41 protein-coding genes (2 of these 41 running past the window's edge) are annotated in these 57,671 nt (G+C 63.2%); 15 read left to right on the top strand and 26 right to left on the bottom strand.

The genetic code is table 11. The annotated features are described in order from the left end of the window. The 4 genes in view from atuD to BLW22_RS20705 are tightly spaced (at most 16 nt apart) and all read right to left on the bottom strand, a layout consistent with a single transcriptional unit that may run on beyond the window. Positions 1-1,047, bottom strand: the 5' portion of a protein-coding gene (atuD, locus tag BLW22_RS20720) for a citronellyl-CoA dehydrogenase (RefSeq protein WP_074847400.1). Its footprint begins 111 nt before the window's first position; only the first 1,047 of its 1,158 coding nucleotides appear in the window; the start codon lies at positions 1,045-1,047; the stop codon falls past the left edge of the window. A gap of 16 nt (positions 1,048-1,063) precedes the next feature. Further along, positions 1,064-2,680: an acyl-CoA carboxylase subunit beta gene (locus tag BLW22_RS20715; RefSeq protein ID WP_074847399.1), complete on the bottom strand. Its 1,617-nt coding sequence runs from the start codon at positions 2,678-2,680 to the stop codon at positions 1,064-1,066. A 3-nt stretch (positions 2,681-2,683) separates the two neighbouring features. Further along, on the bottom strand, positions 2,684-3,556 hold the full coding sequence (locus BLW22_RS20710) for an SDR family oxidoreductase (RefSeq protein ID WP_053133351.1): 873 nt from the start codon (positions 3,554-3,556) through the stop codon (positions 2,684-2,686). 12 nt (positions 3,557-3,568) lie between these two features. Continuing rightward, a complete protein-coding gene (locus BLW22_RS20705; RefSeq protein WP_074847398.1) occupies positions 3,569-5,347 on the bottom strand; it encodes an acyclic terpene utilization AtuA family protein in 1,779 nt (592 codons plus the stop codon). Positions 5,348-5,500: 153 nt separating this feature from the next. On the opposite strand from BLW22_RS20705, the gene BLW22_RS20700 reads away from it, so the two are divergent. Together BLW22_RS20700 and BLW22_RS20695 are read left to right on the top strand one after the other, a co-directional pair. Continuing rightward, positions 5,501-6,124 (top strand): TetR/AcrR family transcriptional regulator, encoded by a 624-nt coding sequence (locus BLW22_RS20700; RefSeq protein ID WP_074847397.1) that lies wholly within the window; start codon positions 5,501-5,503, stop codon positions 6,122-6,124. 93 nt (positions 6,125-6,217) lie between these two features. Then, a complete protein-coding gene (locus BLW22_RS20695; RefSeq protein WP_065927222.1) occupies positions 6,218-7,006 on the top strand; it encodes a substrate-binding periplasmic protein in 789 nt (262 codons plus the stop codon). Positions 7,007-7,096: 90 nt separating this feature from the next. On the opposite strand, the gene BLW22_RS20690 is transcribed toward BLW22_RS20695, so the two are convergent. Next, positions 7,097-7,648: an RNA polymerase factor sigma-70 gene (locus BLW22_RS20690; protein WP_027603895.1), complete on the bottom strand. Its 552-nt coding sequence runs from the start codon at positions 7,646-7,648 to the stop codon at positions 7,097-7,099. Between the two features lie 302 nt (positions 7,649-7,950). Between BLW22_RS20690 and BLW22_RS20685 the strand changes: the two genes are divergently transcribed. Together BLW22_RS20685 and BLW22_RS20680 are read left to right on the top strand one after the other, a co-directional pair. After that, a complete protein-coding gene (locus BLW22_RS20685; protein ID WP_065927223.1) occupies positions 7,951-8,703 on the top strand; it encodes a thioesterase II family protein in 753 nt (250 codons plus the stop codon). A 51-nt stretch (positions 8,704-8,754) separates the two neighbouring features. Then, on the top strand, positions 8,755-21,651 hold the full coding sequence (locus tag BLW22_RS20680) for a non-ribosomal peptide synthetase (RefSeq protein WP_074847396.1): 12,897 nt from the start codon (positions 8,755-8,757) through the stop codon (positions 21,649-21,651). Positions 21,652-21,967: 316 nt separating this feature from the next. Here BLW22_RS20680 and dsbG read toward each other — a convergent pair whose 3' ends face one another. The 3 genes from dsbG to dsbD are packed head-to-tail and all read right to left on the bottom strand — an operon-like array spanning position 21,968 to position 25,283. Further along, positions 21,968-22,729, bottom strand: a complete 762-nt coding sequence (gene dsbG, locus BLW22_RS20675) for a thiol:disulfide interchange protein DsbG (protein WP_065948620.1) — start codon at positions 22,727-22,729, stop codon at positions 21,968-21,970. Continuing rightward, the gene (locus BLW22_RS20670) at positions 22,705-23,556 is read right to left on the bottom strand and encodes a TlpA disulfide reductase family protein (protein ID WP_065927226.1); all 852 of its coding nucleotides are present in this window, start codon (positions 23,554-23,556) and stop codon (positions 22,705-22,707) included. Before BLW22_RS20670 ends, dsbG begins: the two co-directional genes overlap by 25 nt. Next, positions 23,556-25,283: a protein-disulfide reductase DsbD gene (gene dsbD / locus BLW22_RS20665; protein WP_074847395.1), complete on the bottom strand. Its 1,728-nt coding sequence runs from the start codon at positions 25,281-25,283 to the stop codon at positions 23,556-23,558. The genes BLW22_RS20670 and dsbD overlap by 1 nt, the downstream gene beginning before the upstream one ends. 176 nt (positions 25,284-25,459) lie before the next feature. Here dsbD and BLW22_RS20660 point away from each other — a divergent pair, with 176 nt between their 5' ends. The 5 genes from BLW22_RS20660 (at position 25,460) to BLW22_RS20640 (ending at position 30,215) form a co-directional block, all read left to right on the top strand. Further along, complete coding sequence (locus BLW22_RS20660; RefSeq protein ID WP_065927228.1) at positions 25,460-26,140, top strand: response regulator; 681 nt, start codon at positions 25,460-25,462, stop codon at positions 26,138-26,140. Next, entirely contained in the window at positions 26,137-27,459 is a 1,323-nt protein-coding gene (locus BLW22_RS20655; protein WP_065927229.1) for an ATP-binding protein, read from the top strand. Before BLW22_RS20660 ends, BLW22_RS20655 begins: the two co-directional genes overlap by 4 nt. A 123-nt stretch (positions 27,460-27,582) precedes the next feature. Next, complete coding sequence (locus tag BLW22_RS20650; protein ID WP_065927230.1) at positions 27,583-28,350, top strand: N-acetylmuramoyl-L-alanine amidase; 768 nt, start codon at positions 27,583-27,585, stop codon at positions 28,348-28,350. A 166-nt stretch (positions 28,351-28,516) separates the two neighbouring features. Continuing rightward, positions 28,517-29,911: an aspartate aminotransferase family protein gene (locus BLW22_RS20645; RefSeq protein ID WP_065927231.1), complete on the top strand. Its 1,395-nt coding sequence runs from the start codon at positions 28,517-28,519 to the stop codon at positions 29,909-29,911. An 82-nt stretch (positions 29,912-29,993) separates the two neighbouring features. Further along, positions 29,994-30,215, top strand: a complete 222-nt coding sequence (locus BLW22_RS20640) for an MbtH family protein (protein WP_027603905.1) — start codon at positions 29,994-29,996, stop codon at positions 30,213-30,215. A gap of 263 nt (positions 30,216-30,478) precedes the next feature. Here BLW22_RS20640 and BLW22_RS20635 read toward each other — a convergent pair whose 3' ends face one another. The 7 genes from BLW22_RS20635 to minC all read right to left on the bottom strand — a co-directional run bounded on the left by BLW22_RS20635 (position 30,479) and on the right by minC (position 37,178). Beyond that, positions 30,479-32,644, bottom strand: a complete 2,166-nt coding sequence (locus tag BLW22_RS20635; RefSeq protein ID WP_065927232.1) for a mechanosensitive ion channel family protein — start codon at positions 32,642-32,644, stop codon at positions 30,479-30,481. 52 nt (positions 32,645-32,696) lie between these two features. Then, positions 32,697-32,864: a hypothetical protein gene (locus BLW22_RS34925; RefSeq protein WP_162494268.1), complete on the bottom strand. Its 168-nt coding sequence runs from the start codon at positions 32,862-32,864 to the stop codon at positions 32,697-32,699. A gap of 167 nt (positions 32,865-33,031) precedes the next feature. Further along, positions 33,032-34,321 carry a M18 family aminopeptidase gene (locus BLW22_RS20630; RefSeq protein WP_027603907.1) on the bottom strand — a complete coding sequence of 430 codons (1,290 nt, stop codon included), beginning with the start codon at positions 34,319-34,321 and terminating at the stop codon, positions 33,032-33,034. Between the two features lie 116 nt (positions 34,322-34,437). Then, positions 34,438-35,073 carry an RluA family pseudouridine synthase gene (locus tag BLW22_RS20625; RefSeq protein ID WP_027603908.1) on the bottom strand — a complete coding sequence of 212 codons (636 nt, stop codon included), beginning with the start codon at positions 35,071-35,073 and terminating at the stop codon, positions 34,438-34,440. A gap of 96 nt (positions 35,074-35,169) precedes the next feature. Further along, complete coding sequence (gene minE / locus BLW22_RS20620) at positions 35,170-35,424, bottom strand: cell division topological specificity factor MinE (RefSeq protein ID WP_003175252.1); 255 nt, start codon at positions 35,422-35,424, stop codon at positions 35,170-35,172. A gap of 3 nt (positions 35,425-35,427) precedes the next feature. Then, entirely contained in the window at positions 35,428-36,240 is an 813-nt protein-coding gene (gene minD / locus BLW22_RS20615; protein WP_074847394.1) for a septum site-determining protein MinD, read from the bottom strand. A gap of 200 nt (positions 36,241-36,440) precedes the next feature. Beyond that, positions 36,441-37,178 (bottom strand): septum site-determining protein MinC, encoded by a 738-nt coding sequence (minC, locus tag BLW22_RS20610; RefSeq protein ID WP_027603909.1) that lies wholly within the window; start codon positions 37,176-37,178, stop codon positions 36,441-36,443. 119 nt (positions 37,179-37,297) lie between these two features. Here minC and BLW22_RS20605 point away from each other — a divergent pair, with 119 nt between their 5' ends. Both BLW22_RS20605 and BLW22_RS20600 read left to right on the top strand, forming a co-directional pair. Beyond that, positions 37,298-38,233 (top strand): lipid A biosynthesis lauroyl acyltransferase, encoded by a 936-nt coding sequence (locus tag BLW22_RS20605; RefSeq protein WP_065927234.1) that lies wholly within the window; start codon positions 37,298-37,300, stop codon positions 38,231-38,233. A 31-nt stretch (positions 38,234-38,264) separates the two neighbouring features. Beyond that, positions 38,265-39,407: a patatin-like phospholipase family protein gene (locus BLW22_RS20600; RefSeq protein WP_065927235.1), complete on the top strand. Its 1,143-nt coding sequence runs from the start codon at positions 38,265-38,267 to the stop codon at positions 39,405-39,407. Positions 39,408-39,516: 109 nt separating this feature from the next. Here the strand turns inward: BLW22_RS20600 and BLW22_RS20595 are convergent, their stop codons facing one another. The 7 genes from BLW22_RS20595 to puuE form a co-directional block, all read right to left on the bottom strand. Next, complete coding sequence (locus BLW22_RS20595; protein ID WP_065927236.1) at positions 39,517-40,302, bottom strand: outer membrane protein OmpK; 786 nt, start codon at positions 40,300-40,302, stop codon at positions 39,517-39,519. A 230-nt stretch (positions 40,303-40,532) separates the two neighbouring features. Then, positions 40,533-41,882, bottom strand: coding sequence for a nucleobase:cation symporter-2 family protein (locus BLW22_RS20590; RefSeq protein ID WP_065927237.1), 1,350 nt, complete (start codon positions 41,880-41,882; stop codon positions 40,533-40,535). Between the two features lie 115 nt (positions 41,883-41,997). Beyond that, the gene (locus BLW22_RS20585) at positions 41,998-43,287 is read right to left on the bottom strand and encodes a urate hydroxylase PuuD (protein WP_074847393.1); all 1,290 of its coding nucleotides are present in this window, start codon (positions 43,285-43,287) and stop codon (positions 41,998-42,000) included. A 51-nt stretch (positions 43,288-43,338) separates the two neighbouring features. Continuing rightward, a complete protein-coding gene (locus BLW22_RS20580) occupies positions 43,339-43,842 on the bottom strand; it encodes an ureidoglycolate lyase (protein ID WP_027603915.1) in 504 nt (167 codons plus the stop codon). Positions 43,843-43,994: 152 nt separating this feature from the next. Beyond that, positions 43,995-44,990 carry an allantoicase gene (gene alc, locus BLW22_RS20575; RefSeq protein WP_065948614.1) on the bottom strand — a complete coding sequence of 332 codons (996 nt, stop codon included), beginning with the start codon at positions 44,988-44,990 and terminating at the stop codon, positions 43,995-43,997. A 41-nt stretch (positions 44,991-45,031) separates the two neighbouring features. After that, entirely contained in the window at positions 45,032-45,547 is a 516-nt protein-coding gene (gene uraD / locus BLW22_RS20570; RefSeq protein WP_074847392.1) for a 2-oxo-4-hydroxy-4-carboxy-5-ureidoimidazoline decarboxylase, read from the bottom strand. Then, positions 45,544-46,470 (bottom strand): allantoinase PuuE, encoded by a 927-nt coding sequence (puuE, locus tag BLW22_RS20565; RefSeq protein ID WP_074847391.1) that lies wholly within the window; start codon positions 46,468-46,470, stop codon positions 45,544-45,546. Before puuE ends, uraD begins: the two co-directional genes overlap by 4 nt. Positions 46,471-46,849: 379 nt before the next feature. On the opposite strand from puuE, the gene uraH reads away from it, so the two are divergent. Together uraH and BLW22_RS20550 are read left to right on the top strand one after the other, a co-directional pair. After that, on the top strand, positions 46,850-47,203 hold the full coding sequence (gene uraH, locus BLW22_RS20555; RefSeq protein ID WP_065927242.1) for a hydroxyisourate hydrolase: 354 nt from the start codon (positions 46,850-46,852) through the stop codon (positions 47,201-47,203). Positions 47,204-47,358: 155 nt separating this feature from the next. Beyond that, positions 47,359-52,428 carry a dermonecrotic toxin domain-containing protein gene (locus BLW22_RS20550; RefSeq protein ID WP_074847390.1) on the top strand — a complete coding sequence of 1,690 codons (5,070 nt, stop codon included), beginning with the start codon at positions 47,359-47,361 and terminating at the stop codon, positions 52,426-52,428. Between the two features lie 31 nt (positions 52,429-52,459). Here BLW22_RS20550 and BLW22_RS20545 read toward each other — a convergent pair whose 3' ends face one another. The 3 genes from BLW22_RS20545 to BLW22_RS20535 all read right to left on the bottom strand — a co-directional run bounded on the left by BLW22_RS20545 (position 52,460) and on the right by BLW22_RS20535 (position 55,073). Continuing rightward, on the bottom strand, positions 52,460-53,086 hold the full coding sequence (locus BLW22_RS20545) for a LysE family translocator (protein WP_065926605.1): 627 nt from the start codon (positions 53,084-53,086) through the stop codon (positions 52,460-52,462). A gap of 14 nt (positions 53,087-53,100) precedes the next feature. Continuing rightward, on the bottom strand, positions 53,101-54,447 hold the full coding sequence (locus tag BLW22_RS20540) for an NCS2 family permease (RefSeq protein ID WP_065926606.1): 1,347 nt from the start codon (positions 54,445-54,447) through the stop codon (positions 53,101-53,103). A 191-nt stretch (positions 54,448-54,638) separates the two neighbouring features. Continuing rightward, entirely contained in the window at positions 54,639-55,073 is a 435-nt protein-coding gene (locus tag BLW22_RS20535) for a MarR family winged helix-turn-helix transcriptional regulator (RefSeq protein ID WP_065926607.1), read from the bottom strand. Positions 55,074-55,154: 81 nt separating this feature from the next. On the opposite strand from BLW22_RS20535, the gene BLW22_RS20530 reads away from it, so the two are divergent. Continuing rightward, positions 55,155-56,321: an aminotransferase-like domain-containing protein gene (locus tag BLW22_RS20530; RefSeq protein ID WP_065948610.1), complete on the top strand. Its 1,167-nt coding sequence runs from the start codon at positions 55,155-55,157 to the stop codon at positions 56,319-56,321. Positions 56,322-56,331: 10 nt separating this feature from the next. Next, entirely contained in the window at positions 56,332-56,934 is a 603-nt protein-coding gene (locus BLW22_RS20525; RefSeq protein WP_065926609.1) for a glutathione S-transferase family protein, read from the top strand. A gap of 60 nt (positions 56,935-56,994) precedes the next feature. On the opposite strand, the gene BLW22_RS20520 is transcribed toward BLW22_RS20525, so the two are convergent. Continuing rightward, positions 56,995-57,671 carry the 3' portion of a LysR family transcriptional regulator gene (locus BLW22_RS20520; RefSeq protein WP_065948609.1) on the bottom strand. The gene runs 220 nt beyond the window's last position, so 677 of the gene's 897 nt are visible here — the last part of the coding sequence; its start codon lies beyond the right edge, outside the window — the gene reads right to left on this strand; its stop codon occupies positions 56,995-56,997.

Here is a 57,671-nt window from a genome sequence, read left to right as displayed (position 1 = left end):
CACCGGGTTGTCCCACATGAATCCCATGCCGCCCCAGTACTGCAGGCAACTGTCGCTGACTTCGCGGCCAAGGCGCCCGGCCTTGAGCTTGGCCATGGAGGCCAGGCGGGTCACGTCCTGGCCCTTGATGTACTGTTCGGTGGCCTGGTAGACCAGTGCGCGCAGGCATTCGATTTCGGTGGCCAGTTCGGCCAGGCGAAAGTGAATCACCTGGTTGTCGATCAGCGCCTTGCCGAAGGTCTGGCGTTCCTTGCAGTACTCGACGGTACTGTCGATGCAGTACTCCAGGCCCTTGATCATATTGGCCGCGCCAAACAGGCGTTCCTCCTGGAACTGCAGCATCTGCATCATGAAACCCGCGCCTTCATGGCCGATGCGATTGCGCTGGGGCACGCGCACGCCGTCGAAGAACACCTGGGCGGTCTCGGAGCTGTGCATGCCGAGTTTTTCCAGGGGCGGGCTGACGCTGATCCCTGGGGTGTTCATCGGCACCATGATCAGCGACTTGTTGATATGCGGCTTGTCGTCGGAGGTGTTGGCCAACAGGCAGATAAAGTCGGCGCTGGGCGAGTTGGTGATCCACATTTTGCTGCCGTTGATCACATAGTCGTCGCCGTCCTTGCGCGCATGGGTCTTGAGCCCGGCTACGTCGGAGCCGGCGCCGGTTTCCGAGACACCGATGCAACCGACCTGCTCGCCGCTGATGGCCGGGCGCAGGAATTCGTCGCGCAATTCATCGGAACCGAAGCGGGCGAGGGCGGGGGTGCACATATCGGTCTGCACGCCGATGGACATGGGTATGCCGCCGCAGCGGATGGTGCCGAACTCTTCGGCGGCGACGATCGAGTAGCTGTAGTCCAGGCCCATGCCGCCGAATTGCTCCGGTTTGGAAATCCCCAGCAAGCCGAGGTCGCCGGCCTTGCGGAAGATGTCGTGGATGGGGAAGTGCCCGGCCTTTTCCCATGCGTCCACATGGGGGTTGATCTCGCGGTCGACGAAGGCACGGACGGTGCGGCGCAGTTCATGGTGTTCCTGGGTGAAGATCATTGTTCTTGTTCTCCGGTTAGAAGCGCGCGATGCCGAAGCTGTTGGGCTGCAACTCGCGGACCTCGGCCTCGTGACAGATGTCCAGCAGAAAGCCGAGTAAGGTACGGGTATCCCGTGGGTCTATCAGCCCGTCATCCCACAGGTTCGCGCTGCCATAGAGGGCGGTGGACTGGCTGTCGAGTTTTTGCGCGGTGACCTGTTCGAGCATGTCCAGCACCTTGGGATCCGGCACCAGGCCGTCTTTCAACTGCTTGGCCTCGGTGACGATCCGCAGCACCTTGCCCGCCTGGGCACCGCCCATCACCGCCGTGCGGCTGTTGGGCCAGGCGAAGATAAACCGCGGGTCCAGGCCGCGACCGCACATTGCATAGTTGCCGGCGCCGTAGGAGCCACCGACCACCACCGTGAGTTTAGGCACCCGTGCGTTGGCCACCGCCTGGATCATCTTCGCGCCATGCTTGATCACCCCTTGCTGCTCCGCTTCGGTACCCACCATGAAGCCGGTGGTGTTGTGCAGGAACAGCAGCGGTGTGCGGCTCTGGTCACACAGCTGGATAAACTGCGCCGCCTTGCTCGCGCCCTTGGGCGTGATCGGGCCGTTGTTGCCGATCACGCCGACCGCGCGGCCCTGGATGTGCAGATGGCCGCAGACGGTATGGGCGTCGAACGCTGCCTTGAACTCGAGGAACTGCGAACCGTCGGCCAGGCGTGCGAGGATTTCGCGCACGTCGTAGGGCTTTTTCGGGTCAGCGGGGATCAGCCCCAGCAGGTCGTCGATGGGGTACAGCGGCTCGGCGTAAGTGCGTTTGGGCGTCAACGGCAGGCGCTCATCCCAGGGCAACAGGCTGACGATTTCACGCACGATGCGCACGCCATCGGCGTCATTTTCCGCCAGGTATTCGGCAGTGCCGGCGATCTGTGCATGCATTTCGGCGCCGCCCAATTCTTCATCGGTGGCGACTTCACCGGTCGCCGCCTTGAGCAGCGGCGGGCCGGCAAGGAACAGCTTGGCCTTGCCGCGCACCACCACCACGTAATCCGACAGTCCTGGCTGGTACGCGCCACCCGCCGTGGCCGAGCCGTGCACCACGGTGATCTGCGGCAAGCCCATGGCGGACATGCGCGCCTGGTTGGCAAAGCTGCGCGCGCCTTCGATGAAAATCTCCGCGGCATAGTTGAGGTTGGCGCCACCGCTTTCGGCGAGGGTCACCACCGGCAGTTTGTTGTCCATGGCGATCTGTTGCAGGCGCAGGGATTTTTTCAGGCCGGAGGGCGAAACGGTGCCGCCCTTGATCGCGCTGTTATTGGCCACCACCAGCATGCGCACGCCGCTGACGTAGCCGATGCCGGCGATCAACCCACCGCCGGCGGCGCTGCCGTCCTTGTCATCATGCAGCTTGTAGCCGGCCAGGCTCGCCAGTTCCAGGAACGGCGCGCCAGGGTCCAGCAGCAGGTTGAGGCGCTCGCGGGGCAGCAGTTGGCCACGTTTTTCGAACTTGGGCCTGGCCTCCTCGGCCTTGCTCAGCAGGGTCTGTTCCAACTGGCGCAGGTGTTGGATGCCTGCCAGCATGGCGGCGCGGTTCTGGGCGAACTGCGGGCTGTGGGGATCGATCAGGCTGTCAATCAGCGGCATGGTTTATTGCTCCGCCTTGAGCACATCGGGCAGGTAGGCGCGGTGGAAGCCGTTGAACGCTTCACTCGGCGGTTGCGCCTTGTGCAGCGGCCAGGCGCGACTGCCGAGGCTGGCGGCGCCGTCGATGCGCAGGGTGCTGCCACTGATAAACGCGGCGGCGGGACTGAGCAGAAACACGATGGCGGCGCTGACTTCCGACTCGGTGCCGATGCGCTTGAGCGGCACGTGTTCACGCAGGGTGGGGATCACCGCCTTGAACGCGCCTTCGTAGGTGTCCATGCCGCTGGACGCGATCCAGCCCGGTGCCACGGCGTTGACCCGCACCCCGGCGCACCCCCACTCGAAGGCGGCGGTCTTGGTGAAGTTGTCCATGCCTGCCCGTGCCGCGCCGGAGTGGCCCATGCCGGGCATGCCGCCCCACATGTCGGCGAGCATATTGACGATGGCCCCACCGTGCTTGCTCATCGACTGGTTGAACACTTCCCGCGCCATCAGGAAACCGCCGACCAGGTTGGTGCGCAGCACGGTTTCAAAACCTTTTTGGTTGATCGAGGCCAGCGGCGACGGATACTGCCCACCGGCGTTATTCACCAAGCCATGGATCGGCCCATGCGCGTGAATGAGCTGGGTGACCAGCGCCTTCACCGCCTCTTCGTCACGAATGTCGCAGGCCTGCCAATGGGCGGTGCCGCCGTCCTCGGTAATTTCCGCCGCGACCTTGGCGAGTTTTTCCGGCTTGCGTCCAACCAGGACGACGCGGGCACCCAGGGCCGCCAGCTCATGGGCGGTGCAGCGGCCAATCCCGCTGCCACCGCCGGTGACGATCACGGTGTGGCCTTGGAACAGGCCGGCTTTGAAGATCGAGTCGAAGGCCACGGCAACGTTCCTTTATGTGAGTTGATCGGCGATGTGTTGCGGCACGGCGATGGGGATTTCCAACAGCTGCTGGGCGAAGGCCTTGCCCTGGGGGTCGATGCGCAGGCTGGCGATGCCGCCGCCGCCCAGGGCGTTTTCCAGCAGGAAATTGAGGCTGTGGCTGCCGGGCAAATACCAGCGTTCGACGCGGCCGTGCACGGGGTCGAGCACGTGGCCCATCCAGTCGACGAGCACTTCCGGCGTCAGCGCTTCGGCAATCCACGGCAGGTACTCGGGGGCGCGGGCGATGACCCCGATATTGCTGTGGTTGCCCTTGTCGCCGGAGCGCGCCACGGCGAGTTTCACCAGCGCCACGCTGGCGTCGGCGCGGCCTTGGGGCTGGGGTGGATCCATCGCGGCGGCAGGCATGAGGGGGGCGTCGGCGACGGGCAGCGTGCAGACGTGGCGTTGGCCCTGGAAGTCGACTACCACCTCGCAGGCGGCCTTATCGATCAGGAACGAGAACAAGCGGATCAGCGGGTACACCGTCGGCCGCCCACCGACAATCCCGGCCAGCCCCGGCGCCATGCCCGTGGCCGCCTGGGCGATCTCGCGGGCGAACAGCACCAGCGCCGGCTTGCTGGGGTGGCGCACCGCCAGCTTGACCACCACCTCGCGGCAGTCGTGGCGCAGGGCGCGGGGGCCATACGTCGCTTCGCTGCCCAGCAGTTCGATATTTACGTCGGTGTAGGGCGCCCAGCCGCGCTGGCTGAACAGTTCCGAGGTCTTGTTGATGATCGCCTGGCTGACCCGCTCGGCCTTGGCCACCGCATCGATCCCGGCGATCAGGCAACTGGCGGTGCAGCGAAAGCCCTCCGGGTAAGTGGCGCTGACCTTGTACTGGTGCGTCGGCGGCAACCCCTTGGCGCCGTGCAGGCGTACGCAGTTTTTGCCTTGCTGCTGCAGCTTCACCTGGCTGAAATCGCAGATCACATCGGGCAGCAGATACGCGTGAGGGTCGCCGATTTCATACAGCAGTTGTTCGGCCACGCTCAGTTCGCTGATCAGGCCACCGCTGCCCTCGACTTTATTGACCGTGAACTGGCCATCGGCATTGACTTCGACGATGGGGAAGCCGATGTGCTCGTAGTCGGGCACGTCGCGCCAGTCGGTGAAGTTGCCACCGGTACACTGCGCGCCGCATTCAATGATATGCCCGGCCAGCGCGGCCTGGGCCAGGCGGTCATAGTCCTGCCACGACCAACCGAACTCATGCACCAGCGCCGCGCTGACCACCGCGCTGTCGACCACCCGGCCGGTGATGACGATGTCCGCGCCCAGTTGCAGCGCCTGGGCAATGCCCGGTGCGCCGAGGTAGGCATTGGCCGATACGCACAGGGGCGGCAGCGGCGCGCCGTTGAACATGTCGGTGATGCCGTGCAGGTGCTTGAGCCGGGGGTGCAGGTCATCGCCCAGCAGCACGGCGATTTTCAACGGCACCTGGGCTTTATCGCAGGCAGCTTGCAGGGCGGCGGCGCAGGCCTGGGGGTGGATGCCGCCGGCATTGCTGATCACGCGGATGCCCTGGCGCTGGATCTCGGCCAGCAGCGGTGTGAGCACCTCGACGAAATCCGTGGCGTAGCCGGCCTGGGGATCTTTCATCCGTGCACCGGCGAGGATCGACATCGTGACTTCCGCCAGGTAGTCGAACACCAGGTAGTTCAGCTTGCCGCCGTGCACCAACTGCGCGGCGGCGCTGCAGGTGTCACCCCAGAAGGCGCTGGCGCAGCCGATACGAACCGTCTTGCTCATGAGAAATCCTTCCTCGAATGGCTGGCAACGAGACTACCAAGCAAGCGCTTGGTTTGTAAACTCCGGTCACAAGTTTTGCCCAAGCGCTTGCTTGGGTGACTGGCACGGCCTAAATTGCCGGCCAAGACGTCAGTAGAAGTAGAGGGGAGCAGCATGGATGAGCACAAAGCCCTGCGGGTGATGCGCACCATGGTCGACGGCGGCCAATTGACCGACCCCGACAGTGCCCGGGGCAAGTTGCTGCAAACCGCGGCGCACCTGTTTCGCAACAAGGGCTTTGAACGCACCACCGTGCGTGACCTGGCCAGTGCCGTGGGCATCCAGTCCGGCAGTATCTTTCATCACTTCAAGAGCAAGGACGAGATCCTGCGTGCGGTGATGGAGGAAACCATCCACTACAACACGGCCTTGATGCGTGCCTCGCTCGAGGAGGCGAACACCGTACGTGAACGTGTGCTGGCGCTGATTCGCTGCGAATTGCAGTCGATCATGGGTGGCAGCGGCGAGGCCATGGCGGTGCTGGTGTATGAATGGCGTTCGCTCTCGGCCGACGCCCAGGCCCAGGTGCTGGCGCTGCGCGATGTGTATGAAGACATTTGGCTGCAGGTGTTGGGCGAGGCCAAGACGGCGGGTTACATCAAGGGCGATGTGTTTATTGCGCGACGCTTCCTCACCGGGGCCTTGTCCTGGACCACCACCTGGTTTCGCGCCGAGGGCAACCTGACCCTGGAGCAATTGGCCGAAGAAGCCTTGTTGATGGTTTTGAAGGCCGATTGAGGCGCAAGCTATTAATTTGCCGGTGGAAAGTTGTCTAGCTGGACAAAAACGCCTAGCTTATCGACATCGATGTATTGAACGGTGTGTGCCTTGATGTTTTCGCCATGGCGGTTGGCTGCAGGACTTACTTTATGGGCACTCGGCACCGCAGCGTGGTTGCCGGCTTCGGCTGCGCAACTGGTGCGCATCGGCGCGGCGCATTTTCCGCCCTACACCGTGCGCCCGGAGCAAGGCGCCGACACCGGTCTGTTGCCGCAACTGGTGGAGGCCCTGAACGCCTCGCAAACCGACTACCAGTTTGTGCTGGTACCCACCTCCATCCCTCGGCGTTTTCGTGATTTCGAACAAGGCCGTATCGACATGGCCATCTTCGAAAATCCCGATTGGGGCTGGCAGAAGGTTGCCCACACCAGCATCGACATGGGCCTGGAAGACGCGGAAATCTTCGTCGCCCAGCGTGAGCCCGGTCGAGGCCAGGACTATTTCGCCGACCTTGCCGGGAAACGCCTGGCGGTGTTCAGCGGCTATCACTACGCCTTTGCCAACTTCAACCCCGACCCCAAGTACTTGGCCGAGCACTTCAACGCCACCTTGACCTATTCCCATGACAGCAACCTGCTGATGGTTGCGCGCGGGCGTGCGGACATCGCCTTGGTAACCCGTTCGTACCTGAGTGACTTCATGGTGCGCAATGCGGATATGGCCGGGCAGTTCCTGGTCTCGGAGCGCATCGACCAGGTCTATCACCACTACGCGTTGCTGCGGCCCAAGGCGCCGATCACGGGCGAGGCGTTTTCGGGGTTGCTCAAGCGACTGCGCGATAGCGGCGAGATGCTGAAGATTTTCGAGCCGTATCGTATTGATGTGATGCCTGTGCCCTGATCTTGGCTCGGATGAGTGCGGCTGTGGTTCGGGTTTTGGTTGTGGTGAGCGGGGCAAGCCCGCTCACCACAACAAGCCCTTTCACCTCAATCACACCCGCCGTGCAAACGTATCGCTATGGTTGCCGGACACCTTGCGGCAGTGCACCAGCGCATCGCGAATCATGAAGTTCACCAACGTCGGTGAAACCCCCAGTTCCTTGGCAATGTCCTTTTGCGGCACACCGTGCAGGCGGTACATCTCGAACGCGTAGCGGGTGCGCTGGGGCAACTCCGTCAGGGCGTCGGCGATGTTTTCCAGGGTGTTGAAATTGATGTGGGAGGTTTCCGGTGAAGCGCCGTGAATGACCACATTCAAGCCTTCCTCTTCCGTCCCGGAATATTTGAGTTCCAGGGCCTGCTTGCGGTAGTGATCGATCGCCAGGTTGCGCACGATCTGGAACAGATAACTCAGTTGGGCCTTGAACGATGACGTGATCGTCGGCGCCGATTGCAGGCGGAAGTAGGCATCCTGCACTACATCCTCGGCGCGGGAGCGGCACCCGGTAATACGTGCCGCAATCTTCACCAGAATCAGTCGATTGTCGACAAATGCCTGGAGAAGCGGTGAGTCGCACCTGCCTGTGGATACTTGTTCCGTCATGGAAATCACCTTGTCGCAAAAGAGGTTAGGGGAGGGCGTCCTTGCTGAGGCCTCCTACACATCGGGCAACAAATTATGCTGAATGATAATGATTGTCAAATGAGAAGGCGAACTAATCTTATGCTTTCTTGTTTGGTGTGAACCACGTCTCGCAGGTACCCGGCGACTAATTATTTGCCGGTGCCGTCCGTTCTTCTGGGTGACAGGGTCGCTAGTCAAGCGGCCAAGGATCAGCACCCGCAGGAGGACGACATGGGTTTTTATCGTGCACACAGCGTGTTTCAGTTTGGAGTCGTCGCTGGATGACTACGCCGACTCGACTGCGCCTGTTCTGCCTGCCCTATTCGGGCGCCAGCGCCATGGTTTACGCACGTTGGCGCCGCACGTTGCCGGAGTGGTTGCAGGTGTGTCCGCTGGAACTGCCTGGGCGGGGCATGCGCATGGACGAGCCCCTGCAGCGCGATATCAAGGCCTTGGCGGCGCAGCTCGCGGAGGAAATCAGTCGCGACTTGAGCGGCCCTTACGCGTTGTTCGGCCATAGTCTCGGCGGCCTGCTGGCCTTTGAATTGGCCCACGCGTTAAACGCACGAAATGTCCCTGCGCCGCTGGCGCTGTTCGCCTCCGGCACGGCCGGTCCGGCTCGCCGCGATGTCAGCGAATACGCCATCGAAAAGACCGACGCGCAACTGATCGCCCGCCTGCGCGAACTGCAAGGCACCGCCGAAGAAGCCCTGGCCAATCCCGAGCTGATGCAGTTGATGCTGCCGATCCTGCGTGCCGACTTCCTGCTGTGCGGCAGCTTCACCTACGGCGAGCGCAAGCCGCTGGACCTGCCGATCCATGTGTTCGGCGGCAAGCAGGACAGCGTGCGCGCCGACCAGTTGCTCGACTGGCAGCTCGATGCCGCCAGCGGTTTTTCCCTGGACATGTTCGACGGCCACCACTTCTTCCTTATCCAGCACGAAAGCGCCGTATTGCGCTGCGTGCGGCGCTATGCCGACGAACACCTGGCCCGCTGGCGCATTGGCGCGGCGCGGCAACTGGCCGCCGGCTGATCGCTCTCCCATTCCCGAATTTCCCGTAAGCCGATTTCAGGCAGGAACCCCATGATGGACGCCTTCGAACTTCCCCGCACCCTGGTCGAGTCCCTTCAACGTCGCGCCGCCCAGGCCCCGGACCAGGTCGCCCTGCGCTTCCTCGCCGAGTCGGCCGAGCACAACGTGGTACTCAGTTACCGTGACCTGGACCAACGCGCCCGCACCATCGCCGCCGCCCTCCAGGCCAATGCGGCACAGGGCGACCGTGCGGTGCTGCTGTTCCCCAGTGGCCCGGACTACGTCGCGGCGTTCTTCGGCTGCCTGTACGCCGGGGTGATCGCGGTGCCGGCCTATCCGCCGGAGTCCACCCGCCGTCATCACCAGGAGCGTTTGCTGTCGATTATCGGTGACGCCGAACCGCGTCTGTTGCTGACCATCGCCAGCCTGGCCGATGGCCTCGCGCAGATCGAAAACGCGCCGCCGGTGCTGAGTGTCGACACCCTCGACGCACAGATCGCCAGCGCCTGGAGCGCCCCCGACCTGCACCCCGACGACATCGCCTTCCTGCAATACACCTCCGGCTCCACCGCGTTGCCCAAGGGCGTGCAAGTCAGCCACGGCAACCTGGTGGCCAACGAAGTGCTGATCCGGCGCGGCTTTGGCATCGACCTGAACCCTGACGACGTGATCGTCAGCTGGCTGCCGCTGTACCACGACATGGGCCTGATCGGTGGCCTGCTGCAACCGATTTTCAGCGGCGTGCCGTGCGTATTGATGTCGCCGGCCTATTTCCTCGGCCGGCCGCTGCGCTGGCTCGAAGCGATCAGCGAATACCGCGGCACCATCAGCGGCGGGCCGGATTTCGCCTACCGCCTGTGCAGCGAGCGGGTCAGTGAGTCGGCCCTGGAACGCCTGGACTTGAGCAACTGGCGCGTGGCCTATTCCGGCTCCGAACCGATCCGCCTCGACACCCTCGAGCGCTTCGCCGAGAAGTTCGCCGCCTGCGGGTTTACCTCGGATAGTTTCTTCGCCTCCTACGGCCTGGCCGAAGCCACCCTGTTTGTCGCCGGCGGCCGGCGTGGCCATGGCATCCCGGCGCTGCGCGTCGACGAGCAGGCCCTGGCCGCCAACCGCGTCGAGCCGGGGCAGGGCAGTGCGATCATGAGTTGCGGCACCTCCCAGCCGGAACACGCGGTGCTGATCGCCGACCCGCACACACTGAGCGAGCTGGCCGACAACTGCGTCGGCGAACTCTGGGCCAGCGGCCCGAGCATCGCCCACGGCTACTGGCGCAACCCGGAGGCCAGCGCCAAGACCTTCGTGCAGCATGCCGGCCGTACCTGGCTGCGCACCGGTGACCTGGGCTTTATCCGCGAGGGCGAGGTGTACATCACCGGTCGCCTGAAAGACCTGCTGATCGTGCGCGGTCATAACCTGTACCCCCAGGACATCGAACAGACCATCGAGCGTGAAGTGGAAGTGGTGCGCAAGGGCCGGGTCGCGGCGTTTGCGGTGAATGACAACGGCCTGGAAGGCATCGGCATCGCCGCGGAAATCAGCCGCAGCGTGCAGAAGATCCTGCCGCCTGAAGCGCTGATCAAAGCCATCCGCCAAGCCGTGGCCGAGGCCTATCAAGAAGCGCCGTGCGTGGTGGTGCTACTCAACCCCGGCGGCCTGCCCAAGACCTCAAGCGGCAAGGTGCAGCGTGCGGCGTGCGCGCTTCGGCAGGCCGACGGCAGCCTCGACTGCTACGCGCAGTTCCCCGATCTGCGCGCCCAGGCGAGCGCTGTTGTGCTGGAATCCGAACTGCAAAGCCGGATCGCCGCGATCTGGTGCGAGCAGTTGCAGGTTGCCACGGTGGCGGCCGATGACCACTTCTTCCTGCTCGGCGGCAACTCCATCACCGCCACTCAGGTGGTGGCGCGCCTGCGGGAAACCCTCGGCCTGGAGCTGAACCTGCGCCTGCTGTTCGAGGCGCCGACGCTGTCCGGGTTCGCCGCCGGCGTGGCGCACCTGCAACAGGACGGCGGCATTGCCCAAGGTGCGATCCGCCCGTTGTCGCGCCAGGACGAACTGCCCCAATCCCTGGCCCAGAACCGCCTGTGGATCACCTGGCAACTGGACCCGCAAAGCAGCGCCTACACCATCCCCGGCGCCCTGCGCCTGCGTGGCGAGCTGGATGAAGACGCGCTGCGCTCGAGCTTCCAGCACCTGATCCAGCGCCACGAAGCCCTGCGCACCCGCTTCTATGAACGCGATGGCCAGGGCTTCCAGCGTGTGGAGGCCAACAGTGATTTCGACCTGCAGGTTATCGATCTCAGCGCCTTGCCCGTCGCCGAGCGTGAAGCCCGCGCGCAACAGATCCGGGAGGACGAAGCCCGTACCCTGTTCGACCTGGAAAAAGGCCCGCTGCTGTGGGTGACCCTGGTGCGCCTGGACGAAGACGATCACCAGTTGCTGGTGACCCTGCACCACATCATCGCCGATGGCTGGTCGTTGAATATCCTCATCGACGAGTTCTCGCGCCTGTACGCCGCCGCAAGCCAGGGCCAGGCCCTGGTGTTGCCGCCACTGGCCTTGCAGTACGCCGACTACGGCAGCTGGCAGCGCCAATGGCTGGCCGACGGTGAAGGCCAGCGCCAACTGGCGTACTGGAAAGCGCAGTTGGGCGACGAGCATCCGACCCTGAGCCTGGCCACCGACCACCCGCGTGCGGCCCGGCAACGCCACAGTGCGTCGCGCCATAGTGTGCGCCTGAGTGTCAGCCTCAGCGAGGCGATTCGCCAGACCGCCCAGACCCACGAGTCCACGCCGTTCATGCTGTTGCTGGCGGCGTTCCAGACCTTGCTCTACCGCTACAGCGGCCAGCGCGATATCCGCATCGGCGTGCCCAACGCCAACCGCCCGCGCCAGGAAACCCAAGGCCTGATCGGCTTCTTTATCAACACCCTGGTGCTGCGGGCCGAGCTGGACGGGCGCCGGCCTTTCACTGAGCTGCTGGCCGCCACCCGCCAGACTGCATTGGGCGCCCAGGCCCATCAGGACCTGCCCTTCGAGCAACTGCTGGAAGCCTTCCCGCAAGCCCGCGAACAAGGCCTGTTCCAGGTCATGTTCAACCACCAGCAACGTGACCTCAGCGCCTTGCGTCGCCTGCCGGGCATGCTCGCCGACGAGCTGCCCTGGCACAGCCGCGAAGCCAAGTTCGACCTGCAGCTGCACAGCGAAGAAGACCGCAACGGGCGCCTGAGCCTGTCCTTCGACTACGCCGATGAACTGTTCGACACTGCGACCATCCAGCGCCTGGCCGAGCACTTCATCCACCTGTTGCAAGCGGTCTGTGAGCAACCGCAGCAAGCCCTCGGCGACATCCAGCTGATGCAGCAGGATGAACAGCAAACGTGGTGCCAGGCGCCGTGCGCACCCGCTCAACAATGGCTGCCCGAACTGCTCAACCAGCACACCTCGGACAACACCGCGCTGGTTTGGCAGGACGGCAGCCTGACCTTCGCCCAACTGCACACCCAGGCCAACCGCCTGGCCCATTACCTGCGCGACAAAGGCGTCGGCCCGGACGTGTGCGTAGCCATCGCCGCCGAGCGTTCGCCGCAGTTGCTGGTGGGCCTGCTGGCGATCATCAAGGCCGGTGGCGCCTATGTGCCGCTGGACCCGGATTACCCTGCCGAGCGCCTGGCCTACATGCTCAAGGACAGCGGCGTGCACCTGCTGTTGACCCAGACCGCATTGCTGGACCGCGTGCCGAGTGCCGAAGGCGTGTGCGTGATTGCCATGGACAGCCTGCACCTCGACAGCTGGCCGACCCAGCCGCCCGGCCTGCACCTCGATGGCGACAACCTCGCCTATGTGATCTACACCTCCGGCTCCACCGGCCAGCCCAAGGGCGTGGGCAATACCCATGCGGCCCTGGCCGAGCGCTTGCAGTGGATGCAGGCCACCTATCAACTCAATGACAGCGACGTGCTGATGCAAAAGGCACCGATCAGTTTCGACGTGTCGGTGTGGGAATGCTTCTGGCCGTTGATCACCGGTTGCCGCCTGGTGCTGGCCGGTCCTGGCGAGCACCGCGATCCGCACCGCATCGCGCAGTTGGTGCAGGCGCACGGCGTGACCACGCTGCACTTTGTGCCGCCGCTGTTGCAGCTGTTTATCGACGAACCGCTGGTGCCCGAGTGCACCAGCCTGCGTCGCCTGTTCTCTGGTGGCGAAGCCTTGCCCGCCGAGTTGCGCAATCGCGTATTGGCGCAGTTGCCGGCGGTGCAATTGCACAACCGCTATGGCCCGACCGAGACCGCGATCAACGTCACCCACTGGCAGTGCCGCGCCGAGGATGGCGAGCGCTCGCCGATTGGCCGGCCGCTGGGCAATGTGATCTGCCGCGTGCTGGACGAGCAGCTCAACCCGTTGCCGGCCGGTGTGCCGGGCGAACTGTGCATTGGCGGCATCGGCCTGGCGCGCGGTTACCTTGGGCGTGCCGGTTTGACCGCTGAGCGCTTTGTCGCCGACCCGCTGGGCGAGGCGGGCGCGCGCCTGTATCGCACCGGTGACCGCGCACGCTGGAGCGCCGATGGCGTGCTCGAATACCTCGGCCGTCTCGATCAGCAGGTCAAGCTGCGTGGCTTCCGGGTGGAGCCGGAAGAAATCGAAGCGCGCCTGCTGGCCCTGGACGGTATCGCCCAGGCCGTGGTGCTGGTGCGTGACGCGCAGTTGATCGGTTACTACACCGCCCATGCCGCCCTCGACGAACAGGACGTCAAAGCGGCCCTGGCCGCCGAGCTGCCGGAGTACATGGTGCCCGCGCAACTGATGCGCCTGGACGCGATGCCCCTGAGCCCCAGCGGCAAGCTCGACCGTCGCGCATTGCCGGCGCCGGTGTGGCAAACCCGCGAACACATCGAGCCCGAAACACCGTTGCAGCAGCAGATTGCAGCGATCTGGCGCGAGGTGCTCGGCCTGCCGCAAATCGGCCTGCGCGATGACTTTTTCGCCCTCGGCGGCCACTCGTTGCTGGCCACGCAAATCATCTCCCGCACCCGCCAGGCCTGCGACGTCGAATTGCCGTTGCGCACCTTGTTCGAGGCCAGCGAGCTGGGGGCTTTTGCCGAGCAAGTCGGCCTGATCCAGGCCAGCGGTCAACGCAACCAGCAAACCGCAATCGCCACCGTCGACCGCAGCCTGCCGGTGCCGTTGTCGTATTCCCAGCAGCGCATGTGGTTCCTCTGGCAGATGGAACCGGACAGCCCGGCCTACAACGTCGGCGGCATGGCGCGCCTGCGTGGCGTGCTGGATGTGGGGCGTTTCGAGGCGGCGTTGCAGGCCTTGATCATGCGCCACGAAACCCTGCGCACTACATTCCCGAGTGTCGACGGCGTGGCCTATCAAAAGGTGTCGGCGCAGACCGGCCTGCGCATGGACTGGCAGGATATGTCGGCGTTGAACGAAGGCGAGCGCGAGCAGCGTTTGCAGCAACTGGCCGACCACGAGGCGCACACCCCGTTCAACCTGGAAACCGGGCCACTGCTGCGTACGTGCCTGGTCAAGGCCGGTGAGCGGGAGCACTACCTGGTGCTGACCCTGCACCATATCGTCACCGAAGGCTGGGCCATGGACATTTTTGCCCGTGAACTCAGCGCGCTGTACGAAGCCTTTATCGATGAGCGCCTGTCGCCGCTGGCACCGTTGCCTGTGCAGTACCTGGACTACAGCGTGTGGCAACGCCAGTGGCTGGAGTCCGGCGAACGCCAACGCCAATTGGACTACTGGACCGCGCAACTGGGCAACGAACACCCACTGCTCGAATTGCCCGGCGACCGCCCACGGCCACCGGTGCAAAGTCACCGGGGCGAGCTGTACCGCTTCGACCTCAGCGACGATCTGGCCGCCCGTGTGCGTGCCTTCAACGCCGAACGTGGCCTGACCCTGTTCATGACCATGACCGCCACCCTGGCCGTGCTGCTCTACCGCTACAGCGGCCAGACCGACCTGCGTATCGGCGCGCCGGTGGCCAACCGCATTCGCCCTGAAAGCGAAGGGCTGATCGGCGCGTTCCTCAACACCCAGGTACTGCGTTGCCAGCTCACGGGGCAGATGAGTGTTGCCGAGCTGTTCGAGCAGGTCCGTCACACAGTGATCGAAGGCCAGTCCCATCAGGACCTGCCGTTCGACCATCTGGTGGAGGCCCTGCAACCGCCACGCAGCGCGGCGTACAACCCGTTGTTCCAGGTGATGTGCAACGTGCAGCGCTGGGAATTCCAGCAGAGCCGCCAACTGGCCGGCATGACCGTCGAATACCTGGCCAACGATGCTCGCGCGACCAAGTTCGACCTCAACCTGGAAGTCACCGACCTCGACCACCGCCTGGGTTGCTGCCTGACCTACAGCACCGATTTGTTCGATGAACCGCGCATCGCGCGCATGGCCGAGCATTGGCGCAACCTGCTCGAAGCGTTGATCGCCAACCCGCAACAACGCCTCAGCGAACTGCCGTTGCTGAGCGCCACCGAGCAACGCGCGTTGCAGGACAGCCTGGGAGTGGAGGCGGGCGAGCATCGTCTCGACCAGTGCCTCCAGCAACTGTTCAGCCAGCAGGCGCTCAAGCGTGGCGATGCCCCGGCGCTGACCTTTGCCGGTGTGACCCTCACCTACGCTGAACTCGACGCCCGCGCCAACCGCCTGGCCTGGATGCTGCGCGAGCGCGGCGTGGGCCCGCAGGTGCGGGTCGGCCTGGCGCTGCCGCGCTCGCTGGAAATGGTCATCGGCCTGCTGGCGATCCTCAAGGCCGGTGGCGCCTATGTGCCGCTGGACCCGGAATACCCGCTGGACCGCCTGCACTACATGATCGAAGACAGCGGCATCGGCCTGTTGCTCAGCGATGCGGCGATGTTCGACGCCCTTGGCGAATTGCCGGCGAGCGTGGCCTGCTGGTGCCTGGAAGATGACTTGCCGGTGCTGGCCAATTACCCGGCCGGCGAGCTGCCGTTTATCAGTTTGCCGCAACATCAGGCCTACCTGATCTACACCTCCGGTTCCACCGGTAAACCCAAGGGTGTGGTGGTGTCCCACGGTGAAATCGCCATGCATTGCCAGGCCGTGATCGAGCGCTTCGGCATGCGCCCGGACGATTGCGAGCTGCATTTCTATTCGATCAACTTCGACGCCGCCACCGAGCGTTTGCTGGTGCCGCTGCTCAGCGGTGCCCAGGTGGTCCTGCGCGCCCAGGGCCAGTGGGATGCCGAGGAAATCTGCGGGCTGATCCGTACCCATGGCATCACCATCCTTGGTTTTACCCCGAGCTACGGCAGCCAGTTGGCGCAGTGGCTGGCGACCCAGCACCAGACCTTGCCGGTGCGCATGTGCATCACCGGCGGCGAAGCGCTGACCGGCGAACACCTGCAGCGTATCCGCGCAGCGTTCCAGCCCGAGGTGTTTTTCAACGCCTACGGCCCGACCGAAACCGTGGTCATGCCGCTGGCCAGCCTGGCGCCGCAGCAGTTGGAAGAGGGCGCCGCCAGCGTGCCGATCGGCAGCATCATCGGCGATCGCGTGGCCTATATTCTCGACGCCGACCTGGCCTTGGTGCCGCAAGGCGCGACCGGCGAGTTGTATGTGGGCGGCGCCGGTCTGGCCCAGGGTTACCACGAACGTCCGGGGATGACGGCCGAACGGTTTGTCGCCGACCCGTTTGCCCGCCAGGGCGGTCGCCTGTATCGCACCGGCGACCTGGTGCGCCAGCGCGCCGATGGCCTGGTGGAGTACCTGGGGCGTATCGATCACCAGGTGAAGATTCGCGGTTTCCGTATCGAACTGGGCGAGATCGAAACCCGCCTGCTGGAGCACGCAGCCGTGCGCGAAGCGGTGGTGCTGGCGCTGGATTCGCCGAGTGGCAAGCAACTGGTGGCGTACCTGGTCAGCGACGCCGACCACGGCACCTTGCGTGAGGCGCTCAAGGCCCATCTCAAGGCGCAACTGCCGGACTACATGGTGCCCGCGCACCTGATCGTACTCGACAGCATGCCGCTGACCGCCAACGGCAAGCTCGACCGCCGCGCCCTGCCGCAACCCGATCCCGAGGCCAATCGGCAACAGTACGTGGCGCCGCGCAACGAGCTGGAAAGCACCTTGGCAGCGATCTGGTGCGCGGTGTTGAACGTGCAGCAGGTCGGCCTCGACGATAACTTCTTTGAACTGGGCGGCGATTCGATCCTGTCGATCCAGGTGGTCAGCCGCGCGCGGCAGGCGGGGATTCATTTCAGCCCTCGCGACCTGTTCCAGCACCAGACCGTGCAAACCCTGGCCGGGGTGGCCACGCGCTCCGAGCAGGTCAGCGCCGAGCAAGGCGTGCTCACCGGCGCTTCGGGCCTTACACCGATCCAGCACTGGTTCTTTGACACCGATATCCCCGCGCGCCAGCACTGGAACCAGGCGCTGGTGCTCAAGCCGCTGCAACTGCTCGAGCCTCATCGCCTGGAGCAAGCGCTGCTGGCGGTACTCGAACACCACGACGCCCTGCGCCTGAGCTTTACCCGGCGCGATGCGCAATGGCATGCCGAACACCTGGCCGTGCCGAAAGGCGGCGTGCTGATGCAGGCGCAAGTGCGCGACATGCAACAGTGCACCGCGCTGTTCACAGACACCCAGCGCAGCCTCGACCTGCAACACGGCCCGCTGGTGCGCGCCTTGCTGGTGGATGGCCCCCAAGGCCAGCAACGCTTGCTGATCGCGATCCATCACCTGGTGGTGGACGGTGTGTCGTGGCGCGTGTTGCTCGAAGACCTGCAAAACGTTTACCGCCAGCTCAGCGACGGCCAGTCCGTCAGCCTGCCGGCCAAGACCAGCGCCCTGCGCGATTGGGCCGCGCGCTTGCAGGCGTATGCCGGCAGCGAATCCCTGCGTGAAGAACTGAGCCTGTGGCAGGACCGGTTGGCCGGCTCTGACGCGGCATTGCCCGTGGCCCGCCCGCACGGTTCGCTGCGCAACCGTGATGCCGATACCGTCAGCGTGCGCCTGGATGCCGAACACACCCGCCAGTTGCTGCAACAGGCGCCGAGCGCCTACCGCACCCAGGTCAACGACCTGCTGCTGACCGCCCTGGCCCGTGTGCTGTGCCGCTGGAGCGGGCACGGGTCGGCGCTGATCCAGCTCGAAGGCCATGGCCGCGAAAGCCTGTTCGACGACATCGACCTGACCCGCAGCGTCGGCTGGTTCACCAGCGCTTACCCGCTGCGCCTGACCCCGCAAACCGGGCAGGGCGATTCGATCAAGGCGATCAAGGAACAGCTGCGTGCGGTGCCCCATAAAGGGTTGGGCTATGGCGTGCTGCGTTACCTCGCCGATGACCTGTGCAAACAGAGCATGGCCGCCTTGCCGAGTGCGCAGGTCACCTTTAACTACCTTGGCCAGTTCGACCAAAGCTTCGGCGCCGATGCACTGTTCCACCCACTGGACGAATCGGCGGGCCTGGCCCATGACCCGGATGCGCCGCTGCCCAACGAACTGAGTGTGGACAGCCAGGTGTACGGCGGCGAACTGGTGCTGCGCTGGACCTTCAGCCGCGAACGCCACGACCCACAGGCCATCCAGGACCTGGCGCAGGCCTACCTGGCCGAACTGCAAGCGTTGGTCGCCCATTGCCTGGAGGACAACGCCGGCGGCCTCACGCCGTCCGACTTCCCCCTGGCGCACTTGAGCCAGTCGCAACTCGACAGCTTGCCGGTACCGGCCAGCGCCATCGAAGACGTGTACCCGCTGACCCCGATGCAAGAAGGCCTGCTGCTGCATACCCTGCTGGAGCCGGGCACCGGCCTCTACTACATGCAGGACCGATACCGCATCAACAGCGCTCTGGACCCCGAGCGTTTCGCCCAGGCCTGGCAAGCGGTGATCGCTCGCCACGAAGCCTTGCGCGCCTCGTTCTGCTGGAACGTCGGCGAAGACATGCTGCAAGTGATCCACAAGCCGGGCAGCACGCCGATCGAGTACCTGGATTGGGGTGCCGACCAGGAAAGTGAACAGGAACCGCGCCTGCAAGCGCTGCTCAAGGCCGAACGCGAAGCCGGTTTCGATCTGCTCAACCAGGCGCCGTTCCACCTGCGCCTTATCCGCGTCGGTGAAGCGCGCTACTGGTTCATGATGAGCAACCACCACATCCTGATCGATGCCTGGTGCCGCTCGCTGCTGATGAATGACTTCTTCGATATCTACATGGCCCTTGGCGAAGGCCGTGAGGCGCAGCTGGCCACGCCGCCGCGCTACCGCGACTACATCGCCTGGCTGCAACGCCAGAACCTGGCCGAAGCACGCCAGTGGTGGCAGCAGAACCTGCAAGGTTTCGAGCGCACCACGCCGATCCCGAGCGACCGGCCGTTCCTGCGCGAACATGCCGGCCACAGTGGCGGCATGGTGGTGGGTGACTGCTACACCCGCCTCGACGTCCGTGACGGTGCGCAACTTCGCGAACTGGCCCAGGCCCATCAACTCACCGTCAACACCTTTGCCCAGGCGGCCTGGGCCTTGGTGCTGCGACGCTTGAGTGGCGAGCGTGACGTGCTGTTCGGCGTCACCGTGGCCGGACGCCCGGTGGAAATGCCCGAGATGCAACGCACCGTCGGCCTGTTTATCAACAGCATCGCGCTGCGGGTGAAGCTGCCCGAAGACGACCAGCGTTGCAGCGTACGCCAGTGGTTGAACGCGTTGCTCGACAGCAATATGCAACTGCGCGAGTACGAATACCTGCCGCTGGTGACGATCCAGGAACACAGCGAACTGCCCAAGGGCCAGCCGCTGTTCGACAGCCTGTTCGTGTTCGAAAACGCCCCGGTGGAAGTCTCGGTGCTGGACCGCGCCCACAGCCTGAATGCCACCTCGGACTCCGGCCGCACCCACACCAATTTCCCGCTGACCGCTGTGTGCTACCCGGGGGATGACCTCGGCCTGCACCTGTCCTACGACCAGCGTTACTTCGATGAAACCACCGTGCAGGGCATGCTCGGTGAATTCAAGCGCCTGCTGCTGGCGCTGGTGCAGGGCTTCCATGGTGACATGGCCGACCTGCCACTGATGGGCGAACAGGAACGCGCGTTCCTGTTGGACGGCTGCAACCAGAGCGAACACGCCTACCCGCTGGAACGCAGCTATATCGAGTTGTTCGAAGCCCAGGTGAGCGCGCATCCGCAGCGCATCGCCGCCCGTTGCCTGGACCGGCAATGGACCTATGACGAGCTGAACCGGCGCAGTAACGGCCTGGGTCATGCATTGATTGCGGCGGGCGTCGGCCTGGACCAACCGGTGGCGTTGCTGGCCGAGCGTAACCTCGACCTGCTGGGCATGATCATCGGCAGCTTCAAGGCCGGTGCCGGTTACCTGCCGTTGGACCCGGGCCTGCCACGCCCGCGCCTGAGCCGCATCATCGACCTGAGTCGCACACCGTTGCTGGTCTGCACCGAGGCGTGCCGCGAGCAGGCCATCGAGCTGCTGGACGGCGTCGACTGCCAGTTGCTGGTGTGGGAGGACGTGCCTGCCCGTGGGGAAAATCCGGGCATCTACAGCGGCCCGGACAACCTTGCCTACGTGATCTACACCTCGGGCTCCACCGGCTTGCCCAAAGGCGTAATGGTCGAACAGCGCGGCATGCTCAATAACCAATTGAGCAAGGTGCCGTATATGGACCTGACGCCAGCGGATGTGATCGCCCAGACCGCCTCGCAAAGCTTCGATATTTCCGTGTGGCAATTCCTCGCCGCGCCGCTGTTCGGCGCACGGGTGGATATCGTGCCGAACAGCATCGCCCACGATCCGCAGGGCTTGCTGGCCCATGTGCAGGCACACGGCATCACCGTGCTGGAAAGCGTGCCGTCGCTGATCCAGGGCATGCTTGCCCAGGATCGCATCAACCTGGACGGTTTGCGCTGGATGCTGCCGACCGGTGAAGCGATGCCGCCGGAGCTGGCGCACCAGTGGTTGTTGCGTTACCCGGAGATCGGCCTGGTCAACGCCTACGGCCCGGCGGAATGTTCGGACGATGTGGCGTTCTTCCGCGTCGACCTGGCGTCCACCCGTGGCACTTACCTGCCGATTGGTACGCCGACGGACAATAACCGTTTGTACGTGGTGGATGGCGCGCTGGAATTGGTGCCCCAGGGGGCGGTCGGTGAGTTGTGCGTGGCCGGCACCGGGGTGGGCCGTGGGTATGTCAGCGATCCGCTGCGCACCGCCCAGGTGTTTGTGCCGAACCCGTTCGGCGCACCGGGAGAGCGCCTGTACCGCACCGGCGACCTGGCACGGCGGCGCAGCGAAGGCGTGCTGGAGTACGTCGGGCGTATCGACCATCAGGTGAAGATTCGCGGCTACCGCATCGAGCTGGGTGAAATCGAAGCGCGCCTGCACGAACATCCGCAAGTGCGCGACGCGGCAGTGGGCGTGCAGGAAGGCGTCAACGGCAAGCATCTGGTGGGTTACCTGGTGGCCGCCGATGAGAGGCTGAATCCGGGCGAACGCCTGGACCGCATCAAGCAACGCCTGCGCGCCGAACTGCCGGAGTACATGGTGCCGCTGCACTGGCTATGGCTCGAGCGCCTGCCGCTCAACGCCAACGGCAAACTCGACCGCAAGGCCCTGCCGGAACTGGAGATCGGCCAGTTGCACAGCCAGGACTACCTGGCACCACGCAACGAACTGGAAAACACCTTGGCCGCGATCTGGGCCGAGGTGCTGAAAGTCGACAGGGTCGGCGTGCAGGACAACTTCTTCGAACTGGGCGGCCACTCGTTGCTGGCCACGCAGATTGCTTCGCGCGTGCAGAAGACCCTGCAGCGGGATGTGCCGCTGCGGGCGATGTTCGAATGCAGCACGGTGGCGGAGTTGGCCGCGTACATCGAGGGGCTGGCGGCCAATGAGATCAGTGCGGAGAAGGTGGATCGGTTGAGTGATTTGATGGCGGAGCTGGAAGGGCTCTGATCTTCGCCGTCTGTCAGGACGCCATCGGGGCTTGCCCCCGATGGCCATAGGTATCTACACAACTCTTAAAGGCTGACACATAACTCTGTGGTGAGCGGGCTTGCCCCGCGCTGGGTTGCGAAGCAGCCCCAAAACCTTCACCTCGATTGATTCTGGCACTCTGCGGTGACCTTATTGGGGCCGCTTCGCAGCCCAGCGCGGGCGGTGCGACGATTCGACAAGCCCGCTCACTACAGAAGCCTAATTGCCATAAATTCCGTATTCACTGAAAGTTGCGTAGATACCCATGCCCCGATGGCGTCAGACCAGGCGCCGCTTACTTCGGCCCCATAATCTTCGCCAACTTCTCCGGCGACGGCGCCCCTTGCTGTTGCTGCAAGCCGCCCTTGTCATCCAGGTAGAAAATCGCCGGCGTCGCCGACAGTTCCAGCTCATCCATCAACTTCATATTGGCATCGAGCTTGGCTTCGATGTCCGCCGGAATCTTGGCCAGCGCCTGCAATTTGCTGCCCTTGCCGGCGGCTTCATGTTCTTCCAGGGCCTTTTGCGGGTCCTTGGCGGCGAACAGGGCGGCCGACTTGGCGGCGCTGTCTTCGCGGATGATGCCGACCATGATGTGGCGCAACTGCACCTTGCCGGCTTTTACCCATGGCCGCGCCTGTTCCCAGAACATGTTGCAGTACGGGCAGTTGGGGTCGCTGAACAGGTAGACGACGCGCGGGGCGTTTTTGTCGCCGTCCTGGATCCAGCTGCTTTTTTCCATTTTGGCCCAGACTTCCTTGGCCATCGGCGCGTACACCAGTTTTTCCAGGGGCGCGCTGCTCAGGTCATTGCCCTGGGCGTCGTACAGGTTGCCGGCGATCACGCTCTTGCCGTCGGCGGTCAGGTACAGCGCCATGCCGCGGTTCTGGTATTGCGCGGCGTAGCCGGTGAGGCCGCTGGGGGCGTCGAACTTGCCGAGGATTTTGGCGCCTTTGGCTTCGATCTGTTTGATCGGTGCCGGCCAGTCTTCGGCCTGGGCCAGGGTGGCCGCCAGCGTCAGCGGCAGCAGGGTCAGCAGGTGGCGGAGGCGAGGCATGTCGGTTTCCTTGTGGCGGCAGGGGCGGTGTCGAAGGGTTCCATGGCACGGGCCAGGCTGGCCTGGGACAACTCGCCCAGGTGGCTGTTGATCAGGCGCCCGTCGGCTTGGTAGAACAGCGTGGTGGGCAGGGCCATGGAGCCCACGGCCTGGCCGAGGCGGCCGCTGGCGTCGAACAACACGTTGTCGAGGGTCAGGCCTTGGGTGGCGAGGAAGGTGCTGACGCTTTGCATGCTTTCGGCCTGGTTGACGAACAGGAAGGTCACGTCGGGGCGCATGCGCTGGGCGTTTTCCAGCACCGGCATTTCGCGGCGGCACGGCGGGCACCAGGTGGCCCACAGGTTGATCACCAGCGGGCCGCCCTGGTAATCCGCCAGTTGCACCACTTCGCCATTGGCGTTGCGCAAGGTGATGTCCGGCAGGCGTGTGCCTTTTTCATACACGCTCAAGGACAGGCTGGTCATGCCCCAGAACACCAGCCCGGTGATGACCCCGGCGCTCAGGGGCTTGCGCAGCGCCGGGCGACGCCAGCCATAGAGCAGTGCACCGAGGATCAGGGCGACGATACCGGGCCAGGCGAGAAAACCGCCGTCGCGCAGGTCGACCATCTGCAGCCAGTCGTTGCTGTAGTAACTCCAGTACATCAGCACGAAGCTGACGCGGGCCGCCAGCATGCCCAGCAGGAACAGGCTGAACAGCACCGATTCCGGATTTTCACCGCCACGCTTGGCCACGCGCCAACCCACCAGGGTGGCGAGAATCAACGCGCTGATCAGCAGGATGTGATTCAGGGCGATGGCGAAGGTGCCGATGGTCAGGGTCAGCATCAGAGGGCGTCCCGGGCTTGAGTCCAGCGTTGCAGGAAAGCGGCGGCATCCACTTCGCCGGTGATGCGCTGGGCGCGGCGTTCCTCACCGTCAGGGCCGATCCACACGAAGCTGGGCGGCCCCGGCACCTGGTAGCGGCCCAGCAGTGCGCGGCTGGCGGCATTGTCGGCGGTGACGTCGAGGCGTAGCAGGCGTACATCCTTCAGCGCGTCGAGCACTGCGGGTTTGCCGAACACCTGTTTTTCCATGATCTTGCACGACACGCACCAGTCGGCGTAGTAGTCCAGCAGTACCCATTGGCCCTGGGCCTTGGCGCTGTCGAGCTGGCCTTGCAGCACGCCGGGGTCATTGATGGTCATGAAGGCTTCGTGGGCGGTGGGTGCGGCGGTGGTCCGCGAGCCACTGTAGACCTTCAACGGTTGCCACAGGTCGTCGCTGCCACCCGCCGCACCCACCAGCAGCAGGCCGCCCCACACCCCCAGGACCACGGAACCGGCGCCGAACAGCATGGCGACCCGCCCGAAATCCTGGGCCAGGCGCCAGCCGCAATAGGCCATGGACATGGCCAGCACGCCCCACAGGCCGAGCCACAGGCTTTCGTCGATCACCGGGCGAATCATCAGCACGGCGGTGGCCAGGAACAGGAAGCCGAAGATGCCCTTGAGCACATTCATCCAGGTGCCCGGCTTGGGCAGGAAACGGTTGCCCACGGTCACCAGCAACAGCAGCGGCACGCCAATGCCGATGCCCATGGCGAACAGGATCAGGCCGCCGTGCAGGGCATTGCCGCTCTGGGCGATGTACAGCAATGCACCGGCCAGGGGCGCGGTCATGCACGGCCCCACCAGCAGGCCGGACAGCGCGCCGAGCACCCCGGCGCCGACCAGGCTGCCGCCGCTCTGGTTGCGGCTGACGTTATCCAGGCGATCGCGCAAGGCCACGGGCAGTTGCAGTTCGAAGAAGCCGAACATCGGCAGGGCGAGGATCACGAACAAGGCGGCGAAGCTGCCGAGGATCCACGGGGTTTGCAACAGCGCTGCGAGGTTGGCGCCGAGCAGGGCGGCGAGTACACCGAGCGCCGCATACACCAGCGCCATGCACACCACGTAGCTGCCGGCCAGGGCAAAGCCGCGACGCGGGCTGGCGCCACTGCCCACCACCAGGCCGGCGAGGATCGGCAGCATCGGCAACGAACACGGGGCAAACGCCAGCAGCAGGCCCAGGCCGAAGAACACCAGCAGGCTCCAGCCCAGGCTGCGTTGTTGCAGGCCGCTGGCCAGGCTCTGGTCCTGGGCTTCGGCGGTGGCCGCAACGGCGGGGTTGCCGCCCAGGTCTACGCTGATCGACTGCGGCGGATAGCACAGCCCCGCATCGGCGCAGCCCTGCCAGCCGAGCTTGACCTGGCCGGTGGTACCGGCGGGAATCTTCACTTCCAGGCCCTGGCGATACACTTCCTGCTCGCCAAAGAACTCGTCGCTATGGGCTTCGCCTTGCGGCAGCACGGGCTTTTCGGCCAGGCCATCGAACTTCATGCGCTGCTTGTACAGGTAATAACCGTCGGCAATCTGCCAATACAGCTGGGTCTCGCCACTTTCAAGACGTTCGGAGGTAAAGGTGAAGGCCTTGCCCACCGGGAGGAAATCGGCTTTGGTCTCAAACGGATTGCCCGGCGCGGCCTGGGCGAACCCCGCGAATAACACCAGCAGAAAGGTAAACAGATGCCGCATGGTCAAGCCTTAGTTCGATGCAAGTGAGGCACACAATGTGTGGCGTTGATTAACCGATGATTAACCGGGCGCTATTCTAAAGTGTAGGGATTATCTGAGCTTGCATCTTTTCACGGCATAATCTGCGCTTAATCCGTTGCACTTTTAATCCCCCCATCTTTCATGAAGGGTTCAGCATGCACGTACTGGTCTGTGAAGACGACGAACTGATCGCCAGCGGCATCGTGGCCGGCCTCGGTGCCCAGGGCTTTACAGTCGAGCGCGTGGCCACGGCTGCCGCTGCGCGCGCGATGCTCAAGGCGGCGACCTTCGACATCATGGTGCTCGACCTCGGCCTGCCCGACGAAGACGGCCTCAAGCTGCTGCAACAGCTGCGCAGCCAGGGCCTGGAGATTCCGGTGCTGATCCTTACCGCGCGGGACTCGGTGACCAACCGCGTCGACGGCCTGCAAGCCGGTGCCGATGACTACCTGCTCAAACCCTTCGACCTGCGCGAATTGGCCGCACGCCTGCAAACCCTGCTGCGCCGGATGGCGGGGCGCAGCGTCAACCTGATCGAGCACGGCCGGCTGACCTACGACCCGAGCAGTCGCGAAACCCTGTTGGGCGGCCAGCCGGTGGACCTGTCCCGACGTGAACAGGCGCTGTTGCAGGCGCTGTTGCACAACAAGGGCCGGGTGCTGTCCAGCGAGCAACTCAAGGACAGCGTCTACGGCTTCAACGATGAACTGGAAAGCAACGCCCTCAACGTGCATATCCATCACCTGCGGCGCAAGTTGGGCAATGGCATCGTCGAGACCGTACGCGGCCTGGGTTATCGCCTCGGCCCGGCAGATGATGGAGAGAACGCTTCGTGAAAAGCCTGCGCCTGCGCCTGACGTTCAAGCTCGGCGCCGCGTTTGTGCTGATCTGGGCCCTGGCGGCGGCCTGGATGCTTAACGACCTGCGCAACCAGATGATGTTTTCCCTCGACCAGCGCCTGGTGGCGTCGGCGCGCATGGTGGCGGGCCTGACCGAGCAGATGCCGGGCCTGGCCAGTGTCAGCGGCGGCGCGCATTTCAGTGCCGAGCAACTGAATGTGCCGGGGGGCATGGCCTGCCAGGTCAGCTCCTTGCGCGGGGAAATCCTCGCCCGCAGCCATACCACGCCGGATGAGGGCCTGGAGTCGCGCAAGAGCGGCTTTCGTGACCAAGTCATCGATGGCGTAGGATGGCGCAGTTTTACCCTGTCCCGTGGCGACCTGTTGATCACCACCGCCGACCGCCAGGTGGAGCGCGAGGCGCTGAACCTGTCGATCCTGCTCGCCGCCTCGGTGCCGGTGGGCGTGGCGATGCTCGGTTGCCTGTGCCTGTTGTGGCTGGGCATCGGCCAGAGCCTGCTGCCGCTCAACCGCATGCGTGACGCGCTGATGCGCCGCAGTGCCGATTCCCTCGAACCGTTGCAGATCCACCCATTGCCCAGCGAACTCAAGCCGCTGCTCGACACCCAGAACCAACTGCTGCAACGCATCGCCAAGACCATCGAGCGCGAACGCCGCCTCACCGGCGACGCCGCCCACGAGCTGCGCAGCCCGCTGACGGCGATCAAGACCCACCTGCAAGTGGCGCGCATGACCGAGGGCGCGGCCCGCGACCAATCCCTGGCCCACGCCGAGGAGGGCGCCGACCGCTTGCATCGCACCCTGGAGCAATTGCTGCTGTTGGCGCGGGTGGAAGGCAGCCTGTCATTCGACGATGGCTTGCAGTCCAGCGCCGAGGAAGTCGCGCGGCTGGCGATCCAGGACGCGAATGCCGGCGATAATGGGCGTATCGACCTGAACCTGGCGGACAACCTCAGCGAAACCCCGGTGGACATGCCGGTGGGCCTGGCGGTCGCGGCCCTGCGCAACCTGCTGGACAACGCCCTGCGCCATACACCCGCAGACACACGGGTGGAGCTCAGTGTGTTCACCGCCGCCGATCACGTGATCTTCCGCGTGCGCGACCACGGCAAGCAGATCTCCCCCGAAGACCTGCAATACCTCACCCAACGCTTCTGGCGCAATGGCAACAGCGAGGGCTGTGGCCTGGGCCTGGCGATCGTGCAGGCGATCGTGCAGCGCTGTTCCTGCTCGTTGACGTTCGATAGCCAGGTGGATGGCCTGCGCGTTGACCTGGGCATGCCGTTGCGACGCTGACCGCGTTTTTTCACAAGCCAAATAGTTACCGCCCGCTTGAAGTGCAAGCCTTCAGGATGGCGGTAATTTTTTTGCGCTTGAACGGGCCGAAAGACTCGGCCTGTATTGAAAAGGACGGTTCTTATGTTGGTCATCGATACCAGTTTCCCCGCCAGGGATTTCAACGAACGTCACGGCGAACCCGTGCGGCAGGTGATCCTGCATTACACCGCGGCGCCGTTCGCCTCCTCCTTGCGCACCCTGACCCGGAACGGGGTCAGCGCGCATTACCTGCTGCCAGATCCCCATGAGCCCGGCTACCGCGCCGCCGGGTATGACGAGTTGCGCGTGTTTCGCCTGGTGCACGAAAACCAGCGCGCCTGGCATGCCGGGGCGAGTCACTGGGCGGGGCGCGATAACCTCAACAGTCGGGCGATCGGCATCGAGATTGTCAACCTGGCCCGGGATGACGGGGGCGTATTCACCTTTCCAGCGTACGGCCAGGAGCAGGTGGCGGTGTTGATTGCATTGCTTCGCGACATCCTTGGGCGTTACCCGCAGATCGGGCCGGCCGACATTCTCGGGCACTCGGACGTGGCGTACTGGCGCAAGAGCGATCCGGGACCGCGCCTGCCGTGGCGCGGTTTGTTCGAGGCGGGAGTCGGGGCGTGGTTCGACGAGTCGACGCGGGCCATGTACCAGCGCCGGTTTTGTGTCGGGCTGCCGCCTGAAGTGGAGGTGGAGCGGGCATTTCAGCGCTATGGCTATAAGCCGGCGCAGAATCGCCAGGCGTTCGAGCAGCGCACCCGGGCGTTTCAGATGCACTTTCGGGCGCGGGATTATTGTGGTGTGTTGGATGCCGAGACCTGCGCGATCCTGTATGCCCTGAATGAAAAGTACCGCGGACTGTAAAGCCCGGCATATTTGGATCTTCATGCATCAGTTACCGACAACAGCCCCTAAATCCGATTGAAGCTGGTGCGTTTCCAGAACAGGAAATCCGTGCGCATGCCCTTGGGCCAGACGCCAACGGATCGGCAGTTTGGTCACCATCATCCGCGTATTGAGGGATCGAGAGATGTCAGTCGCTACCAGCCGTATCGAAGATACCCAGGTGCATGAAACGCTTTATCAGTTCGACGAAAGCCCGCTGCTGGCCCGCCAGCGCCAGCAGGAATCCAACGCCCGCAGTTACCCACGGCGCATTCCCCTGGCGCTCAAGCGCGCCAAGGGGATCTACGTGGAAGACGTGGAGGGCCGCAGTTTCATCGATTGCCTGGCCGGCGCCGGCACCCTGGCGTTGGGGCACAACCACCCGGTGGTGATCCAGGCCATCCAGCAAGTGCTGAGCGACGAACTGCCGTTGCACACCCTGGACCTGACCACTCCGGTCAAGGACCAGTTTGTGCAGGACCTGTTCGGCCTGCTGCCGGCGGAGCTGGCGCGGGAAGCCAAGATCCAGTTCTGCGGCCCCACCGGTACCGATGCCGTGGAAGCAGCATTGAAATTGGTGCGTACTGCCACGGGGCGCAGCACGGTGCTGTCGTTCCAGGGCGGTTATCACGGCATGAGCCAGGGCGCGTTGAGCCTGATGGGCAGCCTGGGGCCGAAAAAACCCTTGGGTGCCTTGCTCGGCAATGGCGTGCAGTTTTTGCCATTCCCTTACGACTACCGTTGCCCGTTCGGTCTCGGCGGCGCAGAAGGCGTGCGGGTCAACCTGCATTACCTGGAAAACCTGCTCAACGACCCGGAAGCCGGGGTGTTGCTGCCGGCGGCGGTGATTGTCGAGGTGGTGCAGGGCGAGGGCGGGGTGATCCCGGCCGATCTCGACTGGCTGCGCGGCCTGCGGCGCATCACCGCGCAGGCCGGCGTGGCGTTGATCGTCGATGAGATCCAGAGCGGTTTCGGCCGTACCGGCAAGATGTTTGCCTTCGAACACGCCGGCATCATTCCGGATGTGGTGGTGATGTCCAAGGCCATCGGCGGCAGCCTGCCGTTGGCGGTGGTGGTGTATCGCGACTGGCTCGACACCTGGCTGCCGGGCGCCCATGCCGGGACATTCCGTGGCAATCAGATGGCCATGGCGGCCGGTTCGGCGGTGATGCGCTACCTCAAGGAGCACGACCTGGCCGGCCATGCGACCGTCATGGGCGAGCGCCTGGGCGAACACCTGCGCATCCTGCAGCGTGACTACCCGCACCTGGGGGATATTCGCGGGCGCGGGCTGATGCTCGGTGTGGAACTGGTGGACCCGGACGGCGCCCTGGATATCCAGGGCCACCCGCCGGTGCATCGCCAGCTGGCACCGCTGGTACAGCGTGAATGCCTCAAGCGCGGCCTGATCCTCGAGCTGGGCGGCCGGCATGGCAGCGTGGTGCGCTTCCTGCCGCCACTGGTGATCACCGCCGCCGAGATCGACCGCGTGGCCGAGATCTTCGGGCGCGCCCTGGCGGCAGCCGTCGCCAGCCTCTAATTTTTTGGCGTGTTGGTACGTTTCTACAGATATCAGCGCTGCGCATGGTGCGCAGCCAGCCTTTGAGCGATGGAGAACAGCAATGACCTCAGTATTTGACCGCGACGACATCCTGTTTCAGGTAGTGGTCAACCATGAAGAACAGTATTCCATCTGGCCCGACTACAAGGCCGTGCCGGAAGGCTGGCGCACCGTGGGCAAGAGCGGCCTGAAGAAAGAGTGCCTGGCCTACATCGAAGAAACCTGGACCGATATGCGTCCGTTGAGCCTGCGCCAGAAGATGGACGGCGCAACGCTGGCCTGACGCAAAACCTGCAGTAGGCCGGCTTGTCGTGGTGGGCGGGCCTGTTGTGGCGAGCGGGCTTTTTGTGGCAAGCGGGCTTGTTGTGGTGAGCGGGCTTGCCCCGCGCTGGGCTGCGAAGCAGCCCCAAAACCAGCCGCTGAGTTATGTCTGATACACCGAGTGCTTCTTGAGTGGGGCTGCTTCGCAGCCCAGCGCGGGGCAAGCCCGCTCACCACAATAAGCTCACCACAAACCACAATAAGCTCATCACATTCGCCATGACCTTACGCGTTCTTGTCCTTCTCCAACCCCGCCGCAGCCCCCGTCACCACTTGCACACTCAAGCGCGGCGTGGCCAGGTCCAGACCGGCGTCATCCAGATGCCGCTTCAGTGACAGGTTGAACGCCCGCGACACTTCCCACTGCTTGATCGGCGCCGTCTTGAACCGCGCGCGCAGGATCGCACTGCCCGACTCGAAGCTTTCCACCCCCTGGATCTCCAGCGGCGACCAGATATTGCGGCGTTGCAGCGGATCGTTACGCATTTTCTGGCCGACATCGCGCATCAGCTTGATCGCATCGTCGATTTCCATGTTGTAGGGGATCGCCACCCGGAAGATTGCATAGCCGAACTCCCGCGAGTAGTTCTTGATGCTCTTGATCTCGCTGAACGGGATGGTGTGCACGATGCCGTCAATGTCGCGCAGGCGCACGGTACGGATGGTCAGGCCTTCGACGGTGCCGAGGTGGCCGCCGACGTCCACGTAGTCATCGATGGCCAGGGAGTCTTCGATGATGATGAACAGGCCGGTGATCAAGTCGGCCACCAGTGACTGCGCACCAAAACCGATGGCCAGGCCGATCACACCGGCACCGGCCAGCAGTGGCGTGACGTTCATGCCCATGTTCGCCAGGGCGACGATGGCGGCGATGATGAAGATGGTCACGAACAGCACGTTGCGGATCAGCGGCATCATGGTCTGCGCGCGGGCATTGGCCAGGCCTTTGCGCGAGCGGGTGAGGGCGTGATGGATGGCGGTGTCGCTGAGGATCCAGATCAACCAGGCAAATAGCAGCGTGCCGCCCAGGCCGAACAGCTTGACGCTGATTTCATGGCCGTCGCCTTCGGTAAAGCGGATCAGCGACAGGCCCCACACCCGCAGTCCCAGTTCGATAAACACCAGCCACACCACCAGGTGGGCGAGGGTGTAGACGAAGCTTTTCAGGCGTTCGGAGTACAGCGCATGGCGCTTGTGCCCACGCTGCGGCTTGAGCGCATGGCGCCGCACCAGGCCGTTGATCACCATGCACAACACCAGCAACACCGTGCACAACAGCGACTGGCGCAGGGCGGTGCTGGTGTCGCCGGCGGAGACGAACGTGGCGAACAGCGAGATGCCCACCAACAGCAAGGCGGGGATGTACCAGAAGGTGCCGATGATCTCGATGGTGTCGCTGAGGGCCCGGCGGGTCAGGCGGCGCGACAGGGGCTGGTTGCGGATCAGGTGGGCGATCGGCCGCCGGAAACGCAGGATGAACACGCCGGTGGACAGCGCGGCCATCACATTGGCGACCGTGGCCGCCGTGTGGGCCAGGTGTTGGCCGAGCGCAGCCACCAGCCGCGGGTCGCTCAAGGCTTCACCAAAGGCGGCAAAGCTGCCGATCCACCACAACGGGCGGAACGCCTGGTGGCGCAGGATATACAGCGCGCGGTGGCGGTGCGGGCCGTCGAGCAGGGAGAAGGCAATCACACAGATCGCCGAGAAACAGGTACCGACCACCAGCGCATAAGCCAGCACCATTGCCAGGGATTTGCCCAGGGACGAGGGCAGGGCGTAGCTCAGGTACACGGTGATCACCAGTGCGATCAGCCAGGGCCCCAATTTGCGCAGGGCGAAGCGCAGCATGTCCCAGGTACGCGGGTGTTGCGGCAACTCCTCGGGCAGGCCGAAGCGCTCGCGTACCCGGTGGCTCAGCCAGATCAACGCGGCTGCCAGCAGGCTCCATACCGCGAGAATCACTGCAAAGCCGAAAATGATCGGCAGCCATTCGCTGGCCGGCAGCATCAGTGCGCTGAGTTCGTCCTTGGCCAGGTCGATTTCATTCGACCAGCGCCCCAGCGGGCTGTCGGCGCCGGAGAACTGCTGCTCCAGGCCCGACAGCGTACTGCCGATCAGCCCGAGCACGCCTTGCTCGGCGGCTGGCTGGGCCTTCTGGGTAGCGGCGCGCAGCTTCTTCAAGTCGCTCAGCAACTGGGTGCGTTGCTGGTCGTTTTCCAGGGTCTTGATCACCTCGTCCAACGACTGCCCCAACGGCACGTCGGCCTGGGGTTGGGTCTTGGTGGTGCCGAGCAGCCCGGGCAGGCCCACCGCTTGGGCAGACGAGAGCGGCAGCAGCGTGAGCAGGGCGATCAGGAAACAGCAGGGCAGCGCAAACAGACGGGAAAGCACGAGGCGGTCAACCTTGGAAACGACGGGTTGAGCGAGTGTACGAGTGCAAGCGTCATTCGGCCAGTTTGGCGAGGATCTTGTACACCACGGTGCCCAGGATCAGCAGCATGCCGACCCACATGCCGAATACGCCGAGGGGCTTGTCGCGGAAGTTGAAGCCAACGGCGAGCATGATCATGCCGATCAGGATAGGGATAAGCATGGCGTGGAAAGAGGACATGGAGATCATGGGGCGACGGCCTTGTCGGAGTGGGAATACTGACAAGTCTAGGTCGGATTGCAGGAAATGCAGGTGATGCAGATCAGGTGGACGTAAACCAAATGTGGGGGGCAAGTGCGAATCGTCGCACCGCCCCTCCCACATGTTGACGACATCCATTCCTGGTCTTAGGGCAGGTCGTGGCTGGCGTAGAACGCGCCCAACACCTTCACCAGATGCGCCAGGTCATGGCTGCCGCACAGTTCACGAATGGAGTGCATGGCAAACGTCGGCAAACCGATATCCACCGTACGCACACCCAGGTGGCTGGCAGTGATCGGGCCGATGGTCGAGCCGCAGCCCATGTCGCTGCGCACCACAAAGCTCTGCACCGGCACTTCCTGGGCCATGCACAGGTGACGGAAGAACCCGGCGGTTTCGCTGTTGGTGGCGTAGCGCTGGTTGCTGTTGACCTTGATCACCGGGCCGGCATTGAGCTTGGGGCCGTGGTTGGCGTCGTGCTTGTCGGCGTAGTTCGGGTGTACGCCGTGGGCATTGTCGGCCGACACCAGCAGGGATTTCTGAATGGTGCGTACGAATTCATCACCTTCAGGCAACAGGCGACGCAGGGTCTGTTCCAGCATCGGGCCGTCGGCACCGCAGGCCGAGCAGGAACCGACTTCCTCGTGGTCGTTGCACACCAGCACGCAGGTTTCGTCGCTCTCGCTGGTGAGCAAGGCTTGCAGGCCGGCGTAGCACGACAGCAGGTTGTCGAGGCGCGCGCCGGCGATGAAGTCGCCATTGAGGCCGATGACGGCGGCGCTCTGGGTGTCATAGAAGCTCAACTCGTAGTCGAGCACCACATCGGCGTTCAGCCCATGCTCCCGTGCCAACTGCTCGGTGAGCACGGCACGGAAGTCCACGCGTTCATCACCGGCAAATTGCGCGAGGATCGGCGGCAATTCGGTCTGGGCATTGATCGCCCAGCCCTGGTTGGCTTCACGGTTCAGGTGAATGGCCAGGTTGGGGATGATGGCGATGGGCAGCTTAAAGTCGATCAGCTGGCTTTCGACCTTGCCGTCACGGCGGAAGGTGACGCGGCCGGCCAGGGACAGGTCGCGGTCGAACCACGGCGCCAGCAGCGCGCCGCCGTAGACTTCCACGCCGAGTTGCCAGAAGCCCTGGCGTTGCAGCTCAGGCTGGGGCTTGACCCGCAGGCACGGGCTGTCGGTATGGGCGCCGACCAGGCGAATCCCGCCTTGCAACGGCGAATGGCGGCCGAGCTTGAAGGCGATGATCGAGGAATCGTTGCGGGTCACGTAGTAGCGACCGTTGGCTTCGGTGGCCCAGGTCTCGCGCTCGTCGAGGCGCTGGAAACCGGCCGCTTCCAGGCGCTGGGCCAGGGCGGCGGTGGCATGAAAAGGAGTAGGGGAGGCCTTGAGGAAGTCGATCAGGCCTTGATTCAACGCTTCGCGCATAAATAGCTCCAGACAGCAATGCGCGGAGTTTACCGTTCGAGGGCGAGAAGTGCACAGAACAAATGTGGGAGGGGGCAAGTCGCACCGCCCGTCCCACATGTACTGTATTTACAGCTTTAGAAGGGAGCCGGGCACTCAAAGCGCAAGCGCTCGCCGCTTTGCGGGTGAGTGAAGCTCAGCATGCTCGCATGCAGGCACAGGCGCGGCCACGCAGCCAGGGCCTGTTCATGGGCATACAGACCGTCACCGAGCAACGGATGCCCGATGGACAGCATATGCACGCGCAACTGGTGCGACCTTCCGGTAATCGGCGTCAGCTCGACGCGGCACCAGTCGCCACACCGTTCCAGCACTTTCCAGAAGGTCAGCGCGTGCTTGCCGAACTCGTGGTCCACCACATGGCGGGGTTTGGTCGGCGGGTCATAGCGCAAGGGCAGGTCGATGCTGCCGCTGTCCAGTTCCGGCTGGCCCCAGGCCAAAGCGGTGTAGGCCTTTTCGGTTTCGCGGTCGTGAAACTGGCGGGACAGTTCGCGATGGGTATCGGCGTCCCGGGCCAGCAGGATGATCCCCGAGGTTTCCCAGTCCAGGCGATGGACGATGCGGGCTTCGGGGTAGCCGTTTTCCTGCAGGCGGGTGATCAGGCAGTCCTTGTTGTCATCGGCGCGGCCAGGCACCGAGAGCAACAGGGTCGGCTTGTTCACCACCAGGACAGCGTCGTCCTGATGCAGGATATGAATAGTGGACAGCGGCATTAAACAGCCTCGTAACAAACGCCAACGGCGGCTCGACCACCCGGTTCCCGCAAAGGGATCAAGGTGACCGAGCCGCCGTGGCGGCCGCCTGTTCGATCAACGATCAGGCAGGGTGATATTGAGTTCCAGAATCGAGCAGCTGCCGTCATTTTCCAGGGCGACATGCACGTCATCGTTGCCGATATTGACGTACTTGCGGATCACCTCCACCAGTTCCTTCTGCAAGGCCGGCAGGTAATCCGGGGTACTGCGTTGGCCGCGTTCGTGCGCCACGATGATCTGTAGACGCTCTTTCGCGACCGACGCGGTGCTTGGCTTTTTGTTGGCGCGAAAGAAGTCGAGAAATTTCATTGTTTAGTTGCCTCCAAAGATACGCTCGAAGAATCCCTTCTTCTTAACATCGAGGAAGCGATGTTCCACGGTCTTGCCCAGCAAGCGATCAACCGCATCGCTGTACGCCTGGCCGGCGTCGCTCTGGTCGTCGAGAATCACCGGGACGCCCTGGTTGGACGCCTTCAGCACGGCCTGGGATTCCGGGATCACGCCCAGCAGGGTCACGGCGAGGATGTCCTTGACGTCTTCAACACCGAGCATTTCGCCGTTACTGACGCGCTCAGGGTTGTAGCGGGTGAGCAGCAGGTGTTCCTTGATCGGGTCCTGGCCTTCCTCGGCGCGCTTGGACTTGCTGGCCAACAGGCCCAGCATGCGGTCCGAGTCACGTACCGAAGACACTTCCGGGTTGGTCACCACGATGGCTTCATCGGCGAAGTACATCGCCAGGTGAGCACCGGTTTCGATACCGGCCGGGGAATCGCATACCACGAATTCGAAGGTTTCCTTCAGCTCGGCGAGAACCTTGCCTACGCCTTCCTTGGTCAGCGCATCTTTGTCGCGGGTCTGGCTGGCGGCCAGTACGTACAGGTTCTCAAGGCGCTTGTCCTTGATCAGGGCCTGTTGCAGGTCGGCTTCACCGTTGACCACGTTGACGAAGTCGTACACCACGCGGCGTTCGCAGCCCATGATCAGGTCGAGGTTACGCAAACCGACGTCGAAGTCGACGATGACTGTCTTGTGGCCGCGCAGAGCGAGGCCGGTACCGATAGCGGCGCTGGTGGTGGTCTTACCCACACCACCCTTGCCGGATGTAACCACGAGAATCTTGGCCAAGGTGTTTCACCCCTAAGGAAAAAGGACTTTTCAGCCCCTGAAAAACATCTCTTGGAACTCGCCGCAGGCGGACAGCCTTTGTAGGAAAAAGACGGGTTTTCGCAGGAAAAACGCCAACCTTCAAATGTTCCTACGCAAGTAATGCCAATTTCGCTGTGCTATCAGAGTCTAGAGATGCTTGGAAAATGCGGCAGTATCCGTTAAAGACGGATGATGTTCAACACATCGCCCGACAGGCTGACCTGCACCGCGGCTCCCCACAGTGGATCGCGGCGCAAATCTTCCGAAACCTTGTACTGGCCCGCGATGGACACCAGCTCAGCGGTCAATTGCTGGCAAAAAATGCGCGCCTTGGTATCACCCTTGATGCCGGCGAGGGCACGTCCGCGCATCGGGCCGTATACATGGATATTGCCATCGGCGAGAAGTTCCGCGCCGGGACTGACCGAAGAGATCACCACCAGGTCGCCGCCCTGGGCGTAAATCTGCTGTCCGCCGCGTACGGGCGTGGTGATTATCTTTGTAGGCTTGATCGTCGGTTCCGCTGGTTTTTCCGGTTTTTTCTGCACTTCGCCGACCAAAGGTTCCAGTGGACGCTCACGCGCGCCGGAGGGTGGCAGTACTGGCAGTTCAATGGCGATGGCTGCGGCAATGTCTTCGATGCGGCTGGCACGAATCGCCAGGGTTCGCAGGCCATGGGAGCGGCACACGCGCATCAGGCCGGGCAGGTCGATGCTGCCCTGGCCGGCCGGCAGTTTGTCCAGGGCCAGTACCAGCGGGGCGTTGTTGAAGAAGTTCGGCGCCAGGGCAACCTTGGCGGCGAGCTGGCGGTCCAGGGCGTCGAGGTCGTTGCGGGCCAGTTCCAGCACGGTGATGGCGAGCATGCTGCCTTTCAGCTGGAACACGGGATCTTGGTCTAGCGGTTCGGTTTGGCTCATGGTCGGCAAAAAGCGGCTTGTCACGAAAAGTGTCGAGACTTATAACGAGAACACTCACTGGCCGCAAGCCGAGTCGAACCGTTGTAGAATGCGCGGCCCTGTCTTTCCCGGAATCTGTAATGGATCGCCCGCGTTTTCGAGCTGTATTTTTTCACCCGCGCTTTTGGCTGTTATGGCTGGGACTCGGCCTGCTCTGGCTGGTGACCCAACTGCCGTACCGTGCGCTGCTGACCATTGGTCGCCTGCTGGGTGCAGGCATGTACCGTGTGGCCGGCGAACGTCGCCGCATCGCCGCACGCAACCTGGAACTGTGCTTCCCGGAAAAAACCGCCGCAGAGCGCAAGAAGCTGCTCAAGGAAAACTTTGCCTCCACCGGCATTGCCTTCTTTGAAATGGCCATGAGCTGGTGGTGGTCGCGCCAGCGCCTGGCGCGCCTGGCCCATGTCGAAGGCCTGGAACACCTCAAGCAGGCCCAACTGGATGGCAAGGGCGTGATCCTCATGGCCCTGCACTTCACCACCCTGGAAATCGGTGCGGCCCTGCTGGGGCAGAAGCACACCATCGACGGCATGTACCGCGAGCACGGCAACCCGCTGTTCGACTATATCCAGCGACGTGGCCGCGAGCGGCATAACCTCGACTCCCTGGCGGTCGAGCGCGAAGACGTGCGCGGCATGCTCAAGCTGCTGCGTGCCGGTCGCGCCATCTGGTATGCACCGGACCAGGACTACGGCGCCAAGCAAAGTCTCTTCGTGCCGCTGTTCGGCATCCAGGCCGCCACCGTGCCTGCCACCAGCAAGTTCGCCAAGCTGGGCAAGGCGCTGGTGGTGCCGTTCACCCAGGAGCGCCTGGCGGATGGCAGCGGTTACCGCCTGGTCATCCACCCGCCGTTGACCGACTTCCCCGGCGAAAGCGATGAAGTCGACTGCCTGCGCATCAACCAGTGGGTCGAAGCCTCGGTGCGTGAATGTCCCGAGCAATACCTGTGGACCCATCGCCGCTTCAAGAGCCGGCCACCGGGCGAACCCAAGCTGTACGAAAAACGTCGTCGCTAAGACCGACTTTCCCCCCACGTGGAGTGATGCAATGCGCGCAGCTGAACCGGTTACAGGCTTGATTCTTTCCGGCGGCGGGGCGCGAGCGGCGTATCAGGTGGGGGTATTGGCGGCGATTGCCGAGCTGTTGCCGCCGGGGGCGCCCAATCCGTTTCCGGTGATCGTCGGCACGTCGGCCGGTGCGATCAATGCGGTGAGCCTGGCCAGCGGTGCGATGGACTTCACGGCGGCCATCCAGCGCCTGACCGCGTTCTGGCAGGGGTTTCGCAGCCACCTGGTATTGCGCAGCGATTGGCCGGGGGTGGTGCGCCAGGCGAGTCGCTTCTTTACCCACAGCTTGCTGGGCCTGGGCCGGCAGTTACCGGTGGCGCTGCTCAACAGCTCGCCGCTGCGGGACTTGTTGCAGGACAAACTGCATTTGGCAGGTATCGACGAGGCCATCCGCCAACAGCACCTGCATGCGGTCGCCGTCACGGCCTTCGGCTATGAATCCGGGCAGGCGGTGACCTTCTATCAGGGCGGCGGCACCATCGACGCCTGGTTGCGCCATCGGCGTATCGGTGTGCCGACGCAACTCACGGTTGAACACCTGCTGGCCAGTTCGGCGATCCCCTTGCTGTTTGCCCCGGTGAAGCTCGACCAGGAATACTTCGGCGACGGCGCGGTGCGCCAGTCGGCGCCCATCAGCCCGGCGCTGCACCTGGGGGCGACCCGGGTGCTGGTGGTGGGTGTCAGCGGTAATCCGCGGGGCAATGAACCGATGGCGCAACGCACCTATACCGGCCAGGAGCCGACGTTGGCCCAGATCGGCGGGCATATGCTCAACAGCACATTCATCGACAGCCTGGAAAGCGATATCGAACTGCTGGAGCGTCTGAACCAGTTCAGCCATCACCAGCCAGCCGACAGTGCGGCCCGTGGCCTGGCGCCGGTGGAAGTACTGGTGATTGCGCCAAGCCAGCCGATCGACGAAATCGCCGCAAGGCATCGGCAGGAATTGCCGGCGGCATTGCGTCTGTTCCTGCGTGGGCCGGGGGCGACCAAGACGAGCGGGGCAGGGGTGCTGAGTTACTTGCTGTTCGAGGCGGGGTATTGCAGCGAGTTGATTGAGTTGGGCAGGAAGGATGCGCTGGCCAAGCGTGAAGAGATCATGCGGTTCCTGGGCTTGGCATGAACCCTTGTAGGAGCGAGCTTGCTCGCGAAGAACCCATAGGCACCGCTTTTGTTCTGAATAAACGCGGTGATCTCTGGTTTTTCGCGAGCAAGCTCGCTCCTACAGGGGGTCAGAAGTGGTACTTGACCAGGAAGCTCGCCGTGTCCTGGGTCGTCTTGAACGCGCCGGAATCCTCGATCCCGTACTTGTTCTTCCAGTAGTCGTATTCAAAGCCCACGTACAACTGCTTGTCGCCCCAATGCAGTGCCTTGCCCAAGTCGTATTTGACCTGCGGGTTGAAGTGCAGGTTGGCGTGGTAAGTGCCACGGGCGTTCTTGTCGTTGTCCACCACCCAATCCATAAAGCCGTCGATCAGGATGTCGGAGTTGCCCACCGGCAGGGTGTACGACCATACCGGGGTGATCTGCCATACACCGTCGCCTGGGCGATTGCCTTCGGTCTGGCGCTGGTAGAAGTTCAGCTGGAAGTAGTCGAAGCCCGGGATGTTCAGGTCGAAGCCAGGGCCGAGCAGGTACGACTCGTTGTCGCCTTCGCCGAACTCATACGTGAAGGCCAGCAACACATCCTTGATCGGGCCGAAGGACAGGTCCTGGTCGAAAATCTTACCGAACGACAGTCGCGGGCTGATCTCACCGTAGTACGTGCTTGGGCCGACGTTGCCGTCTTCCTTGCCGTTGTAAAAGATGCGGTCGACGAAGACGAAGTTGTCGCCGTACTTCCAGGCATCGGCATGTTCGAACGTGACGGTTTGCTGGATCTGTGGGTTGACGGTAAAGCTCTTGCCCCACAGATACGTCAGGCTGTTGTTCTGCCACTGCAACAAGTCACCGGCCACGGCCTGGCCGCCGGCCAGCAGGGATCCCGCCAGCATCAGGCCTTTGAACAGAGGTTTCATTCGGTTGCTCCCGAGTTAAAGTTTTATGGTTTTTCTTCTACACAAGCGCTCTGGTGCGGCGCCTTTGGTGGTTACAAAAGTGGTCTGAATGGTCAGCTTTATTGCTACAGCAAGACCCGCGCCAAGGCGGCAAAAAACCGTCGATTCAAGCGGGCGCGGAGAATACTGGCTCCCACGTCAGGGCTCAAGTGCGCCGTTACAGCGCGCACAGGGCGACAATGGGGCATGTGTCAGGTGTGGGCGGGGTCGACTACGGGGCGTTCGGCCCCGCCGAGAATGTTGAACAGGATATTCAGCGACAGTGCGCTGAGGGTCGCCATGGCGATGCCGCTGTGGGTGATCGGGCTCATCCACACGGGCAACTGTGCGAAGAACTCCGGGCGCACCACGGGGATCAGGCCCATGCCGATGCTCACCGCCACCAGCAACTGGTTGCGACGGTCGGCGATATCGGCCTCCTGGAGGATCTTGATGCCGGTGGCCGCCACCATGCCGAACATGGCGATCGCCGCCCCGCCGAGCACCGCCGGGGGAATCGACGCCACCAGGTACGCGGCCTTGGGCAACAGGCTGAGCACAATCAGGAAGGCACCGGCCATCATTGTCACCGAACGGCAACGCACGCCGGTCATCTGCACCAGGCCGATGTTCTGCGCGAAGGAGGAGTGAGTGAAGGTGTTGAAGAAACCGGCAAAGAACGACGCACCGGCATCACACAGCAAGCCACGGCGCAGCATTTTCGGTGTGACGTCCTGGCCGGTTATCTTGCCCAGCGCGAGAAACATTCCGGTGGATTCGACAAAGATGATCACCACCACCAGGCACATCGACAGGATCGGCGCCAGCTCGAACCTGGGCATGCCGAAGTGCAGCGGCGTCACCACTTGCACCCACGGCGCCCGGGCCAGGCCGCTGAGGTCGACCATGCCGATGGCCCCGCACAAGGCGTAACCCAGGCCCATGCCGATCAGCACCGAGATATTCACCCAGAAGCCGCGCATGAAACGGTTGATCAGCAGGATGGTGGTCAGTACCAGGGCGGCAATTGCCAGGTAAATCGGTGAGCCGAAGGTGGCGGCTGCGCTGCCGCCGCCGGCCCAGTTCACGGCCACGGGGAATAGCGACAGGCCGATGGCGGTGATCACGGTGCCGGTCACCAGCGGCGGAAAAAAGCGCACGATCCTGGACATGAACGGTGCGATCAGCATGCCGAAGAACCCGGCGGCGATGGTGGCGCCGAAGATTCCCTGCAGGCCGATACCGGGCATGCCGGCCATGGCGACCATGCTGCCGACAGCGGCGAAACTGGCGCCCATCATCACCGGCATACGGATGCCCACCGGGCCGATGCCGAATGACTGCACCAGGGTGGCGATGCCGGCTACCAGCAGGTCGGCGTTGATCAGAAAGGCGATTTCTTCACGGCTCAGGCCGGCGGCCTGGCCAATGATCAGGGGGACGGCGACGGCGCCGCCGTACATCAGCAAGACGTGTTGCAGGCCTACCAGAATCAGTTGCAAGAGGGGCAGCCGCACCATGGCGGGCGCGGCAGGAATCTGCGGTTCGACTAACTCGGTCATGCAACACCTCGGATCTTTTTTATTTTTGTGTTGTGTGGAACGCAATCTTCAAAACACTGCAGGTCCAAATGTGGGAGGGGGCAAGCCCCTCCCACATTGGAACTATGTGAATCTGTTAGTTGGTACGCGCCCCCTGATTGATCCATGTGCCAATCAAATCCCGCTCCTGCTGGGTCATCTGGGTGATGTTGCCCAACGGCATGATCTGGCTCGCCACCGCCTGCGCCTGGATGCGCGCCGCCTGTTGCTGGATCTGCGCCGGGGTATCGAACATCACCCCGGCCGGTGCGGTGCTGAACAGCGGGCTGGTGGGTTTGGCCGAATGGCACACGGCGCAACGCTCCTGTATCACCCCGTGGACCTTGTCGAAATCAACCGTCGCCTGGGCAGGCGCAGGTGCAGCCGCGGGTTCGGTCGCCGCAGGCGCGGCGGGTTTCAAGCCACCGCCCAATGCGGTTTCCGGCAACGGTTGGTACTCGATGGCCGCAGGTGCCTTGGCGACTTCCGCCACCGGCTTGGGCCCGGTCACATACGCCAGGCAAATCATCGCCAGTGCGCCCACCGGCAGGGTCCACGCATACTTCTGGCTGTTATGCCGCGTGTTGAAGTAGTGCCGCACCAACACCGCCGCCACCGCGATCCCCGCCAGGATCAGCCAGTTGTATTGGCTGCCGTAGGTGCTCGGGAAGTGGTTGCTGATCATGATGAACAGCACCGGCAGGGTGAAGTAGTTGTTGTGCCGTGAGCGCAGCAGACCCTTGGCCGGCAGGGCCGGATCGGGCGTGCGGTGCTCGGCGATCGCCGCCACCAGCGCGCGCTGCGCCGGCATGATGATGCGGAACACGTTACCGACCATGATGGTGCCGATCACCGCGCCCACGTGCAGATACGCACCCCGGCCGCTGAACACTTTGCTGAAGCCGTACGCGGCGGCAATCAACAGCACGAACAGGATCAAGCCGAGCAGGGCAGGGCGTTTGCCCAGGGCCGAGTCGCAGAGGAAGGAGTAGATGAACCAGCCGGCGAACAGTGAGCCGATGCCCAGCAAGACGCCTTCGCTGCCACTGAGGCTGCTGCCGGGGGCGAGCAGGTACAGCGTCGGGTTGAGGTAGAACACCACGCACAGCAGCGCGACGCCTGACATCCAGGTGAAATAGGCTTCCCATTTGAACCAGTGCAGGTTGTCCGGCATGGTCGGCGGGGCCAGTTTGTATTTTTCCAGGTGGTAGATACCGCCACCGTGGATCGCCCACAAGTCACCGGACAGGCCGTCCTTGGGGTTGACGCGGTTGAGGTTGTTTTCCAGCCAGACGAAGTAGAACGAAGCGCCGATCCAGGCGACGCCAGTGATCATATGAACCCAGCGCACGCTGAGGTTCAGCCATTCCAACAGATGTGCTTCCACAGTCTTTACCTCTCGCCTGTCACCCTTGTTGTCGGGTGATCCGGCCTTCTCTTATTGGTGGGGGGCGAGGATCAACCGCTCATCCTCTTTGAAAAAATGCTCATCGCAGTTATTGCCTGTGCCACTGCGATCAACCACCAGGAAGTCATCCCGCTTTTCGATCGTCAGCACCGGGTGGTGCCAGACGCCGCGATGGTAATTGATGCCCTGCCTGCCGTTGGTGACGAAGGCGCGGACCAAGCCTGATACAGGTGCATCGCCAAGTGGCGCGACCACGATCAGAAAGGGGTTGCCGAGCAGCGGAATGAAGGCCTGGCTGCCCAGCGGGTGTCTCTCCAGCATGCACACGGTCAGCGGCATATCCAGCGCGTCGGCGCGGAAGATGCTGATGATCGCGTTGTCTTCAGGCTGTGCGGTTTCTACCGTTGCCAGCTTGTGAAAGCGCATGGTCGACCCGTTGTTGATCATGAAGTGATCGCTGCCGTCGGTTTCGATAACGTCTCCGAAAGGGGCGAAGGCTTCTTTGGTCAGGGGTTCGATCATCAGTGTGCGCATGGCTGTCTTCTTTTCCGAATACTGTGTTGTTTGATCTGCTTGTTTTTGTAGTGAGCGGGCTTGCCCCGCGCTGGGCTGCGTAGCAGCCCCAAAAGACAGGGCCGCTTCGCGCCCCAGCGCGGGGCAAGCCCGCTCACCACAGGGTTCACCGCTTACTTGGCTACTTTGCCCAAAACCCGCAGGCGGCTCACACCGCCATCCGGGAACACGTTCAGGCGGATGTGGGTGATCGGGCCCAGTGCCTTGATCTGCTCGGCGAAGGTGTGTTCGGCGTGCATTTCCAGTTTCTGCGCCGGCAGCAGCTCGCGCCAGAACAGCGACTGGGTTTCGATCTGGCTGTCGGTGCCGCCCTTCACGAAGGCGCCCTGGATCGAGCAGGTGTCCGGGTAGTTGCCCTTGAAGTGCAGGGTGTCGACGATGATTTTCTCGATTTCGCCGGGGTGGCCCAGGGCGACGATCACCCAGTCATTGCCTGGCGTGCGACGGCGGGCGGTTTCCCAGCCATCGCCCATGTTGACGCCACGGCCTGGGTTGAGGATGTTGCTCATGCGGCCGAAGTGCTCGTCGGAACACGCCAGTGCGCGACCGCCGTTCAAGGCTGCGGCGAGGTCGATCTGTTCGTTGTCGCCCACTGCCGACCAGTCGCGGAACGGCACGCCGTACACACGCAGACGGGCCACGCCGCCATCCGGGTAGATGTTGAAACGCAGGTGGCTGAACGCCTGGTCGTTGCTGATCTCGTGGTAGTGGTGGCTGTTGCCTTGCAACTCGACGGCCGACAGGACTTCTACCCACTGGGTGTTGTCGTCAGGCTCGCCCGAGGCCAGGAAGCAGGCTTCCAGGGACGCCGACGGCGGGTAGTTGCCGGTGAAGAATGAGGTGTCGATGTCCACGCCCTTGATCGAACCCGGTACGCCCAGGCGGATCACGGCGCTGTCGTAGCCTTCGAAGCGCTTGCGGCGTGACTCCCAGCCGTCCATCCACTTGCCGTTGTCATCGAAAACGCCCTCCTTCCACACGGCCGGGGTCGGCTGGAACAGGCGGTTGGCGTCGGCGAACCAGTCATCCGTCACGGAGATGATCTTGGTGCCCAGGCGGGCGTCGGCCAGGTTGACGAACTTCTCGAAAGGTACGGGTTGCGCTTTCATTCTTCTTGTCTGCCTTAAATAGAGTGGCTGGGGATGGTGGTTTAGAGGGTCAGTAAACGGAACAACGCGATCTTGTTGATCTCGTCCAACGCGCACTTGAACTCGGCATCCACCGAGTTGTGAATGCGCGTTTCGAACGCGGCGAGAATCTGGTGCCGGTTGCTGCCTTTTACCGCCATGATGAAGGGAAACTTGAACTTGGCCTTGTAGGCATCGTTCAGCTCGGTGAAGCGTGAGAACTCTTCGGCCGTGCATTGGTGAATCCCCGCGCCAGCTTGCTCATCGGTGCTGGCTTGGGTGAGTTGGCCCTGGACGGCCGCTTTGCCGGCCAGGTCCGGGTGAGCGTTGATCAGGACCAGTTGGCTTTGATGATCAGCACTCAACAGGATGTCGCTCATGCGCTGGTGCAGGGTTTCGATCTGGTCGATCGAGGCGTCCTGGCCCAGGTCGAAGGCCTTTTCGGCCACCCATGGCGAGTGTTCGTAGATGTCGGCGAAGGCGTGGACGAAAGCGTCACGGCTCAAGGTCGAGGGTTTCAGCGTCTGGAAGGTGCTCATTTGGCCGCTCCCGGGAACGGGTGGGTGGCGTGCCAGTGGCGGGCAATGTCGACGCGGCGGGTGAACCAGACCTGTTCGTGACCCTTGGCGTATTCGATAAAGCGCTTCAGCGCGGCCAGGCGCGCCGGACGGCCGATCAGGCGGCAGTGCAGGCCGATGGACAACATTTTCGGTGCCTCGCTGCCTTCGGCATACAGCACGTCGAAAGCGTCCTTGAGGTACTCGAAAAAGTCATCGCCCTTGTTGAAGCCCTGCACCTGGGTGAAGCGCATATCGTTGGTGTCCAGGGTGTAGGGGATCACCAGGTGCGGCTTGCCGGTGGGGGTGTTGGGTTCCCAGTAGGGCAGGTCGTCGTCGTAGGTGTCGCAGTCGTAGAGGAAGCCGCCTTCCTCCATCACCAGCCGTCGCGTGTTGGGGCCGGTGCGCCCGGTGTACCAGCCCAACGGACGCTCGCCGGTCAGTTCGGTGAGGATGCGGATGGCTTCGAGCATATGCTCGCGCTCCTGGGCCTCGTCCATGTATTGGTAGTCGATCCAGCGGTAGCCGTGGCTGCAGATCTCGTGGCCGGCGTCGACCATGGCGCGGATCACATCCGGGTGGCGCTGGGCAGCCATGGCCACGGCGAAGATGGTCAGCGGAATGTCGAATGCCTTGAACAGCTTGAGGATGCGCCACACGCCGGCACGGCTGCCGTATTCGTACAGCGACTCCATGCTCATGTTGCGCTCGCCCTGCAGCGGCTGGGCCGAGACCATTTCTGAAAGGAAGGCTTCGGACTCTTTGTCACCGTGCAGGATGTTGCGCTCGCCGCCTTCTTCGTAGTTGAGTACGAACGACAAGGCGATGCGTGCCTTGCCCGGCCAGTGGGGGTGAGGAGGGTTACTGCCGTAACCGATCAGGTCGCGTGGGTAGTCAGCGCTCACTGCAGTCTTCCTTCTTGTTCGTGGTAGCAAGTGTGTGGCGGCCAGCGGAAAGACTGGGTGGCGTCACAGCGATGGGCTGATTGTATACAACTTAATGGTCACTTTGTAAGCCTGTATTTCCGCATTTTTTCCGTGGAGTTGCCGCCGTTCAGCGCTGCAAGAAACTTGCCCGATTGGTCAGTAAACGGACAAAAGGTCTTTTAAAAGCAAGGCTTGCTGGGAAATTCCGTTGAGGATCGAGACGTCGCAGCGTGTGCGAAACTTTGTGATTTTTATTGTGTACAATTTTTATTAAAAGTGTCTTAATCGGCCCATCAGCGGCTTTTTGATGCCCCGTAAAGGTGCAGCCTATTTCACTTCATGCAAGGGAGCCCGCCCCATGGGACGACTGACGACACACGTACTCGACGCAGCCCACGGCTGCCCCGGCAGCGCCATCCAGGTTGAGCTGTACCGCGTCGACGGCGCGCAGCTGGAACTGGTCGCCACTGCGCTGACCAACAGCGATGGCCGCTGCGACGCGCCGTTACTGCAAGGTGATGACTACCGCAGCGGTGTCTACCAATTGCAATTCAGCGCCGGCGATTACTACCGCGCCCGCGGTGTGCAATTGCCGGAGCCGGCCTTCCTGGATGTGGTGGTATTGCGCTTCGGCATCAGCGCCGAACAGGATCACTACCATGTGCCCCTGCTGATTTCGCCCTACAGCTACTCCACCTATCGCGGTAGCTGAGTCGTCACCTCGCTTCACACCCCCAAAGCTCTTCGTTGGTTTCGCCCGCGCACACTGCGGGCTTTTTTTTGCCTGCCGGTTTTGCGCTCAACTATGTAGCGCCGCAGTGGTCCGTCCGTTGCCTAGCCTTTTCCTTCCATATACAGGGAGGCGATATGAGCACGGTAACGGACAATCAGTTGGACCCCATCAGAGCCGGGTTGACCCGGCGTATCAACGCAACGGCGCAACCGAGCCGGGTCATCAATGAACTGCACAATGCGGGCCTGCGCTGCGAGGTCACGGCCAAGGGCCTTGGGCAGTTGCTCGACCGTGCGCCACGGATTGGCTCGATCATTCGCCAGGCCTTGCGCGACGCATTCGGTGTCGACCCCGACACCCAGTTGCTCAAGGTGCCCCTGGCGCTTGAGGGCATGCCCCACACGCGGGACTTGGTTGAGGCCAGCCTTGGGCTACTGGCGGCGCGGCAGCAGACGCCCCCGGCCCCCGTCCCGGATGATCGGGCCGGGCAGGCGCTGAGCCAAGCCTTAGGGCCGGACTGGCCCGGTCGCTTCGACACCGTAATGGCCCGCTACTGGGACGGCCTGGCCGCAGACTCATGGCGATCAAGGCGAGCCCGCTGGCATGAGTTGTATCAGGCCTTTCTTGCGAGCCAGGCCGTACTCGCCCATGGCGTGTTCGAGTTGTCGGATCATGGCCTGGACATGGTGCAAAGCCTGCTCGACGCGCCGACGGCAGAAGCGCGCCAACGGGCGGGCGGCGACTGGGCGAGCTTGAACGTATCGTCGCTGTACTGGCCACTGAAAGGCGCGACGCCCGTGGCCTTGAGCGGCGGGTTGCACCTGTACCGTGCGGGCCAGCGTCATCAGCGCCAAGTGATTTTTCTACCGGGGTTGGCCCAGGGATTTCACGAATTCGGCTCCTTGGTCCAATTGCAGGAGGCGTTGCCGGCATTGGTCAGTCGCTACCTGGACGGCTGGTGGCAGCGTTTGCCGCTGCGTCAACGACACGCGGTGCCGGACCTGTTCGTTGCTGAATTTCCCGGGTTCAGCCTGCAGCCGGCAGACCCCATTGAAGACGATGCACTGCAACAGGCCGCCGACGCTTTACTCGCCACCCAATGGCAAAACGAATGGGACACCGTGGCGCAGGTCAACCTGGCCTTGTTGTTTCCCCGGGACGCCATCCGCGGTACCCACGGCAGCCTCGTCGAGCGCTTACGCACGGTTGAGCGGCAGCGGCGGCAGTTGATCCCGCTGCGTCCGTCCTTGCATCGAGCGCTGGAGACTTTGCTGGGCTGGGACGCACACCGATGTCGTGATCACATCCACTTTGCCAGCCTGGCCCGCGAGCTGCCCAAGGGTGCCTGTGAACAGACGGTGGCGCGTTATGAGCAAGGCTTGTTGGCGCTGCTGGACCCTGCCGATGCCAGCCAAGAGACCCCAGCCTGGGCGCAGATGCAGGTGCTGCATCAGCAATGGCAAACCCATCAATCCCAGGCATTGGCGATGCTGGAGGCGCATGAAGCAAGCCTTGGCGACCTGGATTTCTGGAGTCGAAAAGTCGCGGGGCAACCGCCCAGGGGCGTCCTGTTATTGCGGGCCCGGCGCGGCGCGCTCGAGAGCGAGGCACGGTTGCAGTGCCACCTTAAATTGATCAGCGAGGGCCAGCAGCAACAGGTCGCGCAGGGCATGGTCAAGCCCGGCGCCACGTGGGTAACGGGGGTTGTGATTGAACACCAGCGCCTGCTGGGCGCGCTGGTTATCTGCACGGCTGAGGCCGTCCAGCAACCGGTGATGTTGTATGTGCCTGGACGGCAGGGAGGGCTTCAGGCGTTTGCATCGCTGGCAAGGTTGTCCGAAGCACTCAGCGCCAGCTTCAAGGCGATCGACCGTTCGCCGCTGTGGGATTGTCTGCATCGCACCCAGCGCAGTGCCGTCCTGGCCAAGGTCCGAGCGTTGAAGGTCGACGAGCCGGTGAGCGTCGAGTATCCGCAGATCGACGGCGACGGCTTGCTGCTGGCGATCAAAGAGCAGATTAAGGGCTTCAATCAGCTCGACCATCTGTTGGCAGCCGGCGAGCCCGTGTTCAGCGAAGTCAGTGATCCGTCGTTCGCCAGGCTGGCGCTGGCGGATGAGGCGGTCAACAGTCTGCAGGTGCCACCTTGCGAGGCGTTTGAACAGGCCCTCGCCAGCGTGCAACTACTGCGGCTTGCCGCTGCCGAGCGCAAGCGGCTTCCAGCCTGGCTGGAGACCGCGCAGGCTTGGCCGCGCAAGCGTTATCGGCGCCTACAGGCGTCATCCCTGCGCAGTTGGCAGGCGCTGGAGTCAGGCGTATTCGAGCGTTTGCCGGCACTGACGGTGTTTGCCCGCGACGCGTTGATCAAGCGGCTGCAAGATGACGGTTTTTACCCTGGGTTGGATATTGACCAGCCGCTGTTGGACATGCCCGATGATGTCAGCGCCCATTGGGTGGGGCATCCAGAGCGGGCGGTGGGGGAGTCCGGCGCGAAAATCGTGGTCAGCCAGGAGCGGCAGACCTACAGCCTGTTGCAATTGGCGTTGCATAACCTTGATGCGAAAGCGCCCTGGGCACGTTGGCGGCTGCAGAAGGCCCATTATCTGCAGCCAGCCTGGAAGGATCGCCTCAGCCCCGACTACTTGCTGGCCACGCTATCGAGGCTGGACCTCGCACAGCGCTATGCCCAACAGATTCGCCAGGCGTTTTATGGCGACCCCCACAGCGACGATCCACAGACCCTGCGACCAGCATTGCTGCGTGCGTTCAAGCAGGCGGCGCAGTGGCATCTGTTCAGCGCCGCCAACAGTGGCCTGAGCGCGCCCGGCCAGCGTTTGTTCGCGCTGGCATTGGCGGCGCAGAGCCGTGCCGATCTTGAGCGTGACGGCCACAGCGTGCAGTTGTGCACGGTCAGGCTGGAGGCGCTGACACTGCCGGCGCCACGGCATATCGCCGGCGTGGTGGTGATCATTGACGAGGTGGATGATCGCTGCGTGCTCTATTGGCCTGACAGCCCTGAACAACCGAGCATTACCGAATACAGCGGCCTGGCAGAGGCCCGCACGGCGTTGATCGGGCTGGCCTCGACGCCGGGCGCAAAGGCTGCGCTGGCCCAAGGGGTTGCCCCGGGGTGGGAGGCTGATGGCCTCGCGGGGTACCCGAACGACCTGCGTGTTGAGGTCGGTTGGATGGAAGGGCTGCTCCGTTATGCCCTGGGTTCCGACGTGTTTCATCTGGCGCGCTGGTTTAACCGCAGTCGAGTGTTTCCGGCCAAAGACTTGAGTGCGATTGAGGCGGAAATTGACGAGCAGCGCACTCATTCCCCAGACAATTGGTTAGGCATCACTCCCACCGAGGGCAATCACCTGCTTGAGCTACTCGCCCACTCCCGCGTATTGACGGCGCAACGCCAGGCTTATAGCCAGTGCAACTCCGATGACGAATTGAAGGTGTACCGCGCGTGGCGTCTCGGCGAGCAGGCCGATACACGGTGGCGAGGGCTGTTGTCATTCGTGCCGGTGCTGGGGTTGGGGATCAAGCTGTATGAAGTGTTATTGGCTGCGCGGCGGCTTCATCAGCAGCATTCACCTGAAGGAATTTTCGAGTTGGTGACCAGCGTGCATATGTTCGTGCTCGAAGTGGCCATGACGTTGCTCCCCGTGCGGGGTTCCCGAGCCGGCGCCAAGCCGCAGGCGCCCAATATGAGCCGGGTCTTGCAAAGGCTGCATCGTCAGCAGCACTTGGCGGCCGGCGGCAGTTTTTTCATGCGTACCTCATTGCCCGCCAAACGGTTCAAGGGCTTGGAAGGCTACCGCAGTCCGAGCGCAGCAGGCGATGGCATCGCGCTAGGCGGGCGCAACAAAGGCAGCTACCTCAAGGATGGCGAACAATTTGTGGTGGACGGCAGGGACCACTATCCCGTTTATCGTCGGCCGGGTGAGTCTGCTTTGCGTCTGAAAAACCGACAACGCCCAGGAGAAAATGAATGGCTGCTGCAGATCGACGAACCTCGACAGTGGCTGCTGGGCGCCGATGCTCCCGAACCGCAGCCGGGGCCCAGTACGGCGTTGTTCCGGCCCTGGGAGGGGCCTGCACCCGGCACGTTCTGGGCTGTTCGCTCACGCCCGACGGCGGAGCGCGTACGCAGCCAGCCGGTGTTGACCGAGAGCTATTGGCAGGCCTGGGGGCACGAGGTGCCCGGAGTCTCGCCGCAGGTGTTGTCGGCGTCCAAACGCTTGTACCGGGTGTATGGCGAGGCGCCTTTCGATGCCGTGAAGCTGGGGGAGAACTACTTCGAGATAGTGCCCGGTGGCCTGCACGCGCCCCATGATGTGATCTTTGTAAAAAGCCCCAGGGCCCTGGCCCATAACGCAATGGATGACCTTGACCGCTGGTTGGGCGTCAGTCTGGGTGAACAGCCCATTCCCTTCGTCTATGGCGCAGACGGCCGCTGGACGCCTCATCAACCCCTGTTCAATCGCCCCTTGGCGGAGTCGGTCGGGGCTGTTTTTCCAGGCCTGACCCAGGGGAGTCGGCGTTTCGCCGTGCAGCGTCTGGTGGAAGTGGCCGACAGCAGCCGCTCGATGACAGCGACGCGGTTGTTGAACCTGCGCACCACGCTCGACGATTGGCTGCCCGCCGTGCCGCGAGCGGCGGGGTACACCGATGACTTGCTGAAAATGCTCCGGCCGATCGAGTTAGAGGGCAAGTTCAGTGTGAATATCAGCGTAGATGGCTTAGGGCCTGGGTTTGAGCGAGTGGACTTCCTGGTGCCTTTTAGGCTGGAGCCGCGTCTGCTGGACAAGCGCACAGCGCCGGCCTCAAGCAAGATCATCGTTGCTCAGAATGCAGTCAGGCAGGTGTTGGAGCGTCAGGGGTTTCACCTGGAAACGGTGCCCAAGGGCAATCGCGGCGACTTGAACAACTTTATCGTCACGCACCCTAAATCCAACAACGTATATTTCATCCTTACGCGTTGGACGGATTCGAGCAGCATTCCGTTGTCGTCCAATAGGATCTTGCAGTTATCTGACGTGTGGTTCGACCGCAAGCTCGCCAGCCGGGGCAGCCAACGCAGTGTGCAATACGAAACCGTCAAGAAGGCCATCAAAGAACGTCGCCTGGTCCGGCTGGTGGGGGGCATTCAGCAGGACACGCGCGGGTCGACGTTCACGGTGTTTTTCAGCCGCGTGGCCGGGTTGGACTGACCCCGACGCACCCGCGCTGGGGCTGGCAGGCTCAGCGGCTCAATAGCGAGGCCGCGCCCGCACCACTGAACAGCCCGGCGCTGATGCGGTTGAACCAGCTCTGGCCTTTGCCGCTGCGCAGGTAGCGCGCGGCACCGTGGGCACCCAGGCCGTAGGCCAGCTTGCACAACAGGTCGAGCACGGTCCAGGTGGCGATCATTATCAGCAACTGCGGCAGGAACGGCTGCTGGCTGCTGAGGAACTGCGGCAGGAACGCGGCAAAAAACAGGATGTCCTTGGGGTTGCTGGCGCCCAGCACGAAGGCGCGGCCGAACAGCGCGCGAAAACGCGGCACCGGCGCCGCCTCCGGGACGGTCGCGCCGTGGGACGGCTGGCGCGATTGCTGCCAGCTCTGCCAGGCGAGGTAGAACAAATAGAGCGCGCCGACGATCTTCAACGCGCTGAAGAGTTGTTCCGAAGCGAGCAGCAATGCGCCCAGACCCAGGGCCGACGCGCTCAACAGGCAGATCGAGGCAATCACCCCGCCGAGAAATGCCGGGTACGAGCGGCGCAGGCCGTAGTTCAGGCTGTTGCTGATCATCAGCAACGACAGCGGCCCCGGGATCAGGATCACCACCAGCGCAGCGCCGCTGAACAGCAGCCAGGTTTCCAGACTCATTGCATGCTCCTTTTCTATAGAAAGACGAACTTGGCGATAAAGATCGCGCACAACACCCACAGGCTTACGGAAATCTCGCGGTACTTACCGGTGCCGGCCTTGAGCGCCACATAAGTGATAAAGCCCAGGGCGATACCGTCGGCGACCGAGAAGGTCAACGGCATCATGATCGCGGTGACAATCGCCGGGATGCTGTCGGTGGCCTCATCCCAGTTGATATGGGCCATGCTCGCCATCATCAGCATCGCCACATAGATCAGCGCGCCGGCGGTGGCATACGCCGGGATCATGCCCGCCAACGGTGCGAAGAACATGGCCGCCACAAACAACACGCCGACCGTCACCGCCGTCAACCCGGTACGGCCGCCTGCGGCCACACCGGCAGCGCTTTCCACATAACTGGTTACCGGCGGCACGCCCACCATGGCACCGAACACACTCGAAGCGCTGTCGGCCTTCAGGGCGCGGGACAGGTTATCGATCTTGCCGTCGGCGTTGACCAGCCCGGCGCGTTGCGCAACGCCCATCAGTGTACCCGCAGTGTCAAACATGTGCACAAACAGGAAAGCAAATACCACGCTGATCATGCTGACATTGAATACACCTTTTATGTCCATGGCCATCCAGGTCGGCGCCAGGCTCGGTGGCGTGGAGAGAATGCCGTTGTAGTGCACCAGGTCGAGGGACCAGCCGGCCAGGGTCACGGCGATGATGCTGATGAGGATCGCGCCGAACACCCGGTGGTAGCTGAGGATGGCGATCAGCAGGAAACACACCGCCGCCAGCAGTGGCGCTGGCTCGTGCAGTGAACCGAGCTTGATCAGCGTGGCCGGGCTGTCGACGATGATGCCGGCGGTTTTCAGGCCGATCACCCCGAGGAACAGTCCGACGCCGGCGCCCATGGCGTGGCGCAGGCTCACCGGAATGCTGTTGAGCAGCCATTCGCGCACCCTCGAAAGGGTCAGGCCCATGAACAGCACGCCGGAAATAAACACCGCACCCAGCGCGGTTTCCCAGTGGTAGCCCATGGTGCCGACCACGGTGTAGGTGAAAAACGCATTCAGGCCCATGCCCGGCGCCAGGCCCACCGGCCAGTTGGCGTACAGCCCCATCAACAGGCACCCCAGCGCGGCGGCGATGCAGGTGGCGACAAACGCCGCGCCGTGATCGATACCGGCGTCGGCCATGATGTTGGGGTTGACGAAGATGATGTAGGCCATGGTGATGAAGGTGGTGAGCCCGGCGATCAGCTCGGTCTTCACTGTGGTGCCATGTAGGCGCAGTTTGAACAGGCGTTCGAGCCAGCCGTTCTGTGAGGGGGCAAGGTCCAGCGGCGAGGCTTCGGATTTGCGGCTATCCACAGCGAGTACTCCTCAAGCATTTTATTGTTATGTCCAGCGCGGGGCGCTGTGAGGTACTGGCGGGTTTTGTTGACCAATAGGTCAGGAACTCGCACGAAGCGAATTATGCTTTTGTATACAAAGAAAGCAAATAATGTTTTCTATTTTCTGCGTGAAAAGGATGAAAGGCAAAGCCAGGGCGCCACCGAGGATCAAGGCTGGCCTGCAAGTGCCTGGTTGACTGCGAGCCAACCGTTTACCGCTTCTTCGCCCGCTTCGGCGAAGGCGCGCTGCAACAACTTCACCTGTTCACGGCGCAGCGATTGCTCGAAACGCTGGCCTTCTTCGGTCAATTCCAACAGGCGTTTGCGCTTGTCGGTCTCGGACGCAACGCTGTCCACCAGGTGCATCTCCTGCAATTGGCGCAAGGGCATGTTCAGCGCCTGCTTGCTCACACCGAGCAATTCCAGCAGTTCCTTGACGCTCAACGCCGGGTAGCGTGCGATAAAAAACACGATGCGCTGATGCACCCGGCTCAGCCCACGGCGCTCAAGCATTTCATCGGCCTTGGCAGTGAACGCCTGGTAACCGAAGAAGAACGCTTCCATGGCTTGTTGCTGGCTGCTTTGGTTTTTAAGGTCAAGCATATTGACGTATCCACTCAAGCTGTCGTAATTTCGGTCAACCAGTTTGACGTATTTCCAACAGGCTTCGCTAGCGGTGACCTTATGGCCTTCTCTGAACGTGTTACTCGCCTCAAAAGCTCCTTGATCCGTGAAATCCTCGCGGCCGCCCAGCGCCCGGAAGTGATGTCGTTTGCCGGTGGCCTGCCGGCCGAAGCCATGCTGCCGGCGCTGGACTGGGATGATATGCCGCTGAACATCGGCCAATACGGCATGAGCGAAGGCGAGCCGCAGTTGCGTGAACTGCTCGCCGCCGAGGCACGTGCGTTGGGTGTGCCGTGCCAGGCCAGCCAGGTGCTGGTGGTCAGCGGTTCCCAGCAAACCCTGGACCTGGCGGCCAAGCTGTATATCGACAAAGGCACCAGGATCCTGCTGGAGGGGCCGACCTACCTGGCCGCCCTACAGATCTTCCAGCTGTTCGGCGCCGACTGCCTTACCGTGCAACTGGAAGCCGATGGTCCCGACCTGACCAGCCTGCGCGCCAACCTCGAGCGCCATCGCCCAGCATTCGTCTACCTGATCCCGACGTTCCAGAACCCTTCGGCCGTGCGTTACAGCGAAGCCAAGCGCGAGGCCGTCGCCGCCTTGCTCGATGAGTTCGGCGTGACCCTGATCGAAGACGAACCCTATCGCGAGCTGACCTTCGACGGCGGCAGTGCGCAGCCCATCGTCGGCCGCTTGAAAAAAGCCAGCTGGATCTACACCGGCACGGTCTCCAAGACCCTGCTGCCCGGCCTGCGCGTGGGTTACCTGATCGCCAGCCCGGACCTGTTCCCGCACCTGCTCAAGCTCAAGCAATCGGCGGACCTGCACACCAATCGCGTCGGCCAGTGGCAGGCCATGCAGTGGATCGGCACGCAGAAATACCAGCAGCACCTGGTGGAACTGCGCGGTTTCTACCGTGAGCGCCGCGACGCATTCCAGGCTGCGCTGGCGCGTCACTTCGCCGATCTGGCCGACTGGCAAGTGCCCCAGGGCGGATTATTCTTCTGGCTGACCTTGAAACAGCCGCTCGATACCCGCACCTTGTTGGCACCTGCGCTCGATCAGGACGTCGCGTTCATGCCCGGTGAACCGTTCTTTTCCGAGCCGGACCAGCATTTAGGCTCACTGCGACTCAATTTCAGCCATATCGACCCGGCCCGCCTGGACGAAGGGCTCAAACGCCTGGCCGCGGTGGTCCGTCAAGCACAGCACGCGCAAGCGGCATAAGGGGAGCCCCATGTACAAGGTTTATGGCGATTACAAGTCGGGCAACTGCTACAAGGTCAAATTGATGCTCAACCTGCTGGGCATCCCGTATCAATGGGTGGATATCGACATCCTCAACGGCGATACCGAGACCCCTGAATTCCTGGCCAAGAACCCCAACGGCAAGATCCCGGTGCTGGAACTGGAAGACGGCACCTGCCTGTGGGAGTCCAACGCGATCCTCAACTTCCTTGCCGATGGCAGCGAATTCCTGCCCACCGAACCGCGCCTGCGCACACAAGTGCTGCAATGGCAGTTCTTCGAGCAGTACAGCCACGAGCCTTACATTGCGGTGGCGCGGTTTATCCAGTTCTACCTGAACATGCCGGAAGATCGCCTGGAGGAATACAAGACCACCCACAAGCGCGGTTACAAGGCCCTGAAGGTCATGGAGCGTCAGCTGCAAACCACGCCATACCTGGTGGGCGAGCAGTATTCGATTGCCGATATTGCGCTGTATGCCTACACCCATGTGGCCCATGAAGGTGGGTTTGACCTGACGCCTTACCCGGCCGTGCAGGCCTGGTTGAAGCGCGTGGCCAGCCATCCCAGGCATGTGGGCATGCTCGACTGATCACCGCGGTGAAAAAATGTGGGAGGGCGGTGCGACGATTCGACTTGCCCCCTCCCACATTCAGCTCGATGCCGTGCCAGATAATTCATCGTTCAGCAGGTCGAAACAGCGCTGTGCCGCCGGGCTCAATCCCATCCCGCTACGACTGATCAAGCCGATCTCGCGGTTCACCCCGGGATGATCGATGTGGATGCGCTTCAACCCCTCCAGACTGTCCGCCGCCGACTCCGGCAGTACGCTGATCCCCAGGCCCTGACGCACCAGCGCCAGCACCGTCGACATGTAGTTGGCCTCCATCCCGGCGTTCATCGTCAGCCGCGTCTCATCGAACAGCGCATCCACTTGCTCGCGTACGCTGCTGTCGCGGCCGGTGAGGATGATCGGCTGGTCCGCCAGTTGCTCCAGGGTCAATTGGCGATGGTGGGCGAGGGTGTGATCCAGGGGGACGAACGCACACAATCGATCATTCAGCACCGGCACGAACTCCAGGCCATGGCTTAGCCGCGCCCGTACGCCAATACCGAAATCCACTTCGCCTGCGCGGACCTGGGCATGAATGCGATGGGCCACCAGGTCCTGCAGGCGCACTTCGATCCCGGCAAAACGCTCGCGAAACAGGCGCAAGGCCGGGGGCAGGACGCCGGCGCAGACCGACGGCAGGGCCGCGAGGGTGACCACACCACGGCGCAAGGCCGCGAGGTCGCGGGAGCCGGTGACGATGTTGTCCAGGTCCAGCA

Origin of the sequence: Pseudomonas marginalis, assembly GCF_900105325.1 — a bacterium.
Lineage (GTDB): Bacteria > Pseudomonadota > Gammaproteobacteria > Pseudomonadales > Pseudomonadaceae > Aquipseudomonas > Aquipseudomonas marginalis.
The sequence above is the reverse complement of the archived record's forward strand: the minus strand, read 5'-3'. Positions and strand labels throughout refer to the sequence as shown.

Bases quoted from the DNA above. Each gene is read 5' to 3' on its own strand.
- BLW22_RS20700 (WP_074847397.1), top strand. From the start codon at position 5,501: ATGGATGAGCACAAAGCCCTGCGGGTGATGCGCACCATGGTCGACGGC.
- BLW22_RS20715 (WP_074847399.1), bottom strand. From the start codon at position 2,680: ATGCCGCTGATTGACAGCCTGATCGATCCCCACAGCCCGCAGTTCGCC.
- minE (WP_003175252.1), bottom strand. From the start codon at position 35,424: ATGAAATTTCTCGACTTCTTTCGCGCCAACAAAAAGCCAAGCACCGCG.
- BLW22_RS20670 (WP_065927226.1), bottom strand. From the start codon at position 23,556: ATGCTGACCCTGACCATCGGCACCTTCGCCATCGCCCTGAATCACATC.
- BLW22_RS20530 (WP_065948610.1), top strand. From the start codon at position 55,155: ATGGCCTTCTCTGAACGTGTTACTCGCCTCAAAAGCTCCTTGATCCGT.
- BLW22_RS20550 (WP_074847390.1), top strand. From the start codon at position 47,359: ATGAGCACGGTAACGGACAATCAGTTGGACCCCATCAGAGCCGGGTTG.
- BLW22_RS20600 (WP_065927235.1), top strand. From the start codon at position 38,265: ATGCGCGCAGCTGAACCGGTTACAGGCTTGATTCTTTCCGGCGGCGGG.
- BLW22_RS20685 (WP_065927223.1), top strand. From the start codon at position 7,951: ATGACTACGCCGACTCGACTGCGCCTGTTCTGCCTGCCCTATTCGGGC.
- BLW22_RS20650 (WP_065927230.1), top strand. From the start codon at position 27,583: ATGTTGGTCATCGATACCAGTTTCCCCGCCAGGGATTTCAACGAACGT.
- BLW22_RS20660 (WP_065927228.1), top strand. From the start codon at position 25,460: ATGCACGTACTGGTCTGTGAAGACGACGAACTGATCGCCAGCGGCATC.
- BLW22_RS20595 (WP_065927236.1), bottom strand. From the start codon at position 40,302: ATGAAACCTCTGTTCAAAGGCCTGATGCTGGCGGGATCCCTGCTGGCC.
- BLW22_RS20695 (WP_065927222.1), top strand. From the start codon at position 6,218: ATGTTTTCGCCATGGCGGTTGGCTGCAGGACTTACTTTATGGGCACTC.
- uraH (WP_065927242.1), top strand. From the start codon at position 46,850: ATGGGACGACTGACGACACACGTACTCGACGCAGCCCACGGCTGCCCC.
- BLW22_RS20640 (WP_027603905.1), top strand. From the start codon at position 29,994: ATGACCTCAGTATTTGACCGCGACGACATCCTGTTTCAGGTAGTGGTC.
- BLW22_RS20645 (WP_065927231.1), top strand. From the start codon at position 28,517: ATGTCAGTCGCTACCAGCCGTATCGAAGATACCCAGGTGCATGAAACG.
- BLW22_RS20525 (WP_065926609.1), top strand. From the start codon at position 56,332: ATGTACAAGGTTTATGGCGATTACAAGTCGGGCAACTGCTACAAGGTC.
- minC (WP_027603909.1), bottom strand. From the start codon at position 37,178: ATGAGCCAAACCGAACCGCTAGACCAAGATCCCGTGTTCCAGCTGAAA.
- BLW22_RS20625 (WP_027603908.1), bottom strand. From the start codon at position 35,073: ATGCCGCTGTCCACTATTCATATCCTGCATCAGGACGACGCTGTCCTG.
- BLW22_RS20680 (WP_074847396.1), top strand. From the start codon at position 8,755: ATGATGGACGCCTTCGAACTTCCCCGCACCCTGGTCGAGTCCCTTCAA.
- BLW22_RS20580 (WP_027603915.1), bottom strand. From the start codon at position 43,842: ATGCGCACACTGATGATCGAACCCCTGACCAAAGAAGCCTTCGCCCCT.
- uraD (WP_074847392.1), bottom strand. From the start codon at position 45,547: ATGAGCACCTTCCAGACGCTGAAACCCTCGACCTTGAGCCGTGACGCT.
- alc (WP_065948614.1), bottom strand. From the start codon at position 44,990: ATGAAAGCGCAACCCGTACCTTTCGAGAAGTTCGTCAACCTGGCCGAC.
- dsbG (WP_065948620.1), bottom strand. From the start codon at position 22,729: ATGCCTCGCCTCCGCCACCTGCTGACCCTGCTGCCGCTGACGCTGGCG.
- BLW22_RS20630 (WP_027603907.1), bottom strand. From the start codon at position 34,321: ATGCGCGAAGCGTTGAATCAAGGCCTGATCGACTTCCTCAAGGCCTCC.
- BLW22_RS20590 (WP_065927237.1), bottom strand. From the start codon at position 41,882: ATGACCGAGTTAGTCGAACCGCAGATTCCTGCCGCGCCCGCCATGGTG.
- BLW22_RS20705 (WP_074847398.1), bottom strand. From the start codon at position 5,347: ATGAGCAAGACGGTTCGTATCGGCTGCGCCAGCGCCTTCTGGGGTGAC.
- BLW22_RS20690 (WP_027603895.1), bottom strand. From the start codon at position 7,648: ATGACGGAACAAGTATCCACAGGCAGGTGCGACTCACCGCTTCTCCAG.
- dsbD (WP_074847395.1), bottom strand. From the start codon at position 25,283: ATGCGGCATCTGTTTACCTTTCTGCTGGTGTTATTCGCGGGGTTCGCC.
- BLW22_RS20605 (WP_065927234.1), top strand. From the start codon at position 37,298: ATGGATCGCCCGCGTTTTCGAGCTGTATTTTTTCACCCGCGCTTTTGG.
- BLW22_RS34925 (WP_162494268.1), bottom strand. From the start codon at position 32,864: ATGTCCTCTTTCCACGCCATGCTTATCCCTATCCTGATCGGCATGATC.
- BLW22_RS20545 (WP_065926605.1), bottom strand. From the start codon at position 53,086: ATGAGTCTGGAAACCTGGCTGCTGTTCAGCGGCGCTGCGCTGGTGGTG.
- BLW22_RS20535 (WP_065926607.1), bottom strand. From the start codon at position 55,073: ATGCTTGACCTTAAAAACCAAAGCAGCCAGCAACAAGCCATGGAAGCG.